At 37.3% G+C, this 57,671-nt stretch carries 54 protein-coding genes, 1 riboswitch and 1 other annotated feature (1 of these 56 only partly in view); of the genes, 20 read left to right on the top strand and 34 right to left on the bottom strand.

Annotation, left to right across the window (positions count from 1 at the left end):
- The 6 genes from WAX78_RS18220 to WAX78_RS18195 all read right to left on the bottom strand — a co-directional run.
- On the bottom strand, window positions 1–131 hold the start of the coding sequence (locus WAX78_RS18220) for a protein rep (RefSeq protein WP_336483401.1). 553 nt of this gene lie to the left of the window's left edge; 131 of the gene's 684 nt are visible here — the first part of the coding sequence; it begins with the start codon at window positions 129–131; its stop codon lies off the left edge, out of view.
- Window positions 132–297: 166 nt separating this feature from the next.
- Entirely contained in the window at window positions 298–1,560 is a 1,263-nt protein-coding gene (tyrS, locus tag WAX78_RS18215) for a tyrosine--tRNA ligase (RefSeq protein WP_336483399.1), read from the bottom strand.
- Between the two features lie 83 nt (window positions 1,561–1,643).
- Window positions 1,644–1,860 (bottom strand) — a binding site (T-box leader).
- Window positions 1,861–2,126: 266 nt separating this feature from the next.
- On the bottom strand, window positions 2,127–2,507 hold the full coding sequence (locus tag WAX78_RS18210; RefSeq protein WP_336483398.1) for a VOC family protein: 381 nt from the start codon (window positions 2,505–2,507) through the stop codon (window positions 2,127–2,129).
- A 91-nt stretch (window positions 2,508–2,598) separates the two neighbouring features.
- Window positions 2,599–3,114, bottom strand: a complete 516-nt coding sequence (locus WAX78_RS18205; RefSeq protein WP_336483397.1) for an SRPBCC domain-containing protein — start codon at window positions 3,112–3,114, stop codon at window positions 2,599–2,601.
- A gap of 29 nt (window positions 3,115–3,143) precedes the next feature.
- Window positions 3,144–3,488 carry an ArsR/SmtB family transcription factor gene (locus WAX78_RS18200; RefSeq protein WP_336483396.1) on the bottom strand — a complete coding sequence of 115 codons (345 nt, stop codon included), beginning with the start codon at window positions 3,486–3,488 and terminating at the stop codon, window positions 3,144–3,146.
- Between the two features lie 281 nt (window positions 3,489–3,769).
- Window positions 3,770–5,797 carry a glycoside hydrolase family 13 protein gene (locus WAX78_RS18195; RefSeq protein WP_336483395.1) on the bottom strand — a complete coding sequence of 676 codons (2,028 nt, stop codon included), beginning with the start codon at window positions 5,795–5,797 and terminating at the stop codon, window positions 3,770–3,772.
- A gap of 326 nt (window positions 5,798–6,123) precedes the next feature.
- On the opposite strand from WAX78_RS18195, the gene WAX78_RS18190 reads away from it, so the two are divergent.
- From WAX78_RS18190 to WAX78_RS18175, 4 genes are all read left to right on the top strand, one after another.
- Window positions 6,124–6,954, top strand: coding sequence for an AraC family transcriptional regulator (locus WAX78_RS18190; protein ID WP_336483394.1), 831 nt, complete (start codon window positions 6,124–6,126; stop codon window positions 6,952–6,954).
- Between the two features lie 146 nt (window positions 6,955–7,100).
- Entirely contained in the window at window positions 7,101–8,270 is a 1,170-nt protein-coding gene (locus tag WAX78_RS18185) for a multidrug efflux MFS transporter (RefSeq protein ID WP_461781926.1), read from the top strand.
- A gap of 11 nt (window positions 8,271–8,281) precedes the next feature.
- Entirely contained in the window at window positions 8,282–8,869 is a 588-nt protein-coding gene (locus tag WAX78_RS18180) for a hydrolase (protein WP_336483392.1), read from the top strand.
- 314 nt (window positions 8,870–9,183) lie between these two features.
- Window positions 9,184–9,864 (top strand): DUF4183 domain-containing protein, encoded by a 681-nt coding sequence (locus tag WAX78_RS18175; RefSeq protein WP_336483391.1) that lies wholly within the window; start codon window positions 9,184–9,186, stop codon window positions 9,862–9,864.
- Window positions 9,865–9,901: 37 nt separating this feature from the next.
- Here WAX78_RS18175 and WAX78_RS18170 read toward each other — a convergent pair whose 3' ends face one another.
- Together WAX78_RS18170 and WAX78_RS18165 are read right to left on the bottom strand one after the other, a co-directional pair.
- The gene (locus tag WAX78_RS18170; protein WP_336483390.1) at window positions 9,902–10,186 is read right to left on the bottom strand and encodes a DUF4183 domain-containing protein; all 285 of its coding nucleotides are present in this window, start codon (window positions 10,184–10,186) and stop codon (window positions 9,902–9,904) included.
- A 224-nt stretch (window positions 10,187–10,410) separates the two neighbouring features.
- Entirely contained in the window at window positions 10,411–11,460 is a 1,050-nt protein-coding gene (locus tag WAX78_RS18165; RefSeq protein WP_336483389.1) for a M42 family metallopeptidase, read from the bottom strand.
- Window positions 11,461–11,664: 204 nt separating this feature from the next.
- On the opposite strand from WAX78_RS18165, the gene WAX78_RS18160 reads away from it, so the two are divergent.
- The 3 genes from WAX78_RS18160 (at window position 11,665) to WAX78_RS18150 (ending at window position 13,780) form a co-directional block, all read left to right on the top strand.
- Entirely contained in the window at window positions 11,665–12,012 is a 348-nt protein-coding gene (locus WAX78_RS18160; protein ID WP_336483388.1) for a PadR family transcriptional regulator, read from the top strand.
- The gene (locus WAX78_RS18155; protein WP_336483386.1) at window positions 11,999–12,994 is read left to right on the top strand and encodes an HAAS signaling domain-containing protein; all 996 of its coding nucleotides are present in this window, start codon (window positions 11,999–12,001) and stop codon (window positions 12,992–12,994) included. The genes WAX78_RS18160 and WAX78_RS18155 overlap by 14 nt, the downstream gene beginning before the upstream one ends.
- Window positions 12,995–13,222: 228 nt before the next feature.
- Window positions 13,223–13,780 (top strand): chloramphenicol phosphotransferase CPT family protein, encoded by a 558-nt coding sequence (locus tag WAX78_RS18150; RefSeq protein WP_336483385.1) that lies wholly within the window; start codon window positions 13,223–13,225, stop codon window positions 13,778–13,780.
- A 248-nt stretch (window positions 13,781–14,028) separates the two neighbouring features.
- On the opposite strand, the gene WAX78_RS18145 is transcribed toward WAX78_RS18150, so the two are convergent.
- The 3 genes from WAX78_RS18145 to WAX78_RS18135 form a co-directional block, all read right to left on the bottom strand.
- The gene (locus tag WAX78_RS18145; RefSeq protein WP_336483384.1) at window positions 14,029–14,355 is read right to left on the bottom strand and encodes a nucleoside triphosphate pyrophosphohydrolase; all 327 of its coding nucleotides are present in this window, start codon (window positions 14,353–14,355) and stop codon (window positions 14,029–14,031) included.
- A gap of 24 nt (window positions 14,356–14,379) precedes the next feature.
- Window positions 14,380–14,715 carry a hypothetical protein gene (locus tag WAX78_RS18140; protein ID WP_336483383.1) on the bottom strand — a complete coding sequence of 112 codons (336 nt, stop codon included), beginning with the start codon at window positions 14,713–14,715 and terminating at the stop codon, window positions 14,380–14,382.
- An 87-nt stretch (window positions 14,716–14,802) separates the two neighbouring features.
- Window positions 14,803–15,591: an enoyl-CoA hydratase gene (locus tag WAX78_RS18135; protein ID WP_336483382.1), complete on the bottom strand. Its 789-nt coding sequence runs from the start codon at window positions 15,589–15,591 to the stop codon at window positions 14,803–14,805.
- Window positions 15,592–15,960: 369 nt separating this feature from the next.
- Here WAX78_RS18135 and WAX78_RS18130 point away from each other — a divergent pair, with 369 nt between their 5' ends.
- A complete protein-coding gene (locus WAX78_RS18130; protein WP_336483381.1) occupies window positions 15,961–17,340 on the top strand; it encodes an O-antigen ligase family protein in 1,380 nt (459 codons plus the stop codon).
- Window positions 17,341–17,873: 533 nt separating this feature from the next.
- Here the strand turns inward: WAX78_RS18130 and WAX78_RS18125 are convergent.
- Window positions 17,874–20,369 carry an S-layer homology domain-containing protein gene (locus tag WAX78_RS18125; protein WP_336483380.1) on the bottom strand — a complete coding sequence of 832 codons (2,496 nt, stop codon included), beginning with the start codon at window positions 20,367–20,369 and terminating at the stop codon, window positions 17,874–17,876.
- A 545-nt stretch (window positions 20,370–20,914) separates the two neighbouring features.
- Window positions 20,915–22,768 carry an S-layer homology domain-containing protein gene (locus tag WAX78_RS18120; RefSeq protein ID WP_336483379.1) on the bottom strand — a complete coding sequence of 618 codons (1,854 nt, stop codon included), beginning with the start codon at window positions 22,766–22,768 and terminating at the stop codon, window positions 20,915–20,917.
- 335 nt (window positions 22,769–23,103) lie between these two features.
- Here WAX78_RS18120 and WAX78_RS18115 point away from each other — a divergent pair, with 335 nt between their 5' ends.
- A complete protein-coding gene (locus WAX78_RS18115) occupies window positions 23,104–24,546 on the top strand; it encodes an ArnT family glycosyltransferase (protein ID WP_336483378.1) in 1,443 nt (480 codons plus the stop codon).
- Window positions 24,547–24,592: 46 nt separating this feature from the next.
- Here WAX78_RS18115 and csaB read toward each other — a convergent pair whose 3' ends face one another.
- Window positions 24,593–25,678, bottom strand: coding sequence for a polysaccharide pyruvyl transferase CsaB (gene csaB, locus WAX78_RS18110; RefSeq protein WP_336483377.1), 1,086 nt, complete (start codon window positions 25,676–25,678; stop codon window positions 24,593–24,595).
- Window positions 25,679–25,801: 123 nt separating this feature from the next.
- Window positions 25,802–27,340 carry a putative polysaccharide biosynthesis protein gene (locus tag WAX78_RS18105; RefSeq protein ID WP_336483486.1) on the bottom strand — a complete coding sequence of 513 codons (1,539 nt, stop codon included), beginning with the start codon at window positions 27,338–27,340 and terminating at the stop codon, window positions 25,802–25,804.
- Between the two features lie 436 nt (window positions 27,341–27,776).
- Between WAX78_RS18105 and secA2 the strand changes: the two genes are divergently transcribed.
- Window positions 27,777–30,140: an accessory Sec system translocase SecA2 gene (secA2, locus tag WAX78_RS18100; protein WP_336483376.1), complete on the top strand. Its 2,364-nt coding sequence runs from the start codon at window positions 27,777–27,779 to the stop codon at window positions 30,138–30,140.
- A 13-nt stretch (window positions 30,141–30,153) separates the two neighbouring features.
- Entirely contained in the window at window positions 30,154–31,032 is an 879-nt protein-coding gene (locus tag WAX78_RS18095) for an accessory Sec system S-layer assembly protein (RefSeq protein WP_336483375.1), read from the top strand.
- Window positions 31,033–31,115: 83 nt separating this feature from the next.
- Here the strand turns inward: WAX78_RS18095 and WAX78_RS18090 are convergent, their stop codons facing one another.
- Window positions 31,116–31,484, bottom strand: coding sequence for a hypothetical protein (locus WAX78_RS18090; RefSeq protein WP_336483374.1), 369 nt, complete (start codon window positions 31,482–31,484; stop codon window positions 31,116–31,118).
- A gap of 268 nt (window positions 31,485–31,752) precedes the next feature.
- Between WAX78_RS18090 and WAX78_RS18085 the strand changes: the two genes are divergently transcribed.
- Window positions 31,753–32,226 (top strand): hypothetical protein, encoded by a 474-nt coding sequence (locus tag WAX78_RS18085; RefSeq protein WP_336483373.1) that lies wholly within the window; start codon window positions 31,753–31,755, stop codon window positions 32,224–32,226.
- A gap of 90 nt (window positions 32,227–32,316) precedes the next feature.
- On the opposite strand, the gene WAX78_RS18080 is transcribed toward WAX78_RS18085, so the two are convergent.
- The 8 genes from WAX78_RS18080 to WAX78_RS18045 form a co-directional block, all read right to left on the bottom strand.
- Window positions 32,317–33,006 (bottom strand): pseudouridine synthase, encoded by a 690-nt coding sequence (locus WAX78_RS18080; RefSeq protein WP_336483372.1) that lies wholly within the window; start codon window positions 33,004–33,006, stop codon window positions 32,317–32,319.
- Between the two features lie 288 nt (window positions 33,007–33,294).
- The gene (locus WAX78_RS18075) at window positions 33,295–34,107 is read right to left on the bottom strand and encodes a DUF4247 domain-containing protein (protein ID WP_336483371.1); all 813 of its coding nucleotides are present in this window, start codon (window positions 34,105–34,107) and stop codon (window positions 33,295–33,297) included.
- A 12-nt stretch (window positions 34,108–34,119) separates the two neighbouring features.
- Complete coding sequence (locus WAX78_RS18070) at window positions 34,120–34,626, bottom strand: DUF4178 domain-containing protein (protein ID WP_336483370.1); 507 nt, start codon at window positions 34,624–34,626, stop codon at window positions 34,120–34,122.
- A gap of 22 nt (window positions 34,627–34,648) precedes the next feature.
- Window positions 34,649–35,053 carry a DUF350 domain-containing protein gene (locus WAX78_RS18065; protein WP_336483369.1) on the bottom strand — a complete coding sequence of 135 codons (405 nt, stop codon included), beginning with the start codon at window positions 35,051–35,053 and terminating at the stop codon, window positions 34,649–34,651.
- Window positions 35,054–35,161: 108 nt separating this feature from the next.
- A complete protein-coding gene (locus tag WAX78_RS18060) occupies window positions 35,162–35,827 on the bottom strand; it encodes a PspA/IM30 family protein (protein ID WP_336483368.1) in 666 nt (221 codons plus the stop codon).
- Between the two features lie 171 nt (window positions 35,828–35,998).
- Window positions 35,999–37,558, bottom strand: a complete 1,560-nt coding sequence (locus WAX78_RS18055; protein ID WP_336483367.1) for a fatty acid--CoA ligase — start codon at window positions 37,556–37,558, stop codon at window positions 35,999–36,001.
- 292 nt (window positions 37,559–37,850) lie between these two features.
- Window positions 37,851–39,341, bottom strand: a complete 1,491-nt coding sequence (locus WAX78_RS18050; protein ID WP_336483366.1) for a coproporphyrinogen III oxidase — start codon at window positions 39,339–39,341, stop codon at window positions 37,851–37,853.
- A 174-nt stretch (window positions 39,342–39,515) separates the two neighbouring features.
- On the bottom strand, window positions 39,516–40,388 hold the full coding sequence (locus WAX78_RS18045) for a Cof-type HAD-IIB family hydrolase (protein ID WP_336483365.1): 873 nt from the start codon (window positions 40,386–40,388) through the stop codon (window positions 39,516–39,518).
- Between the two features lie 166 nt (window positions 40,389–40,554).
- On the opposite strand from WAX78_RS18045, the gene WAX78_RS18040 reads away from it, so the two are divergent.
- Window positions 40,555–41,100, top strand: coding sequence for an NADPH-dependent FMN reductase (locus tag WAX78_RS18040; protein WP_336483364.1), 546 nt, complete (start codon window positions 40,555–40,557; stop codon window positions 41,098–41,100).
- Between the two features lie 84 nt (window positions 41,101–41,184).
- Window positions 41,185–41,799 (top strand): DNA-3-methyladenine glycosylase, encoded by a 615-nt coding sequence (locus WAX78_RS18035; RefSeq protein WP_336483363.1) that lies wholly within the window; start codon window positions 41,185–41,187, stop codon window positions 41,797–41,799.
- 44 nt (window positions 41,800–41,843) lie between these two features.
- Here WAX78_RS18035 and WAX78_RS18030 read toward each other — a convergent pair whose 3' ends face one another.
- Window positions 41,844–42,194, bottom strand: a complete 351-nt coding sequence (locus WAX78_RS18030; protein ID WP_336483362.1) for a YlbF/YmcA family competence regulator — start codon at window positions 42,192–42,194, stop codon at window positions 41,844–41,846.
- A 291-nt stretch (window positions 42,195–42,485) separates the two neighbouring features.
- Here WAX78_RS18030 and WAX78_RS18025 point away from each other — a divergent pair, with 291 nt between their 5' ends.
- Window positions 42,486–43,553: a YheC/YheD family protein gene (locus tag WAX78_RS18025; RefSeq protein WP_336483361.1), complete on the top strand. Its 1,068-nt coding sequence runs from the start codon at window positions 42,486–42,488 to the stop codon at window positions 43,551–43,553.
- A gap of 75 nt (window positions 43,554–43,628) precedes the next feature.
- Here WAX78_RS18025 and WAX78_RS18020 read toward each other — a convergent pair whose 3' ends face one another.
- Window positions 43,629–43,874: a hypothetical protein gene (locus WAX78_RS18020; RefSeq protein ID WP_336483360.1), complete on the bottom strand. Its 246-nt coding sequence runs from the start codon at window positions 43,872–43,874 to the stop codon at window positions 43,629–43,631.
- A 54-nt stretch (window positions 43,875–43,928) separates the two neighbouring features.
- On the bottom strand, window positions 43,929–44,123 hold the full coding sequence (locus WAX78_RS18015; RefSeq protein ID WP_154709495.1) for an alpha/beta-type small acid-soluble spore protein: 195 nt from the start codon (window positions 44,121–44,123) through the stop codon (window positions 43,929–43,931).
- A 252-nt stretch (window positions 44,124–44,375) separates the two neighbouring features.
- Here WAX78_RS18015 and WAX78_RS18010 point away from each other — a divergent pair, with 252 nt between their 5' ends.
- Window positions 44,376–44,576 carry an alpha/beta-type small acid-soluble spore protein gene (locus WAX78_RS18010; RefSeq protein ID WP_336483359.1) on the top strand — a complete coding sequence of 67 codons (201 nt, stop codon included), beginning with the start codon at window positions 44,376–44,378 and terminating at the stop codon, window positions 44,574–44,576.
- Between the two features lie 49 nt (window positions 44,577–44,625).
- Here WAX78_RS18010 and WAX78_RS18005 read toward each other — a convergent pair whose 3' ends face one another.
- From WAX78_RS18005 to WAX78_RS17985, 5 genes are all read right to left on the bottom strand, one after another.
- Window positions 44,626–45,360 carry an amino acid ABC transporter ATP-binding protein gene (locus WAX78_RS18005; protein ID WP_336483358.1) on the bottom strand — a complete coding sequence of 245 codons (735 nt, stop codon included), beginning with the start codon at window positions 45,358–45,360 and terminating at the stop codon, window positions 44,626–44,628.
- 27 nt (window positions 45,361–45,387) lie between these two features.
- Complete coding sequence (locus tag WAX78_RS18000; RefSeq protein ID WP_336483485.1) at window positions 45,388–46,089, bottom strand: amino acid ABC transporter permease; 702 nt, start codon at window positions 46,087–46,089, stop codon at window positions 45,388–45,390.
- Window positions 46,076–46,882 (bottom strand): amino acid ABC transporter substrate-binding protein, encoded by an 807-nt coding sequence (locus WAX78_RS17995; protein WP_336483357.1) that lies wholly within the window; start codon window positions 46,880–46,882, stop codon window positions 46,076–46,078. Before WAX78_RS17995 ends, WAX78_RS18000 begins: the two co-directional genes overlap by 14 nt.
- A gap of 484 nt (window positions 46,883–47,366) precedes the next feature.
- Entirely contained in the window at window positions 47,367–49,367 is a 2,001-nt protein-coding gene (locus WAX78_RS17990) for an ABC transporter ATP-binding protein (RefSeq protein ID WP_336483356.1), read from the bottom strand.
- Entirely contained in the window at window positions 49,364–51,118 is a 1,755-nt protein-coding gene (locus WAX78_RS17985; protein WP_336483355.1) for an ABC transporter ATP-binding protein, read from the bottom strand. Before WAX78_RS17985 ends, WAX78_RS17990 begins: the two co-directional genes overlap by 4 nt.
- Window positions 51,119–51,945: 827 nt before the next feature.
- Between WAX78_RS17985 and WAX78_RS17980 the strand changes: the two genes are divergently transcribed.
- Entirely contained in the window at window positions 51,946–52,125 is a 180-nt protein-coding gene (locus WAX78_RS17980; RefSeq protein ID WP_336483354.1) for a hypothetical protein, read from the top strand.
- A 363-nt stretch (window positions 52,126–52,488) separates the two neighbouring features.
- Window positions 52,489–52,668: a hypothetical protein gene (locus WAX78_RS17975; RefSeq protein WP_336483353.1), complete on the top strand. Its 180-nt coding sequence runs from the start codon at window positions 52,489–52,491 to the stop codon at window positions 52,666–52,668.
- Between the two features lie 62 nt (window positions 52,669–52,730).
- Here WAX78_RS17975 and WAX78_RS17970 read toward each other — a convergent pair whose 3' ends face one another.
- Window positions 52,731–53,102 carry a hypothetical protein gene (locus tag WAX78_RS17970; protein ID WP_336483352.1) on the bottom strand — a complete coding sequence of 124 codons (372 nt, stop codon included), beginning with the start codon at window positions 53,100–53,102 and terminating at the stop codon, window positions 52,731–52,733.
- Window positions 53,103–53,406: 304 nt separating this feature from the next.
- Window positions 53,407–53,586: riboswitch (Lysine riboswitch) on the top strand.
- 132 nt (window positions 53,587–53,718) lie between these two features.
- On the opposite strand from WAX78_RS17970, the gene WAX78_RS17965 reads away from it, so the two are divergent.
- Together WAX78_RS17965 and WAX78_RS17960 are read left to right on the top strand one after the other, a co-directional pair.
- The gene (locus WAX78_RS17965) at window positions 53,719–55,137 is read left to right on the top strand and encodes an amino acid permease (RefSeq protein ID WP_336483351.1); all 1,419 of its coding nucleotides are present in this window, start codon (window positions 53,719–53,721) and stop codon (window positions 55,135–55,137) included.
- A 129-nt stretch (window positions 55,138–55,266) separates the two neighbouring features.
- Entirely contained in the window at window positions 55,267–56,379 is a 1,113-nt protein-coding gene (locus WAX78_RS17960) for an ABC transporter permease (protein ID WP_336483350.1), read from the top strand.
- Between the two features lie 367 nt (window positions 56,380–56,746).
- Here WAX78_RS17960 and WAX78_RS17955 read toward each other — a convergent pair whose 3' ends face one another.
- Entirely contained in the window at window positions 56,747–57,583 is an 837-nt protein-coding gene (locus WAX78_RS17955) for an alpha/beta fold hydrolase (RefSeq protein WP_336483349.1), read from the bottom strand.
- Window positions 57,584–57,671: the final 88 nt, after the last annotated feature.

Below are 57,671 nucleotides of genomic sequence, written 5' to 3'. Positions count from 1 at the left end.
TGTTCTTCGATTATATTTTCTAAGCCCAAATCTACTAATAACCAATTCACTTGCTGCTTTTTATTAACTTCTGCTATCACATGGTGATTAACGTATGCTAATTCCACAGTTCGTTCCCATGATTCCAGCATAATTAATCCCCTCGCTTTCCCAAATTCATTTTTGTCGCTGCCGTACAGAATAAAAATTTAGCCTTTGCATGCTGCAAGAAAAAGCCCTGACCGTTTCTAAACATGGCCAGGTGCTCTCTCCCACCTAAAACGCTTTTTCAATTTGCATTTATATATTTACAGCGTATTATTCTCCTAATTTCACTAAGCTGTAATTCTTTTTACCTTTACGGATAATAATAAATCTGCCATCGAATGAATTTTCTACCGTAACATCTGTATTTACATCTGTTACTTTATCTCCGTTCATCAAAATAGCTCCATTATTAATATCTTCTCTTGCTTGACGTCTAGAAGGTTCAATTCCTAAATCTACTAACCACTCAACAATATTTTTTGTTTCCTTTTCAGCACGGAAAGTCGGCATATCTTTAAAGCCTTGTTCAATTTCATCTGCAGTTAAGGATTTAATATCCCCGCTAAATAATGCTTCTGTAATTTTTACTGCTTGTAAAAATGCATCTTCACCATGAACAAATTTTGTCATTTCTTCTGCTAATACTTTTTGCGCTTCACGTTTATGAGGCTCTGTTTGAACTTTTACTACTAATTCATCAATTCTATCTTTCGTTAAGAATGTGAAGAATTTTAAGTATCTAATCACATCACGATCATCTGTGTTCACCCAGAACTGGTAGAATTCAAATGGTGTTGTCTTTTCAGGATCTAACCAAATTGCTCCGCCTGCTGTTTTACCAAATTTCGTACCGTCTGATTTTAATAGTAATGGAATTGTTAATCCAAAGACTTTTGCATCTGGTCCTTCTTTTTTACGAATTAGGTCTAAACCGCTTGTAATATTTCCCCATTGGTCACTGCCGCCAATTTGCAGTTGTACATCTTCGTGTTTGTATAAGTGATGGAAGTCCATCGCTTGTAGAATTTGGTATGTGAATTCTGTAAATGAAATCCCTGTTTCTAAACGACTTGCTACAATATCTTTTGCCAGCATATTATTTATACTAAAGTTTTTACCGTAATCGCGTAAAAACTCAAGAATGCTTACTTCATGCGTCCAATCGTAGTTATTTACCATTTTCACTTCGCTATTTCCGCCAAAGTCAAATAGCTTTTGCATTTGTGCTGTTAACGCATCAACATTATGCTGCACTTGTTCTAATGTTTGCAGTTGTCTTTCTGTTTGACGTCCACTTGGATCACCGATTGTTCCCGTTGCTCCTCCAATTAAGATAACTGGATGATGCCCAGCTAATTGGAAACGTTTCATCATCATAAATGGAATTAAATGTCCGATATGCATACTGTCACCAGTTGGATCTACACCACAGTACAAGGAAATCTTTTTCTCTTCTACTAGTTTACGTAACCCTTCTGCATCTGTTTGTTGATTAATAGCATCGCGCCATTCCAATTCGTCAATGATGTTCATGTCTTTCCAGCTCCTTTAATTTGTAAGTTTTTCTTATCTTAGTTTGGTAAGAATATAAAAAAAGTCCCTATGTCTACACTAGACATAGGGACGATTTTTAACCGTGTTACCACCCAGATTGCACAAATAGTATTGACTATTCGTACCACTCTTAGCAATAGTATCGATTGCTACTCCGCTTAGCATTACCTAAGATACTCCAGAGTGTAATTCGCAAGTTTGTTTGTGCTAGGTTCCATCAACCCCTAGCTTTCTAAATAACAGTGACAAACTGCTACTGGGCTCTTTCAACGTATTTGATATGTTAAATTAAAGCCAATTATAGAGAAGTAAAAATTCATTGTCAATTCTATACAGAAATGTTTTTAAATTGTTCACATTCGCTTTATTCTTTTAACGCGATAAAGCGAAACCCCTATTAGCGGGGGTTTTCTTCATCTCCTACCTATCTTCTTTGCTTCTCGCTGAATCGATTTTATGATGTATTGGTTACAAAAATGGAAAATCAAACAAGCAAAAAAGCGATGCCTGTATTCAAGCATCGCACTCGTAAATTGAATATAAATTTACTTTTTTTCCATTACTGCAAAGTAATTATTTTCACTATCTGCAAAATTAAATACTCTACCTGAAGGCATATTTACAATTTCTCCGATTGTAACGTTTTTGTTTGATAAATCACTATATAAATTATCGAAATTTTTCGATAAAAACATTAAAGAAGGTGTTCCAAGATTTAATTCAGGCGACATTTTCGCAATAAATTCCTTATTATGGAGAATAATGCTTGTTTCAGCTTCTTTAGTTGGAGCAATTTCAATCCATCTCATACCTTGACCATTGTCTTCCTCTGAAATTACACTAAATCCTACTTTTTCTGTCCAAAACTCCTTTGCTTCGTCTTGGTTATTAACATACAACATGATTTGACCTACACTATTAATCATTGATATTTACGCCCCTTTTTATAATTAATTTTAATTACAAAACTTAATGATTCTAAACTTTTCTAACACTAAAACCAGCGTTACGGTAACTCTACTTCAGTGATTCCACAAGCTCATTCAAACGATCCCAAGTTTCGGTGATACCTTGTATCATACCCATGTCCATGACGGTTTTAAGGGCTTCTGCCGAAACATATTCAGCACGGTTTATTAGCTTTGTCTTTCCACCCAAGTCGATGAATTCCAATTTAATCTCGGTCGACGGCATGGAGTCATTCAAATTCCCTTCGGCATCCGAAAAGTAATCGGTGTAGACGATCTTCTCCGGCTCGATAATCTCCTTATAAACCCCTTTGCCCCAGGATTCCATACCAAAAAATTGACCCTGATTCTGATCGACACACTTCATACAGTAGTGCCAAACGCCTCCCGGACGGAAATCGACGGTGCAGACTGGAATCTCCCAGCCCTTTGGCCCCCACCAGCGTTTCAGATGCTCCGGCTCTTGAAACATCTTGAATACAAGTTCGCGTGGCGCATCGAAAATACGCTCCAGTACCAATACCCGATCGTTCTCTACTCTCGATACCAATGAATTGTTTGACATCGTAATTCCTCCTTGAACATGAAATGATTTTACGATTTTTCCTTGTTTTGCAATTCCTTCAAATAATCATCTAGATTGTCGAATCTTTCTTGCATCACGCGCTGGAAGGACTGTATCCAAGAATCCAGCGCTTGGAAGGGCTCGGGCCGGAGCTTGTAAATGCGGCGGTTAGCTTCGGCCTGTACTTCCACAATCCCGTTGTCGCTTAGCACTTTTAGATGCTTCGAAGTTTGGGGCTGCCTCAATCCCAGCTGGTCGGCGATTTCCCCAACAGTCAGGGGACCGTCACGCAAGAGTTCGACGATATTCATACGATTTGGTTCAGACAAAGCGCTCATCGTCGTCATGTTCACGCCCGGAATCTTTCCTGACATGTTGTTCACCTCATCAAGTGATGGTCTCTGATTAAAGCACATCTACATCATCACTAGTATTATCATCTTGTTGAATTGATTATATCCAACGAGGAATATTCCTGTCAAGGAATATTGAAAAATTAAAGTAATACCGGGTCAGTGCCGAATTCACAGAATCCAATCCTTCATAGGTTGAGTGAAAAGTATGTTCTATAATTCATGGCCTTTTTCTGTTTAATAAACATGAAAAGCGCTCTAATTTCAGAGCGCTTCATGTAAAAATATATGAGTTACACTGTTTACTGCGCTAAAATCGCACCATAATGTCCATCAACTGTAAAGGTAACGTTTCCGTTCTGTACGGTATACGTTTTACCAGTCAGTTTGTCTGTGACAACACTTCCATTTTGCATGCTTAGCTGCCATACAGGAACAGTTACAGTATGGCTGGCAGAATCATTGTTGAGTACAACTGCAATTCTATTTGTTGTATCAAAACGACCATAGGAATATATTTTATTTGTATCATCTGTTTGCAGCGTCATGAACGACCCCGTTCTTAATGCCGGATATTGGTTACGAATGCTGATGAGCTTTTGTGTTAAAGATACAGCGCCATTGGAAGTAGTCGCTTGGGACCAATCAAATGTCCGTCGGTTATCAGGATCTGCACCGCCCATTATGCCGTATTCATCTCCATAATAAATGGTTGGCGTACCAACATACGTCATTTGGAAAATGAGCGCTAAATATGTCTTCCAAATATCACCGCCAGCACGTTCACCAAAACGGGTAATATCGTGATTAGATAGATGATTGCTCATCGCTTGCTGAACATTTGTCGGATAATTAGCACGTGTTCCTCTTAGCCAACTGTCGAATTGAGAAGCTGGTATGGAAGCTGCATTGTTACTGTAATCTTTCCCTGTTATCCATTCAGAAACTGGTTGCGTAAATCCATCGAAATTGGTTGCACTGTCCCATTGGTTCCCTTGACCTGTCCAAGGATTTGCATTTCCCCAATATTCACCAAATATCGCTGCATTCGCGTTTACAGACTTCACTGCACTTCTGAATTCAGTCCAAATTTGGTGATTCACAGCGTCACTGCCATTACCTCCGCCAGCATCTGTATATTGTGCTGCATCTAATCGCCAACCATCAATGTTATAAGGGGCTTTCAAATACGTTTTCGCTACGGAGTCGCTATTATTATACATTTGGTTTCTTACCGGTGAATCACTAGCTCCATAATCTAGCTTAGGCAAACTGTTAAACCCTAAAAAGCTAGCATATGTATTCGGCCAAGACTGGAATGTATAGTAATTAGACCATTGGCTGGATTGAGACTCATAAGCTCCTAAAGAAGAGAAATTATTATACTTATCGAACCATACATGACTATCTCCTGTATGATTAAATACACCATCTAATACTAAATATCCCTTTGGTCCGTTTGCTGTGCTATGAACGTCTGATGATAGCGTTTGCAAATTTGCGTTTGTTCCAAATGCAGGATCCACAGTCATATAATCCTGTGTATCATACTTATGGTTAGAAGGAGATTTAAAAATCGGATTTAAATAAATAATGTTAGCTCCTAACGTTTGTTTAATATACCCGAGCTTCTGGTCTACTCCTGCTAAATCACCGCCAAAGAACACTAGGTTGTTCGTATAGCCGGAATCGGCATAGACACTGCTTCCCCAAGCTTTTTTCTCAGTTGGCGTGCCATCGTAAGTGTACGCATTCGTTTGCACATCATTCGAGGAATCACCATTATAAAAGCGGTCAGGGAAAATCTGATACATAACACCATTCTTCATCCAATCCGGTGTTTTAAAATTTGGGACAATATAAAAATCACCTGATGATGGTTCAGATGTAGAAGGACCGTTGGCATTATACCAAACAGAAGAAGATCCATCAGTAATTTGAAAACGATAATACTTTTGCGAAGAACTAGCCGGAATTGTCCCTTGCCAATAATCAAATGTTCCCGTAGCATCGTTGGACATCCATGACATAGGAATCACGTGGAACAATCCATCAGCAGTATCGTAGTACTTTATATTCACACCGGTAGTATCACCTTTAAATGTACGGAATTTCAGCGTCACACTTTGAACAGATGTCGGTTCTGGCACGCTATCATAGACAGGACCTTGGTCATGAAATAAACCATTCCACTCTACATTATTATCGTTCGTTGCAGCATAAGCCGAAGATACAGATGGTGTGTACAGCAAAGATGTCCCTAAAACAAGTGTAGATAATGCAATCGTTTGCATTAATGTGCGCTTTTTACCCTTCTTTACTCTTTTCATCGCAAACCTCCTATACAAAATGTAAGTGCTTTCAAATCTATTATATAAGTAATCTATCAAAAGTAAATGAATTAATTTTCTGAAATTAAAACTTCTATCAGTTATCCCCCACTTTCAATTTAGAAAAGCTGAATAATAGTAACCCATCCTTCATATCTTATGCTGAACCTTTTGGGGCTTGTAGTAAACTTTGATACGATTGCGGTATAGTTTTTATTTTGCGGTAATCTGTAACGGGGTTATGGTAAGAATACATTGGACAGAGTACGATAAGTTCATAAAGAGGTATAATTCCATTACAAATCACATTCAACAATGGAGGAAACATGCACATAAATAAACTGTTTTTTCACATTCATTACTGCAATTACAGAGACTCTAATGAACCAAGAAGAGTTTCAAGGAAGATCACCCGAACACTTCAACATCATGCACTCGTTTTTTTTACCAGAGGCACAGGCAGTATTATTATTGAGAAGAAAAGGTATGAAATTAAAGAAGGTATGCTGTTCTATCTTTGTCCTGATGTACTACATTCTATAGAACTAGATACTGAAGAACCAATATGTTGTGTAACAGTGCACTTTAGTTACGCAAGTGTGAGCTTTAATGAAAATAAATGGGCTATTACTAACGAAGTTGAGCTGCTCCCTCTGCACTTTGCACAAGAGTTAAAGGATTACTATCAGGTTGATACTATATTCAAAAAATTAGTTAACAGTTGGAATGCGAAGTTACCTGGATACGAGTTTATGACTAAAACCTTGCTTCAACAATTGTTAATTGCCATTTATCAAAATATAAAAAAGCAAAATCGAAATTACTCAACTTCTTTAAAAGTGGAAAAAATCATTGAATACATGCATCAAAACATAAATAGTAAAATAACGTTGACCGAATTGTCAGAGATGGTGCAGTTGTCACCTACTTATCTATCAAGGACTTTCAAAGAAACGACAGGATATTCTGTAATTGGTTTTTTTAACAAAATAAAAATTGATAAAGCCAAAGAACTTATTATTGAAGGCAACAAAAAAGTAAAAGAAGTAGCACAAACACTTGGATTTGCCGATGAATTTTATTTTAGCAGGATATTCAAAGGGATTGAGGGAATAAGCCCTTCAGAATTCTATAACAAAAATGTCCATGGATTATAATATAATGCATGTTACAAAGCCAATCTATAAGCTAAAATGATGATGTTATTGTTCATTACTTTTGTACAATAACGGAATTATAAGCAGAAGAGAGGCTTATTTTTTTGCAGATTTGGAAAAGAAACTTATTCATTTGCTGGTTTGGGATGTTTGTAACAAGCGTAGGAATGAGCCAAATTGCGCCAGTGTTGCCACTCTATATCAAGCATCTTGGTGTTCACAGTTCAGCTTTAATTGCTCAATTTTCAGGAATTGCTTTTGGTGCTACCTATATAATTTCAGCTGTTTTCTCACCTATTTGGGGTCAGGCCGCTGACAAATACGGACGAAAGCCAATGCTTTTGCGGGCAAGCCTTGGTATGGCAATCGTTATATTTAGTATGGGGTTTGCACAAAATGTATATGAGCTGATCGGATTAAGAATATTGCAGGGCATTATTACAGGATATAGTACAGCTTGTACCACATTAATTGCAACTCAGACGGATAATGAACACGCTGGATGGGCTTTAGGTACACTTTCAACCGCAAATATTGCAGGTTCCTTGCTTGGACCAATGATTGGTGGTTTTATAGAAGGTAACTTTGGCTTGCAAAATGTATTTTTTATAACAGGTACAATGCTGCTGATTTCATTTATTACAACCGCTTTATTTATAAAGGAATCTTTTACTCGCCAAGATAAAAAAGCGCTTAGCAACAAGGAGATATGGAACACTATTCCTGAAAAAAGCTTGACGATTACAATGCTTGTGACCTTTTTTGTATTAACTCTGGCATTATATTCTATTGAACCAATCATAACAGTATATGTGAGCCAGTTATCCCCAAATACCAATCATGTTGCTCTGTTAGCTGGAATCACATTCTCAGCTTCAGGGCTGGCAAATATCATTGCTGCTCCAAGACTAGGAAAAATCTCCGATAAAATAGGAGCGCAAAAAGTTATATTCGTTGCACTTGTAATGGCAGGACTCATTTTCATACCACAAGCCTTTGTAAAAAATCCTTGGCAGTTCATAGGCCTTCGCTTTTCATTAGGATTAGCAGCGGCAGGATTAATTCCTTCTGTTAATACTTTGATTAAGAGAATTACACCAGCTTCTCTTACAGGTAGAGTTTTTGGTTTTACTATGTCTGCAGGATATTTAGGCGTATTTGGAGGTTCAGTTTTAGGCGGACAAGTGGCAGCCTATTGGGGTATCAGATATGTATTTTTGATTACGAGTGCATTGTTACTGATAAATGCTCTGTGGGTTTATTTAAAAGTATATAAAAAACTTAGTTTAAAAGAAGAAGCATACATGCATGAATAGGAGAGAAGAAAATGAAAGATATACAAACTAAATCAATAAAAGCAGAAAAAACAGCACTTGTAGTGATAGACTTACAAAATGGAATTGTAAACGGACCACGTTATCCTTACACTGGTGCACAAGTTGTTGAGAATGCAAGCAAATTAATTCAGGCATTCACAGACAAAGGAGCCTTTGTCGTTCTTGTAAAAGTTTCATCTGTAGATGGAAAAGATATGTTAAAACCAAATATAGATGCACAAGTCCCTCCAATGCAATTCCCAGAAGGTTGGGATCATTTTGTTCCTGAACTAACAAATGTGCAAAATGCTCATTCTATTACAAAAAGACAATGGGGCGCATTTTTTGGTACTGACCTTGATTTACAGCTACGACGCCGTGGAATTGATACGATTGTACTATGTGGTATTTCTACTTCAATCGGTGTGGATACCACAGCACGAGAAGCATATCAACATGGCTATAACCAAATCTTTGTAGAAGATGCAATGACAGCTTCTACAAAAGAAGAACATGATTATGTTTGTAAATCTATCTTCCCTAGAATCGGTCAAATTCGAACAACCGAAAAAGTGGTCGACCTTCTTGTTAACGACTAAATCAAAGCACCTAATTTCAAAAAATCCCTGATTTCAATCAAGAAGCAGGGTTTTTTGCATTTTAATGGCCTTAGGGAAATGAATAAAGTGAAGCTTCCCCCAGTGGTCCCTCACTGATGGAAAGCCCACCCAGTCAAACTTTTACGGGCGGTTATCCCCCACCTACTTTTTTCACTTCACTCAATCTTGAGGTAGGATTCTTACTACCCCAAAATAGCGAGATAAAGAAACATGACCAATGTACAAACAAATATTATATATATTCATATACTTATAATATATGCACTCTGTTTGCAAAAAAGGGGGGCACTATTTTGAACCCATTTCCTTGTGCGTTTCCTCTCCCGGAACCCGGACCGACTGGGGCAACCGGAACTACTGGACCCACCGGAGCTACTGGACCACTTGGACCTACTGGAGCTACTGGGACTACTGGACCAATCGGACCTACCGGGGCTGATGGAGTTACTGGACCGGCTGGAGCCACTGGGGCTATTGGACCGACTGGCTCTGATGGAGTTACCGGGACTACTGGATTAACCGGAGCTACTGGACCTATTGGGCCTACCGGCGCGAATGGACTAACTGGGGCCACTGGAACTACTGGAACTACTGGAACTACTGGAGCTGATGGTGCTACCGGGGCAACCGGAACAACTGGGCCGACCGGCGCTACTGGTGCGGATGGAACTACCGGACCTACTGGAGCTACTGGGCCTTCCTTCCAAGGCTTGGTTCCTGCTACTAATCTCATGTATTTCACAGTTTCAGATGGCACAAGTCTTGTATACACAAACGCTGATGGTTTACCTCAATATGGAACGACTCAAATATTAGCACCAAATCAAGTATCCTATATAAATTTATTTATTAACGGCATTATTCAACCACAAAGTTCTTATAACGTACAAGCGGGTATATTAACGATACTTGCTGATGAAGCGCCGCCAGCAGGCAGTCCAATTACACTTCAGTTTATTTTGATTAATCAATGAAAAAACGGATTCTTTTCAAAGAATCCGTTTTTTATTACTAGTTTACAACAAATTCAATCATAACCGGAACACCAGCATCTAAAACATCTCCACCAGGAATTGTAATAGCTGTTGTGGTTACAGTTGAAGTGTCTCCAGGCTGTAATTGTCCGTTCAGGTATAGATTATAATATGCAAATGATGCAGGAAATGCGGTAGCAGAAGTTCCTGCGTCATTGCTAAAAGCAGTTGCTAAAATGTTAAAAGTTGCTCCTGTTCCTGTTCCGGCACCAATTGTTGAATTAAATCTTTTACTTGCTAAATAAGGTTTAATAATCGCCACTTTATTTCACTCCTTTCGTTTTCAAGTTAAATAGGGCTTATCCTACGCTACATATTATGTAAATGTTTTATTTTAGTAACGGCAGCTGCCTGTTTTTCATGGCTAATTACTATTAGAAGGTCATATTTATCTCACTATCAAGTTAAAACTCTATCAGTTCCACATTATTCCTCATACAAAAAAGCTAATCTATATTACAGATTAGCCTTTCTATCAATGCCTTATTATTCTTCTACTAGACTCGATTGTACATACGCATAAATAAGTGCTTCTGTATGCGCAATCGACGTTTCATGCGTACGCTCATAAGCATGTGACGCATCAATTCCAGGACCAATTAATCCGTGTTTCACATCTGCTCCGGCACGAATTGCGGCAGATGCATCAGAAGCGTAGAATGGATAGATATCTACTTTATATTCAATGTTATTTGCTTTCGCAAGTTCGACTAAATGTTTACGCATTACGTAATGATACGGACCGCTTCCGTCTTTCGCACAGATCGATACTGTGTATTCATCTGATGCTTGTCCATCACCAAGTGCTCCCATGTCAACCGCAAGGTATTCTACTGTTTCTTCTGGGATGTTGGAGTTACCGCCATAACCAATTTCTTCATTGTTAGAGATTAAGAAATGCGTTGTATATGGCAGTGTAATCTTTTGGTCTTGTAATCTTTTAATCAATTGAAGTAAAATAGCAACACTTGCTTTATCATCTAGGTGACGAGATTTAATGTAGCCGCTATCTGTCATTTGAACGCGCGGATCGAATGAGACAAAGTCGCCTACTTCAATGCCTAGTTCACGTACTTCTTCCGGTGAAGATACACGCTCGTCGATACGCACTTCAATGTTTTGTTCGTCACGTTTTGCTTCTCCAGCATTTTTGTATACGTGTACAGACGTTTGATGAATTAAAATTGTGCCAGTATACGTTTTACCGCTTGCTGTTTCGATTTCGCAATATTCCCCTTCTACCGCATTCCAGCGAAATCCGCCAATCATTGATAGTCGCAAACGTCCGTCTGCTTTAATTTCTTTTACCATTGCGCCTAACGTATCAACGTGAGCAGTGAGTAGACGGTGCTTTGTGTCATCTTCCCCTTTTAACGTTATAATAAGACCGCCCTTATTGTTGCGCTTCGTCTCTACATTCCACTCTTTTACATAGTCCTCAATAAAACGAATAATTGTGTTTGTATTTCCAGATGGGCTTGGGATTGAAACGAGTTGTTTAATAAGCTCCATTGTGTCTTTTGCGTTATGTATCATATGTTTTTCTCCTCTCTTTTATCTCCCTAATATTCAGTATAATGGAAAAAACGTGAAATAGAAATAAAGTGAGGCTTCCATTGTAGACTTCAAAAAGATTAGTCAAATTTTATGTCAAATAATGTTGTAACAATAATACTGTATGATGCATAGCATAAATTATATACTGTATGACATATAGTAAATGAAAAGTGAGGTGGGTGAATGAGTACGTTATTGAATTCATTAACGACAGAGCTTAGGAGGGGAACGTTGACATTGGCCGTTTTAAGTCAATTACGAACACCCCAGTATGGATATTCACTTGTTCAGTTATTGGAGGAATCGGGCATTACCATTGAACAAAGTACCTTATATCCATTGCTTCGCCGATTAGAAAAACAGGAGTTAGTGACGAGTAGTTGGGATACATCTGAGAGTAGACCCCGTAAGTTTTATGTTTTAAGTGAATATGGGTTAGAGATCTTTTCGCAGTTAAAAAGGGAATGGCTTAAAAATTCGAAAGAGCTCTATAGCTTATTAAAAAGGGAGGAAGACGATGAATCTGATTGATATTTATATACAAGAAGTTACTCGGAGGCTGCCTGAAAAAAATCGTGAGGATATTGCTCTAGAGTTACGGTCAACCATAGAGGATATGCTGCCTGATGATTACAGTGAAGAAGATGTAAAGGCGGTTCTTGAAAAATTGGGGAATCCGGTCACAATGGCTAATGGTTATCGAGATTGGCCAATGCACTTAATTGGTCAACGCTATTTTGATGTATATGTGACACTACTAAAAATGATTTTACCGATTGCCGCTGTCATTTCGTTAATCTCGGTGATTGCCACATATTTTATTGGATATAGTGGAGAACAAGCGGTTATAAGTATTGTTTTTAGTCTTATAGGCAAAGGAATAGGGAGCATCATTGAAGTAGGGATCCACGTATTCTTTTGGCTAACACTTGTGTTTGCTATTGTAGAAAGAGCAGATAAAGGAAGAGATGATGAGCCATTAACAGCAAGCTTTAAAAAATGGACACCTGATGATTTAAAAAATACCCCTATTCCTAAGAAAAAAGTGATTACGAAGGGCGAAGTATTTGTAAGTTTCATGTGGACTGCGATTTGGTCAACTTTTTATTTTTATGCGAATTATCTTGTAGGTGTATATGAACGCGGTAAAGACGGACTTGAATTCGTGACCCCAACTTTTAATCAGGACGTTTTACTTGGATATTGGCCAATCGTTCTTGTTGTAATTGGTCTCGAAATAGCATTAGCTCTTTATAAATTATTAAAGGGGCAGTGGACAAAAGGAATAGCAATTTGTAATACTGCACTCCAGCTTATCGCAACCATTGTATTCATTATTATAGTAACAAATCCGAATGTGATAACCCAAGATTTTATTACGTATATGACTAATGTATTTAACATAACAGCTAATCAATTTGAAACATGGATAGTTGGCGGTGGAATTTTCATCTTTATTTTATTTGCAGCAATCAGTGTATTTGATGGCTTCCGTAAGGCTAGAATTCGTTAATATATTAGTTTATTAAACTACCATTACGTACTTTAAGATCGGAATAATCATGTTACAGTTGTATCTTTGAAATAAAGTTGAACCGTTTTTATAGTTAAGTAAGAAATTGTCGAGTAATAATAGAGTTGTTCCGTTAAAGGGCCATATTCTGGAATAACTCTTGTGAAAGTGATGGTATTTTGACATAACTGTTATTAAATTTAAAGGACAGCATATCGACTTAAGCTTATGTTCCAAAAGGAGGTTAAAGGTATGGTAGACGTAATTATTCTGAATGGTGGATCAAGTTCCGGGAAAACCACTATCGCAAAATGTCTTCAAAATTCATTGCCAACGTCATGGTTAAGGTTCAGTATCGACGATTTAATCGACGCCATGCCCGATGCAATGATGGAAGCAGACAGTGGAATTACATTCGGTGACGATGGGTCTGTCAGTCCAGGTACGGAATTTCGCACATTAGAATCTGCATGGATGCACGGTATTGGCGAGATGATCCGTAGAGGAGCCCGAGTGATTATCGACGATGTCTTCATTAGCGGAGTAGATTCTTGTAATCGTTGGAAAGCTGCTTTGGAAGGGTTGCAAGTGCTATGGGTTGGTGTTTTCTGTGACCCTATTGTGGCGTCCGTTCGTGAGAGGGAACGAGCAGACCGCGTTGCAGGAATGGCAGTTTCACAAGCGACTTCGGTTCACGTTGGCATACATTATAACATCAAAGTCGACACAACAAAGACATCGCCAGAAGAATGCGCCCGAATTATCTGGCAAAAAATTACCCCATGAGAACCTACGAGGTGTTTTAAGCAAACGGGGACATTTCTGCAATATCTCTCAATCACAGATGTACAGAACGGTCTTCCGCAATCTGGCGCTTTAATTGAAGAAAAGGACTTTGATAATTTATAAATTATCAAACTTCATTTAAAAGCTGCGTCCATCAGTAGGTTTCCCACCTATCTTCCTCACAATTTAAGATTGTGGTCTTACTACCGACGAATAGATAGAAGGCATCGCATGTACTGCGATGCCTTCTACTCTTCACTCACTTCTACTAAATATACACCTTTTTCAAATCCGCCGCGCTCTGCTTCTTTTTCTTTGCGAATGCACTCAACATCCTCTAACGTTACACCTTCCGCTTGTGCCATTGCTTTAATAACCTCTAATGCATCCGCTAAAGAATCTAATGCATGCTCACGGTCCTGCACGGACGCAAATTCACGCATTTCTTCTATTCCGATTTTCGATAATTCTTGTATGTATTCTTGTTTACTTAACTTTTTCGATGTATATGTTTTGCCAGACATTAAAATCATTTCTGGTACACGGTCGCGTACGACTTTATTATAAATTGACATGGTAACACCTCCATTTTCTTCTACTTAAAAACAACCTAACTCTGCATAGTATAGAAACCAAAGCTTTCTTACACAAGCTGCCTGCATATCAATGCCAGATGAAGCGTGGCGTATTTCTGGAAAACGATAATTTTCATATTCCTTCTCCGGTACACCGTATACAGAACGGAGATGATCTGGCACAACTCCATCATACCTGTCTCGCATTTTCTCAATCTCACTATGCATAGCTGCTTTCGGATTTCCAGACAGGAACATCGCTGTTCGAATCGCTGCAGTTGGTGTACGATGTAACAGCACATATACAAATAACAATGCAACGATAATGATCATAGTCATTCGTTTTTGTTTCAAACTCATCCATTTCTCCTTCTACCATTCAATAAAAAAGTGCTAACACCATTATACTAAAAAAATGTGTTAACACTTTCCGATTTTGTAAAACTTTTATTCTCCTTTAAACACTGGTGGACGTTTCTCTAAAAATGCTGTAATTCCCTCTTTGTGATCCGCTGTTTTTCTCATTACATATTGGCCGCGTTTTTCAAGCTGAAGTGTTTGTTCTAATGCAGGGCGGTTCACTTCGGCTAAAATTTGCTTCGTTTGAATCATTGCACCAATTGGTTTTTGCAGCCATTCATTGATTTTTTGTTTTACAGCATCTTGGAAATTCTCACCGATTACTTCATCAATCATGCCGATTTCAAGTGCTTCGCTTGCTGATAGTTTCTTCCCTTCCCAGATGATTTCTTTCGCTCCATGCTCTCCTAGACGCTTTTGTAAGAAGAAATGGCCACCGCCATCTGGAATTAAAGCGATTCCAATAAAATTCATCGCAATAATGGATGAAATATCAGCCATTACGTAATCAGCTGTTAACGCAATGCTCAGTCCAAGTCCTGCCGTTGGGCCATGAATTGCACTAATCACAAGCTTTGGCATTGTATAAAGCGTCACAACAATTTCCGAAATGGTATTCATAATTCCTTCAAAAGCACTTTCGTCACCACTTGCTAACATCGACTTAATATCGCCGCCCGCAGAAAAACCGCGGCCGTTTCCGCATAGCACAACGATGTGCACAGAGCTTTCAGCCACTTCTTTTAGCTTTTGTAATAACTCCTTTAGCGTCTGCTCATCTAACGCATTTAACACCTCTGGACGATTTAACATAATCGTCGCAATTCTTCCTTCATATTGTACAATTACTGATTCCGCTTTGCTTGAAACTGTCATAAACCCTCTCTCCTTCTCTAATCTGTTATACTTATATAATTACAGAAAGAGATTTCAAAAACCTTCTTTTTTCTTAATTTTCCGTCAAATTAATCCTACATTCGCAGACAATAAGCCCCCGAACTTCATTTTTTCTCAAATAGCGATACTATATAATAGAAGAAACAGATCTTATGACAAGAAACAAGCTATTTGAGAGATAAAATGTAACACATACCTCCCCAAAGCTGATTCATTGTGCCACCTAATAAGCACCCTCTCCCGTTCAGTCATTTACCATTACTTGAAAATAGTGTATTCTTATGTTTGGTATGTAAAACAAATAAACAATTAAACAAATTCATTTTTTCTACAATGAGGGAGGATAAAATGAGCAAGAAGTTTACACAAAAGGAACATTACTTCGAGTATTTCCTTTTACTATTCATTGCATTGCAACCCGTCTTAGATTTAATAACATCTTTATCAATTAATATGCTGCATATGAGTGCAACGCTTGGTGTTGTAGTACGTTTTGCTGTTATGGCTCTCGTACTGATTTATCTGTTCATCCATTGGAAGCAGCCTAATAATAAAAAGTACCTCGTATATGTATGTTTATTAGGTGTTACACTTGGGGCAGGATTCCTAAATAATATGCTTGTTAAACATCCATTTGCGCTCGGAGAAGAAGTTAAGTTTATTGCGAAATGTATGTATCCAATCGTTATGTTGTTCGGATATATTCTTGTCTTTCAAACGTTACGGGACAAGCAGCATGTATATCATAAAATGTTAAGATATTTCTTATATGCAGTATTGTTCATGAGTATCGTTATGGTCGTTTCCATCGCAACTGGAACAGACTATAAAAGCTACCCTTGGGGGAAACTTGGCTCTAAAGGATGGTTTTATGCTGCAAATGAACTAAGTGCAATCTTAGCCATTACATTACCAGTCGTTGTGCTTTATTCGGTTCATAAAACAACTTCTTTTGCGAAAGCATACTACTGGGTTCCATCAATGCTTGCATTGTACGCTAGTATGATGGTTGGAACAAAAGTTGGATACGGCGCAATTATCCTGACATTAGGAGTTGCACTAGTCTTCTCGTTTATCGAGCACATGATGAATCGAAAAGAAGTAACAAAAGGCACAAAACCACTCGTAAATACAATCATATCCCTTGTCATGCTAGGAGGAGTTTTTGCCATAACACCGATGACTCCAATCGCTAAAAACATGGGCATTCACTTACAAATGTATGCATATAAAAAAGAAATAAGTGATGAAAAAGCAAGAAAAGAAGGCAAAACCGTTAAAGAAGAAAAAGCAAAAAAAGGCGAATTAACACAGGACGAAGTAAACAGCTTAATTTATAGCGACCGTGATAAATTCCTAAAAGTGCATAAACAGTACTTTAAAGAAGCACCAATGTCTCAAAAACTTCTAGGAATGGGTTACGCAAGTAACTATAAAAAAACACCGAAAATGGTAGAAATGGACTTCTATGATCTATTCTTCTCGTTTGGAATCATCGGGTTCATCATGTATCTACTGCCATTTGCTTACTTCGGTATCCGACTTGCCATTCGTGTTTTCACGAACTTCAAGTCTATCCTAACTACAAAATACATGCTACTCGCTAGCGCATTAGTACTCGCACTCGGCATCGCATACACAGCTGGGCACGTATTTACTGCACCTGCTGTAAGTATTTTCTTTGTTGTCGTATTGGCGTACTTGATTGTTGATTTAGAGGCGGAATAACATAATAAAAACCCTGAGACGAACATTTTGTCTCAGGGTTTTTTACATTTTAATCAACTTTACATATATTACTTCTATATAAAATACACTTCCATTTAATCTCCACTATTTTAAATTCAACATGAAAGTCACTGTATTTATTATTTCCAAATGCATTGAACAGAAAACAAAAAGCAATTGTAACGTGCTGATCATCCAAAACGAGTAACTCGAAGCTGAAGAACAATATAAAGTGAAACTTCCATCAGTGGAGAGTTTTTTCATCTCCCCCGTCTTCTTCCCTTCTCTCTAAATCTTGATGTGGGGGTCTTACTGCCCGTTAATGCAGGATAAACAACCATATTATGATAGTTTTACATTACACCCCTAGAATCATCATATTCTATATACCAGGGCACATTGTTCCTATCTTAACAAGACATGCATATTGATAACAAATTTCAAATCACAGCTGACACATTCAAAAAAAAATAAGCCTATGAAAATCATAGGCTTATTTTATATCCAATAGATTAATTTATAGAAACAATCTATTACTTAAGGATTTTTGCAACGTTTAAGCTGTCAATAGCAGCAAGTTTGTTGCCATTTGTATCTTTAACTTCAAAGTCTTTAGCAGTTTTAACAGTAATTGTTTTTGCAAGTTCTTTACTTGTTAATGCACGATCAAATTTGAAAGTGAATGTTTTATTGCTAGCATCAGCAACTGGCTCACCAACTTTAATTGGGTTTTCAGTTAAAGATGTAACATTTGTTCCATCAACAAGAACATTGAAGTCTGCAGCAGCAACAGTACTTGGATCAACAGCTTCACTGAAAGTTAATACAACATCTTGACCATTAACAAGTTCAGCTTTTGCTACTTTTGGAGCTACGTTTTCAGTAAGTGCTACTACAGAAGAAGCATCTTTTTGAAGTTTTGCTTCTACAGATTTAGATTTATCTTTAACACCGTTAACAGATACTGCATATTTACCAGAAGCTTCTACTGAACCTTCTTTTAATGTAAGTTGTACTGCAGCTCCACTAGCACCATTTTGAGTTAATACTGCTTTTTCTACTTGTGCACCTTCTACAGCATAGTTAGCAGCATTAGTAGCTGAAGCGCCATCAACTTCACCGTCAAAGTTAACAGTTACTACGTTCTTATCAGCTGCTACTGTGTAAGAAAGTTTAGACTCTTGTTTTACCTCACCAACGTTAAATGTAACAGATTTCTCTTTGCTAGCATTTGGTGTTTTAGCAGCGTCTTTAACAAAACCTGCATCTAACTTAAGTGTCCAAGTTCCTGTAGCTACACCAGTTAAATCGATTTTAACAACTTTTTTATCTTTTCTTTCAGCTGTATCTAATTTACCAGCGAAGCTAGCTGCGTTGTTTGTTACATAGTTGTTAACAAGAGTACCAGTTGTTGGAACAGTACCTTCTACATTAACATCTTCATTATAAGTTACTACAAGGTATTGTACATCTTTGTCATTAACTTTTTCAGTTACTACTTCATATTTGCTTACTTCTGGAGCAGCTGTATCTACTGTTACAACTAATTGTTTTACATAGTCTTTTTCTAAAGCAATACCGAATTTATCTTTAACGCCAGCGTTAACCTTAACTGTATTAACACCATCATTTAAGTTAGCTGTTACATAAGCAACTTTTTTGTTGTCTTTATCTAACTCAACTTTAGTTGGTGCATTACCGTTTACAGAAACATCAGCAGGTGTTAAAGCTGCAAACTCTTTAGAGAATGTAACTTTTAATTGTGTATCAGAAATCGCTTCTACGCCAGATACTACTGGTTTAGTTTTGTCAATTTCTTGTTTTTTCACAGTTGCTTTTACTGGGTTTGGAGAAATTAAGTTACCAGCAAAGTCAGTTGCGCCAACTACTGTTACAGCAACTTCTGCATTTTCATCAACATTTGTTAAGTCGATAGTTACATAGTTTTGACCTTCTTTAAAGTCAGCTGTTTTAGCAACTGCTTTATCATTGCTTACTGTAACATCGCCTAAAGTTTTAAGAGGCTCAGAGAAAACAACTTTTGCAGTGTTTGCATCTACATATTCAACGCCTTTAACTTCTGGACGAACTGTATCTTTGTAAGTTAATACTTGAGTGTGTTTAGCTGTTTTAACTTTAGCGTCAGCTTTAGTTTCAACTGGGTTCACAACTAATACAGCATCTTCAATACCGTGAACTTTATCAAAAGTTACGACTACAGTTTTGTTGTCACTAGCAACTTTAACGTCTGTAGCTTGTGTACCATTTAAAGTGAATAATTTTAATGCTTCAGCTTTCTTAGCATCAGTTGTATCGATATTGATTTCTGTACCGAACTTAACTTCTACTTCTTTACCGTTAAGAGGAGTTACAGAAACAACTTTAGCTTCTGGTTTTTTGTAGTTCATTGCATTGTAAATGAATTGAGCAGCTTGCTCACGAGTTACAACACCGTTTGGATCGAATGTAGTATCGCTTGAACCTTTTACGATGTTTAAGCTAGCAAGAGTTTCGATAGAAGACTTCGCAGTAGCCCAACCTAAATTGTCGATGTCATTGAAAGTTTTTTTGTTGTTTTCGTCAGCTTTGAAGCCGTATGCGTTCACAAGGATTTGTGCCATTTGTGCACGAGTTAATTTACCGTCTGGGTTGAAGTTACCGTTACCAACGCCGCCCATGATACCATGCTTTTCAGCGATTCCGATGTATTTTGCATAAATGTTGTCTGCAGATACATCAGAGAAAGATGGTGTAGCTGTTTCGTTTTCAAAGCCCATTGCTTTTACCATGAAAGTCGCAACTTGAGCACGAGTAGTTTCTTGACCAAATCCGAATAGGTTTCCGCCGATACCTTTAATGATACCTTTTGCAGCCATGTCGTTGATCGCTTTTTCAGACCAGTGACCAGCTGGAACGTCCGTGAATGTGTTTTCTGCAGCAGATGCAGCAACTGGAGCTACTACGCCCGCTACCATTGCAGCTGTCATTGTACCAGCAACTAATTTGTTGAAAGATTTGTTTTTTGCCATTTTATCTATTTCCTCCTTGAGAAATATAATACTAGCTTCGGAAATATGTATTTGGGAAACTAGTGAAATACCTAAATAAGTATTAAAGCTATAAGTATTTAATTGGTAAAAAATAATTAAATTGTTAACAAATTACTAACCTGTTAACAAATAACTGATTTACCAATTTATTAAACCATGTACATAATACGCCATTTTTTCCTTTTTTTAAAGAATTTTATATCGCAAAATTCGACAAAGAAAATGGTCACCTATTAAGCATTCCTTCCCTGTTTTTTCATTCAGGTCAGCAACAATGCGCCCCCGCACTATAACAGTGCAATAACGGTATAATAGGTATTTCATATATATGTAACAATTAATATACGAATAATATTATAACATAAAATATAAATACGCAAACTATTTTTTTATTGCGAAACACCCTCATATCTCGACATCATTCGACAATTATTGTTATCGTTTTTCGACAAAAAGGAACTTTTCTTGTCGAAAGGTTTTAGAAAAACAGGTAGTTTCTCAATAGATTCTACCTGTTTCTTCAATTACTGATTCACGTATTCGGCATTTTCTTTCGCAATATACCCTTCGCCTACAGTTGGATCATCTGACACAACCTTCAACCAAGCTTGTCCATTGATCGTTTCTTCACCTGTAACTGTTACAATTGTATCGTTACCTACGTGATACAGCTTTCCGTTCGCTTTGTTTGTCACATCTGTACCGTTTGTAATACGAGCAAGTTTGTACTTGTTATAATCTTTTTTACCTAAGTACGTATCAAATCGGAACATATGCCCCGCTACTTTTTCTCCCCAATATGGGTCTGATGCGTACTTCATATTTACACCGCCAGCTTTGTTGCCCGTGTAAGTTGCTGTGTAACGCCAATGTCCTGGATTTAAATATCCTTCATTCATGTACACTTTCGCTGCATGTTCAATGCAGTCTTCTTTACTATTAAACGTGTCACCGTTCCCGAATGGGCTATCGTCAGTCGCATTTAGTCCAAATAAATTGTTCTTTTCTTTCGCAAGCTTACTTGTTCCATACTCACTTTCATGAACGGCTAGTGCGTATAAGAAGAGCGCATTCACGTTATACTTACTTTCTACTTCTTTAAATTTCTTACCTAAACCGATTAATGGTGAATTAGGCTGGCGCCATTTAATATAGTTATCTAGTTCTTCTGCTGTATAGTTTGTTTTTGTTCGTAACGATACGTAGTTAAAATATTGATAGAACGTTTCGTTTCCAAATGTTTTCCCGTCTACGCTATACACTTTTTGTTCCGGCTGCATAAATGAAGGTGCTTTTCCGTATCTATATTCCGTATAGCTCGGTGAACCAGAAGCGAAGTTATAGTATTTATGATATAAATAGCCGTCTTCTGCCTTTACATAATAATAAGACTCTTTCATTTGGTTCGTAGGAATTAACGTGACTTCATCCTTTTTCACGTAATAACCGTTCAAATCAGAAAGTTGAACTTTCACGCGGTCTCCCTCAACGCCTAACACTTTCATTTCCGTACCATATTGCACGTACGTTACGACCTTTTGTAAATCTTCACCATATATATTGATTGTATTTCCGCTTGTTTTCTTCGCAACTGCATAGCCATCTTTAATCCAAATAAATTGACCGTTATATTTCACCGCATTCACACCTTGACTTTGTGCGCCTGCCACTGCTTCTTCATAAGATGAATAGCGCCCTATTTCTTGCTCTTTTCCATCTACTTTCACATTTGTAATGACATATGGCTTCGTTTCAATCGGAGTTGTTGGTCCATTATTGTCAATCGTTTGAAGCATACCGCTAAGGAAAGCTGCTGCTGTTCCCCTTGTTGCTGGAAGCTTCGGACGGAAAGTATGATCTTCATATCCTTTAATAATCCCTGCTCCAACGACAAATTGAACATATGTTGGATACGCAATGTCATCCTTATCAACAAATGTTAGCTCTGGTAATGATACAGTAATATTTTTATACACTAATGCATTTCGCACCATAATAGCCATTTCTTCACGTGTTATCTTATCATCTGGACCAAACTGATTGTTTCCGCGTCCTGAAATAATCTTTGCCCCAGCAGCCTTGCTGACACCATCATATAAAACATAAGATGATGGAACATCTGTGAAGTTTGAATCTGCTTTAGGAAGCTGCAATGCTTTCGCTATTAAAGTAGCAAATTCTGCTCTTGTTATATTATTATCAGGTAAATATGTATTATTCCCATATCCTGACATAATCCCTCGATCAATTAACACCCGCATTTGCTTCTCGAATATATGACCTGTTATATCATCAGTCGCTGCATAGCTTGCTGCAGGACTCAAAAGTAAAGACCCCGTTAACATAAACGCCGTAACACCCTTTGAAAGTCGTTTCACCGGTATCCCCCTAAAATTTATTTATAATAGTTTACTAGTTTCAAACCGATTATAACCTACATATATTGCTAAAATAAACAAAAACTAGAATAATGTGTAGAATTTTACCATACTTACTCTATTTATACTCAAAAAACAGCACTAAAATCAATATATTTTTATAAAAAAATAAACTAATTAAAATTATATAACTATAACTCTATCTCTTTTGTACACGAGGTAAAACTCCATGCTATAATTATAAGGTTGTACATAGTAGAAAAATTTCGAACAATTAACAATACTATCTTTACTGTTTTACAACAGTTCACACATATTATGACGGAGGATAAACAGTGACTAGATTATATACATTTTCATCTCAATCACTACGCGTACTCGCATTATTATTTTTTATCATCACATTACTGTATTCACTCCAATCGGCAGTGACTACACCTGAGTATTCTCCCTTTATGCTACTCGGATTAATTCCTGGCATAATCGGTGTTCTTATTATTTCGTGGTGGATGAATCGATATTTAACAAAGAAGCAAACTATCATATTTTTAAGTTTGCTAGCATTTAGTTTACGGCTCGTTTGGGTGTTAATGATACATACGGACGTCATACAAGATTTCGAAAAGATGTATCTTGGTGCAGTCGATGTCGCCAATGGGGATTTTCAGTTTGCAGATAAACCATATTTTACAACTTGGGTATATCAATTAGGATTTACGATGTATCAAGCTGGCGTATTAAAGATCTTCGGAGAAGGTACATTTGCACTTAAACTTCTTAATATTATATATTGCACTGGGATTACCCTTTTTACATACCGCATTGCTGCACGTCTTTTTAACGAGTACTGCGGTAGAATCGCTGGTTTAATCTTTGCGGTTTACGTGCCAAACATTCTAATGTGTTCCGTATTAACGAATGAACATTTTTCAACTTTTCTTTTTTATGCAGGGTTTTATGTTCTTATAAAAAAAGGAATTTCTCATGCGTATGCATGGATATTTGTTGGTATTTTGCTTTCTCTTGGAGACATTATGAGGCCGCTTGGCAGTGTCGTTCTGCTTGCATTAGCAATTTTCTTATGTATCGTTTACATATTCGGGAATGAAAACGTAAAAAAAGCAATGGTCTTCAAAAAACTAATCGGAATCATTGGTGTTTTTTATATCGTCCATTATGTATGTAGCTATTCATTAATTGCAGCTGGAATTACACAATATCCATTATCAAACCGCGATCCATATTGGAAATTTGTACTTGGATTCAACCATACAACAACGGGACAATTTTCTGTTCCTGATTATAAACTTGTGAATCAATATGAAGTCGGTGAAGAACGTTTCGATATCGAAAAAAACCTTATAAAAGAACGAACTGCAGATAAAAAGCAATTACTCGTTTTATTTAAAGATAAATTTAAAGTGATGTGGGGAAGCTATGATGCCGCTCCGTATTGGAGTTTAGAAGGCTATGAGAAACCAGGGCTGCAAAAGCTGTTATGGATTGTAGAAAAATTAATGTACATTACCATTAGTATATTTGCAATTATATCTTTAGTTAGCATGATAAAAGGGAATACGAAAAAAGAGCACTTATTCTTTTTACTGCTTATTCTCGGTTATGCAGCTGTTCACATACTTATCGAAATACAAACGCGCTATCGTTCCTTTATTATTCCAAGCTTCGTTATCATACAAAGCTACGGTATGTATGTTGTTACACAATATGTAACAACGAAAATTCCATTCTTTAAAGCAAATAAAAGAGAACAAACTTGAGGCTATCATCATAGCCTCTTTTTGCTTACAAAAAAAAGAAAGCAGCCTACTTTTTCTGACTACTTTCTTTTAAATGCTGAATAATTTGTCCCGATGCTTCCGAAATTTTCATTCGTAATTCATCTACTCGCTGTCCTAATGTATGCCGGACATCCTCTTGTCCATCAAGTTGCTTTTTTGCCATGTTATATAACGCTTCCGCATTCCAGTCTCCATCAACACTGCCGATAATCGGCTGATTCACTTGTCGTAAGAATGAATCAATCTTCGGATCATACGAAATACCAACCATTGGTGTATTTGCAACAGCTGAGAAAATAAGTGCATGAAGACGCATTCCAATTAAAAGAGAACACTGTGATAAAATAAACATTTTCTCATCAATATCCATTTTATATGGAAGCATATGTGCTTCTTCTCCCATTAAGTTAATCACATCTCGTGATGCCTGTTGATCGTATGGACCATGCATCGGTACAAACAGAATATGATAACCCTCTTGCTTTAATTTCTTTAGCGCTTCAGCTAGTTTTTTCTTATAATCTTCTTTTGCATCCCAATCACGTACGCTAACGGCAATGACATTACCATGCAAGGAATGCTGCTGTAACCAATCTGATTTCTTTTCAGGTTTGCAAGCTAATACTGGATCCGGGACAAGTGCGATATCTTTCTTCATCCCGATTTCTTTTAAGTATAAGAATGAATCTTCATCACGCACAGATACATATGCAGCTCTTGATACGTGCCATTTCACTAATAAGCGATTATGCTTTTTTGTAATCGGACCAATTCCCTGTGCGTAAATGTAATACGGCTTCTTTAATAAACGTGCAATACGCATAATCGCCGTATAATACAAAATACTTTTCACACTCGTTTTATCTTGAAGAAGGCTGCCGCCCCCGCTAATAAGTCCGTCACTTTTTTTAATTGCTCCATAAATTGCTTTTATATTCCAACGGTTTACTGCTTCTACACCGTACATTTTCTGCGTATAATCAGGGTCATTTGAAAGTACAATGAGCTCGATATTCGGATGTTCCTCCTGCAATGCTTGAATAATTGATTGCAAAATCGCTTCGTCCCCAACGTTATAAAAACCATAATATCCTGATAAAACTAACCGCACTCTTAATCTCCTCCAACATTTCGCAATCAACTATTTTTGTACCCAGCCACGCTGTTATACAGTCCCTATTCTAAAGGGATTCATAATGAAAATAAATATTGAATTTATATCTTTACAATTCTATTATCGTATCCACTTTCGAAGTAAAGGAATCTTTTTGGCATCTTCTTTTGCAATCCACTGTAGTTTTATAGCACAAACTATATATACCAAAGAAGCAAGCCCCATCGCCGCGCAGCTATATAGCAATGCGATAAAGCGAGAACTTGTTACATCTATTATAGTCGTTACACTATACATACCTATACCAAGTACACAAGAAACAACAAGAATTGATACATATTCTCCTATCCTTATCCCGTACGAAATATGCTTTCGGATGCAAATATCATTCATAATAAAAATAAGTATATAAATAAGCAGTGTACTATACGCCGCTCCTTCTATGCCAAACTTAGCAACTAGCACAACATTCAATAATGCCTTAACAAGGCTGGCTCCAATTACAATCCACGCTGCTTGCATGGAACGATTAATTCCTTGCAAAATCCCTATTGATAATAACACAAAAGAAGTAAAATACGAACTGCCAACAATGACCGCTAACATGCTGCTTCCTTTAGCATCTGTAAATAAACCGACATTTAATGGAATTGTTAACGCGATAAGCCATATCGTCATTGGCGTTGTAAGTAAATGAGCTAACTTATATGTTCGCTGCACCATGTCACGCGCAGCTCCTCTATCATTTTTTGCTAAAGCAGTTGTTAACAACGGGATTAGTGGGAATACAATTGCACTTGCAAATACAACAATTAATTGTGTAAATGCACTTCCCCTACTATAAATTCCAAATTGCTCTTGTATCATTGACGCTGTTCCTTGCATGACATGCGGAATTGTCACAGAATCGATTAAGCCTAGAAGCGGCATCGACAATGCACCAATTGCAATTGGAATCGATACGCGTAAGATCTTCTTTCCATCCTTTTTCAAATCTGCAAATGAATAGGATGTTACCTTATAACAGTGTGCACTTTTTACATACGTCCAGCGTAAATACACAAGCGAGCTGATCACACCAATACATGAACCAATCATTGCTCCGCCTGCTATTACACTACTGCTTTTTTGCGAGAGTACGAACATGTATGCAATCGTCAGCATGAATAATACCCGAACAAACTGTTCAATTACTTGTGATACACCTGTTGGCATCATATCACCAAATCCTTGGAAGTAACCGCGATATACTGCCATATACGGTGCAAATAAAAGCGCAAATGATACAACAAGAAGAGGAAATCTTGTCTCTTGTCCACCTAACATCGCTGCAATTGGCTCTGACCATATAACAATTGCAAGAAATCCAACTGTTCCAAAAAGGGCTCCTAATATAGAAGCAGACGTAAATAGCTTCGCAATGCCTTCTTTATCACCAGTTGTTTGAAGCTCCGCAATTAACTTTGATATCGCAAGAGGAATGCCTGCTACAGATAAAGTTAAAGCTAACATATACACCGGAAACACAAGGCGGAAAATACCAAGTACCTCATCCCCAGCAATATTTTGGAGCGGAATTTGAAAGAAGCTTCCTAGCAACTTCGATAAAAATGTTGTAATTGTTAAAATCGCTGCTCCTTTAACTAACGTTTTACTCATGTTTTTCTTCTCTTTTCTTTCTACATCTCTATTACACAGTTCAGCAGCACGAACATACACTGCCATTTCCATTCTATCGTATATATAAAAGGTACTTTTCATACATGTACTTTCCTAACTGTACATGTTTACTATCAGTTCTACTAAATTCGACATGATTTGCCTCATTCAATTATCATATCAAATTTCTCCTACATTGAATACTCTTTCCTACTATTTGTAAAGTGAACATTGCCCTACAGAAAATCGCCATACAGAGCCTCCCTTCATCATGAAATTGTTTATAGGTAAGTATTTTAAACGCAATTAAAATATGACAGCTCACCCAACAAAAGGCGTCATATACATATTTTTCTTTAATTATCCCCTTATTCTATTTTCCGAATAAACATGTGCTATAATGTAGCTATTGTTAGTAAGAGGAGTGTAGTAAAGCATGCTGAAATCGTTTAAAAAGATTTTAGGAGATCAACAAAAACGCAAGCTGAAAAAGTATGAGCAACTTGTGGATGAAATTAATAGATTAGAACACCAGATGGAAACATTATCTGATGAAGAATTGCGTCAAAAGACAGCTGTTTTTCAAGAAATGATTCAAAATGGAAAAACCATTCATGATGTGAAAGTAGAAGCATTCGCTGTTGTTCGCGAGGCAGCAAAGCGTGTACTAGGACTGCGCCATTATGACGTACAGTTAATTGGCGGACTCGTGTTACTAGAAGGTAATATCGCAGAGATGCCTACAGGGGAAGGGAAGACTCTTGTTGCTTCGTTGCCAACATACGTACGTGCACTAGAAGGTAAAGGTGTACACGTTATTACGGTAAACGATTACTTAGCAAAACGCGATAAAGAATTAATTGGTCAAGTACACGAATTTCTCGGTTTAACAGTCGGTTTAAATATCCCGATGATAGAGCCAGACGAGAAGAAGCGCGCATATGAAGCTCATATTACATACGGAATCGGAACAGAGTTTGGATTCGATTATCTTCGTGATAACATGGCAGCTTCTATAGCTGATAAAGTACAACGCCCATACCACTTTGCCATTATCGATGAAATTGATAGTGTCTTAATTGATGAAGCAAAAACACCGCTTATTCTTGCTGGTAAGAAATCAGGGAGTTCACAACTTCATTACTTATGTGCAAAAGTCATCAAATCGTTCAAAGAAGACGTTCATTATACATACGATCCAGAAACAAGATCTTCTAGTTTTACAGAAGATGGCATAACAAAAATTGAAGATATGTTTGATATCGATAACTTATACGACCTTGAGCACCAAACGCTCTATCATTATATGATTCAAGCATTACGTGCAAATGTTACCTTCCACCGTGATGTCGACTATATTGTAAACGACGGTAAAATTTTACTTGTTGATATTTTCACAGGCCGCGTCATGGAAGGCCGCTCTTTAAGCGATGGCTTACATCAAGCAATTGAAGCAAAAGAAGGTCTTGAAGTAACAGATGAGAACCAAACACAAGCATCGATTACAATTCAAAACTTCTTCCGTATGTACCCTACTGTATCAGGAATGACGGGTACAGGAAAAACGGAAGAGAAAGAATTTAATAGCGTGTACAGAATGGAAGTTACTCCAATTCCAACAAACCGCCCTGTACTGCGCGACGATATGAACGATCTTGTCTTTATGACAATTGACGATAAATATAAAGCAGTCCGTGAAGAAGTCTTGAAACGCCATAAAACAGGACAACCAATTTTAATTGGAACAGCATCTATTTTGCAATCGGAAACAGCTGCGAAATATTTAGATGAAGCAGGGCTATCGTATCAACTTCTTAACGCAAAAAGTGTAGAACAAGAATCAGAACTGATTGCAACAGCTGGTCAAAAAGGACAAATCACGATTGCGACAAATATGGCAGGCCGCGGTACTGATATTTTATTAGGTGAAGGTGTACATGAACTGGGCGGCTTACACGTAATTGGAACAGAACGCCATGAATCTCGCCGCGTTGATAATCAGCTAAAAGGACGCGCTGGTCGTCAAGGAGATCCTGGCAGTTCACAATTTTTCATTTCAATCGAAGATGAAATGTTCCACCGCTTTGCAGAAGAAGAAGTGGAAAAACTAAGAAAATCATTAAAGTGGGATGAAAAAGGACTTATCCTTACACCAAAAATTCATGATTTTGTGACGCGTACACAGTTAATTTGCGAAGGAAGTAATTTTTCCATTCGTGAATATAACTTAAAGCTTGATGATGTTATTAACGACCAGCGTAATGTCATTTACAAATTACGTGATACACTTTTAAATGAAGAAACAAATATGATTTCACTTGTTCTTCCAATGATTGAGCATACCGTTGAACATACGGCAAAGAAATATTTCCTAGAAGGAATGCTTCCGGAAGAGTGGGATTTTACTTCTTTAATAGAAGAATTACAAGCCATTTTCCCATCAGAAGCATTGCCACCTTTGTCAGCAGGTGACGTAACCTCTATTGAAGAGTTACAAGCAGCACTGCAAGATACAATTGCAAGTTATACCGAAAAGGTACGCGAATTAGAAAATCGCTTAGAAGTGCAGCAAGCAACGCGTCAAGTTGGCCTGCATTACATTGATCAAAACTGGGTACATCATTTAGAAGCAATGCATAATTTAAAAGAAGGAATTGGCTTACGTCAATATCAGCAAGAAGACCCAACACGCATTTATCAAAAAGAAGCGCTCGACATTTTCTTATATACGTACAGTAAATTTGAAAAAGAAATGTGCTTATATATCGCAAGACATCTAGCGATTCCACAAAACGTATAATGAGGTGAATTTCATGCTATCATTCTTAAAAAAAGCAAAGAAAAAAGGAAAAGATACAGCTGTTTCGTCCGCTCAATTATTTGGACAAGAGGAAGCAACTGCTCATAATAAAACTATTAAACCGGTCCTATACTTCCACCCTTCTTGGGGAGAAGTTGGACAAGAACAAAAATATATTTATCAATTTTTACATAAAGAGTTACCTAGCTTACAAGAAAACCAAATTTCATTAGCAGGTATTGAAATTGAAAATCAAGATGACTCTTATCACGTTGCTGCCTTTATTCGCAGCAGCGTTCCAAAACCAATTAAATTCGAGGCTACAACTCTACTATTATTAAATAAAGATGAACAAGTGTGTGCACGTAAAACATTTGATTTGTCAGGCTTAGGTGACATTCCTGCGAAAGTGAATATGCCTTGGGTATTCACTTTTGAGAAAGACACAATGACTGACGCAGCTTTATCTCATACAGATTGGCAGTTAGCATTTGAAATTAAAGGTGAGCATCAGTTAGATTTAGACCCTACATGGGAAACACGACTACCAGAAGAAGGTAAGAAGCAGCTTCGCGAACTTGTTGCGAACTTAACACCTCCTACAGAAGGTGAAATCAACTTCCTAGGATTACAAGCACGCAAGCAAGAAAACGGAGATTTACATGCAACCATTTTAATGCGTAATGGATGTAACCGAAATATCCACTTAGAGCAACTTCCTCTTCACATTTTAGATGCATCCGGGGACATAGTTGCACAAGGTTCGTTTACATTAACAAACTTTGAAATTAAAGCAAATTCAACAAAACCATGGACATTCCTCTTCCCTTCTTCTTTAGTTACAAAAGAAGATATTGATTTATCAGCATGGAAAGCAGTTGTACCACAATAATAAGATTTATAGATAACAACCAAAAAAGTCGTACCCCCATTTATACGGAGTACGACTTTTCATTATACGCTACGTAGCGGCAGCTATTTCACGATTAAATGATTAATACGATATTGCGCTTCCAATTTACAGAATGAGTCTATATTTTGCACGCCATGTTCCTTTAAAATGTGCACCTGCTCTTCTGTCGGGTCTTCGTTAACCAATTCAGCGATTTTCTCATTCACTTTTGTTGCCAACGCTTGGTGAAAATCTGCATGTTCTTTTACCTTATCATCCACTTTATGAATCCATGTCGATTGTGTATATATGTAATCTTTCCATTGTTCAAGGAAGTGCTGCATGTCAAATTTCTCTTCACGCCATTCAATCGTCTTCATGTAATCTTCAAAAGAAGTAACAATTGATCGCGTAATTCCAATTTTGACACCATGTGGTAACTGTTTATACATCAAAATTTTCCCTCCAGCTTGAAGCATTTTCTTACAATAACTCATAACACATTCAATGCGTATAAACACTATGTTAACATATTGCTAGTCTAAAATGTAAATATATTAGTTTAAAAACCTAGTAAATTTACCTTTCGTTTCTTATCCAAACCAATTGATGGAAGCGCTTCTAATAAGTGTACAAATCAACAAATCCAGTAACTTTCTCTATTTATATTCTTTCGTGGTATAATGAACCATTACATTCATTACAATCATGGAGGACTCTATGCTAACTTTTGAAGAAAAATTAACGATTATTGAATCTTTTCCAGGGCTAGAAAGAAAAAACGTATCCCTAGGGCGCATTAACTTTCATTATGAAGAAAGCCGCCTAGACAAAAAGAACGTTGTGTATCATTTACATCCAAATGGAAATGGCTTCGTATACGCAGGACATCTAAAAGGCTACAAAACGAACGATAAAGGAATGGTGAACATCCGTGATTTTTCCGCGGAAGAACTTCGCTCATTACTTGAAAAATCACTTCATGCCCTTTCACAAGAACCGGTAGAAGAAATCACACTTACTGAGAATTTCCAAGAGGAAGAGTGGATCAACGAAGACAAGCACATACTAACTCTTATAAAAGAAGATGAAGATATGTGGAACGTATATGCTGGAACAATGTTAGATGGTACATTTAACTCTTACAAAGAAGCGGCACAATACCTTGATGAAGAAGGATTTGCACGTAAATAAAGTGAAACTTCCATCAGTCGGAGTCTTACTGTCCGTGAATAGCGGGATAAGAAAGACGCTCTTTCCAAGTAGAAAGAGCGTCTTTCTCATTTACCCCAATAATGCAAGAAGTTCACTTAGTTCTTCCTCAGTAAGGTCACGCCACTCTCCCGTTTCAAGACCATCTACTGTAATATTCATAATCCGAATGCGTTCTAATCGAGTAACTGTATATCCGAATGCTCGGCACATGCGGCGAATTTGACGGTTCATTCCTTGTGTCAAAATAATCCGGAATACACAATCACTTATACGATATATTTTACATGGATCTGTTTTTCCATCACGAATCGTTACACCACCGGCCATTCCCCCTAAAAAAGCATCGTCAAATGGCTTATCCACCGTTACAATATACTCTTTCTCATGGCCATACTCAGAGCGCATCATTTTATTTACGATATCACCGTCATTTGTCATCAAAATTAATCCTTGCGACGCTTTATCTAAGCGGCCAATCGGAAAAATACGCTCTGGATAATTAACAAAGTCGATAATATTTCCTTCTATATGCTTCGCCGCTGTACATGTAATACCTACAGGTTTATTTAAAGCTATATAAATATGGTGTGTCTTAGTTGGAATCGGCTTCCCATCAACAAGTACAATGTCCCCAGGCTCCACCTCTTGTCCTGGCTCACAAATCTCTCCATTAATGGTAATTCGCATTGCATCAATAAGGCGATTCGTTTCTCTTCTTGAATAGTAACCCGTTTCACTAATGAATTTATTAATTCTCATGCAAAATTCCTTTCCTATTTGCAATTCACATATGCTAGCACTTTCACCATTCTATCATGAATGAATCATGCAAAAAACACACAACGCCATGCTCATGGGTGTGTGTTTTTATCCCGCATTAACGGGCAGTAAGATCCCCCACTTCAAGATTCAGAGAAAATCGAAGAAGGTCGGTGGGGGATAACTGCCCGTAAAAGCCCGATTGGTTCAACTAACCATCAGTGGGGGATGCCCCCCACTGATGGAAGTTTCACTTTATCCCGCATTAACAGGAAGTAAAACTTTACTTCACCGTCTCTTCGTAATTTTCCCAGAACCTCCAACTCTCGTTTTCGGGGGGGATGTGTTTTTTGGAGGGGTAGTGATAGATGACTTTGGTTTAACGTCCGATCCGCTTGGTTTATCAGGCGATTTAATGATTTTCCCCTTATTCTGCTCAGACGGCGGAACAGTTTGATTCCCCTTTTTCGTAACACCATCTTCACTTCCCACAGATGTACCGGAATTATTTACTTTATCACTTCTCTTAATGATAGAACCAGTACCTTGTTTTGTTAACGGCGGGAGCGTTTTTTTCTCCTGAGAAGTAGGCTGACGATAATCAATTACTGGTTTATATGTTTTCCGAGTTGTATATCCGCGGTAATCACCGTAATATGATTTATGCGAATCAAATAAACTGCTGACTATACTTCCTACAATGTAACCTTCTAAAAAAGACGGTTGATAATTTTGACGAACAAACTCCTTATTACTTACTTCAATTAATGTATCGGATGGTTTCTCCTTATCCTTCTGAATGTTATACAACTCATCAGGATATACGAGAAACATTTGGTTCTCATCTTCTTTAGATATTTGCTCCGGCTTTTTTTGATCGGCCAGTTTTTTCGCTATGTTAGGAACGGATTCATTCGCGGCCCTATATACATATGATTCTTGCTTTCCGTCTTTTACAACGGATTCTAACGGATAAAGATCTTTAACCTTGTTGTCATTATCGCAACCCGATAAGGTAAAAAGAGCAATTACGAATACAATAGAAGCAGCAATGGTAAATCCTATAGATGCTTTCATCATGATAAACAATCGTTTTAACATGATTGCACCCCCTTACGTCGCCCGTATGATTTGTACATCTGCCGTAAGAATTGTTTCTCCTTCGTACATCATTGTACGTCCTTCTTGCCATTCAATTCTTAGCAATTTACGGTTGTCAGATTGAAACTCCCAAACATATTGTTCGCCAGATACTGCAAACGGTGTTTTTCCAGTGATAGATGCTCGGCAAGAATATTGTTCTTCCATATAATACTCTAAATCATCCATTTCAATTGTAGTAGGGATTTCATTGAAAGAATCTAATCGTCCATCAATTGGCGTATATAGTTCATAATAGACCTTTTCGCGATTTTCAATCTTTAAATAACGAATTGTATTTCCGTCCTGCAATGTTAAGAAAATCTCGTTTCGTTCATGCATACGCGTTTTTCCTATAATTTCATAAGTGACCAAAGATACCTCAAGAATATCCCCAGGCTCTAAGGACAACACGCTTTTCTCAGGTTTAGCAGGTTCAGGACTTTTCAATATATTTTTAATACGTTTAAATAAACTCAAGAGCTATCCCCTCCGCTTCTTATTATAGACACGCTGCTAAAATGAGGGCGCCAACGATATGCAATGAACCATCTAAAAGCGCATGAGCAACTTTTCCTTGCACAGTCCCCTCCTCTAAATCTAAGCTAGCTATCTTCTTCAAAATGAATTCTACTAACCTTTCTAAAATAAATAAAATAACAAATGAAACAACAGAGGCCAATAAAGCTTGCCATAAATCGTTTGATTTTATGATGGACTGTGACAAAATATATCCTTGCGCAAACAGCTTCATGACAAAACGAGTCGTTACAGCAACATTCCCTTTTTTAATCTCGGCTAAATCCTTATATTTAGTAAAGATCGAATCTATCCACATGAGCACAAATAAAAGAACAGCACTTGAAAGCGTCCATACAAACATTGCTGCAATGTTCATCCATGTCATTACAAATCCCCCTTACCCCTTTTAAGTAAAAATAGAGAACCGACATCATCTACTCTTGACGACATGTCGGTTCTTCACATACATTTTCTATAATGTCTTCTCGTTCAATTACTTCTCGTACTGCTTCATAATGCGGGCCAATTCATCTTCTACCTGCTTATCTTTATTCATATTCGCAAACTCTTCATCTAACGACTTTTCTTTTTTGTATATTTCACCGCTTGCTTCTGCTTCCGCTTCCAGTTGAAGAGCTTTTTCCTCCATACGGCTTAAACCGGCTTTTGCTGTATTGGAATCAAATCCAGACATCGCTTTATTAATATTCTTTTGCGCCTTCGCTGCGTTCACCCTTGCAACAAGTGTTTCACGTTTGTTCTTTAACTCCGTCAATTGCTTACGCATCTCTTCTAATTTTGCACGAAGATTATCAGCTGCCATCTTATTTTGTTCATAACTCGTTTTATACTCATTCATTTTTTGTTCTGCAGTTTTCTTTTCCTCTAAAGCACGGCGCGCAAGATCGATGTTGTTTGCTTGTACAGCCATATGCGCTTGCTCCTCGCGCTTCGTTACGAGTGCCGATTGTTCTTCGTATAATAATTTAAACTTTTTCTCAAGTGCAATTTGAGCAGCTACACTCTTCTCCGCTTCCTCTACATCTTCTTGCATATCACGTAAATATTGATCTGTCATCTTAACTGGATCTTCAGCTTTTTCAATTAATGCATATACATTTGACATCGTTAAATCGCGCAATCTTTTAAACATAGACATAAAAAATTCCTCCTATGAATGAAATAACAATTCAAATTCAATTGTAGACAACACAAAACGTAAATATTACCACAAAGTAAGAATATTCACATTTTCTAAATTATGTGTTTATTATAACAAACTCAACAGGAAAAGCACAGTTTCAAAATGAAACTGTGCTTTCACTTTATCCTATGACTGCTTCGCTTCCTTTAAAGATTCGCGCAACACAAACTTCTGCAATTTCCCGCTCGCATTACGTGGAAGTTCGTTCGCAAATACGTAATGACGAGGGCGTTTATAATCGGCTAATTCATCACTTTCCTTACAATAACGATCTAACTCCTCCTCTGTTAATGACTCATCTTTCTTCACAACTACCGCTACTACACGTTCTCCCCATAATTCATCTGGTTCTCCAAGTACAGCAACATCTAAAATACCATCATGGCTGTGCAAGAAGTCTTCAATTTCACGCGGATAAACGTTCACGCCGCCGCTAATGACCATATCGTCAACACGATCTGCCACGTATAAATAACCATCTTTATCAAAATAGCCAAGATCACCGGAATGATACCAACCTTTATACATTACTTTTTTGGTTGCTTCTTCGCGGTTATGGTATCTAGCCATCATAGTTGGTCCGCGTAAAATAATTTCTCCAACTTCGTAAGGCGGAAGGACATCGTCTGGTTCTGATGGTTCCTCTTCATTTGACTTCACGATGCGCACTTCATGGCTAAAGCAAGGTGTCCCTGCTGATCCTGCTTTTTTAATTTGATCTTCTTCTACAAGAAATGCAACAACAGGTCCAAACTCTGTCATCCCGTAAATTTGCACAAGATCGATATAAAGACGTTCTTTACATTCTTTCACAAGCGCCGGCGCCATTGCTGCTCCGCCGTAAACTCCTATCTTCATTGAGGTTAAATCATATTTTGTTACATCTTCTTGCAGCAGCATGTTCCACATTGTCGGTGCTGCAAAGAACGTTGTAATTTTTTCTTCTTGAATTGTTTCTAACACTGTTTTCGTATCAAAATGATGTAAAATAACATTTTTCCCGCCAACTTGAATGCGCGGCAGAAAACCAGCGTTTAATTCACCGCAGTGATATAGCGGTGCTACACTTAATCCGACGCTATCACGTGTATATTTTATATAATACGTACAAATCATACTATGCTCAGCCATGTCCCGGTGGCGATGCAGCACACCTTTTGGATTCCCAGTCGTACCGCTCGTATATAGCATAGAACAATAGTCCATTTCATCAACTTCAATATCAATTGGTTCTGCCTTTGCTTCATTTACTTTTTCATGATAAGAAGCGGCATAAGATGGCACATCATCTTCAATGCACCAAAATGAAGTATGCGGAAAATCACGTTCAATCATAGAAATGGTTGGTTCAACTTCTTTTTCAAACACAACAACTTTAGAGGAAGCATCTTGCAATATGTAGGAAACTTCTTTTGCTTTTAAGCGGAAATTGATTGGATTAAAGATTGCGCCAATCTTCGTACAAGCTAGGTAAACGGTTACAAATTCATGTGAATTATATAAGTAAACGGAAACTCTGTCCCCTTTTCTTACCCCTTCTGCAAGTAGTGCGTGTGCAGTTTTATTCACCATATTATCCCACTGTTTATATGTCCAGCGAATGTTTTTTGCAGCTTCTACTAACGCTTCTTTTTGTGGATATTTTTGCACAGCTAGATCAAAAATTCTGCCAATAGTCATATACATGTCGCATTTTCCCCCTTTAAAGTTTTCATAATTTTATGATTTCGTTCACATTTAGACATCTCCTGCTAATTTTTACTTCCTTTTTCTGATCATTCTCGACAGCGTTTTACATAAAGTGAAACTTCCATCAGTGGGGGCTTCATCCCCCGCTGATGGTTAGTTGAACCAATCGGGCTTTTACGGGCAGTTATCCCCCACCAATCTTTTCGATTCTCTCTCAATCTTGAGGTAGGGGCTTACTGCCCACGAATAGCGGGATACATAAAAAAGAAGCTGCCAAACTGGCAGCTTCTTATCCGAATAATTCTTGTAAAATTTTAAGTTTATCTTCTGTATACTTTATATAGCCATCATTATATGATTTTGGATCTTTCGGATTGGCAAAGTGCGTAATAGCACCTGTCTTTGGATGAACAAATTTACTTGATGCACCGCAGCCAAGACCGATAATAGACTGCACTTCTTCCATAATCACAATGTTATAAATGCTTTCTTGACTTGGCATTGCATAACCAACGTTCTCTAAGTTACCTAAAATATTCTTTTGACGATATAAATAATACGGTACGTAATTATGCTCTTTCGTCCATTCTTCTGCTTCATGCATCATCGCTGTAATCTCTTCACGGCCTGCCACTTTATATTTGCGCTTATTTTGCGTCATTTCAGAAGCACGCTTAAAGGATAATGTATGCACCGTTAACGATTCTGGCATAAGCTTTTCTGTTTCATCTAATGTATGCTTAAAGATGTCTAATCCTTCACCTGGAAGACCGATAATTAGATCCATATTAATATTGTTCATACCCATTTCGCGAGCAAGATGGTATTTTTCAATAGTTTCTTCTACTGTATGATGACGTCCAATTGCTTTTAGTGTTTCTTGATGGTACGACTGCGGATTAATACTAATTCGGTCGATATTCCATTTATTTAACACCTCTAACTTCTCTGGTGTAATTGTATCTGGACGTCCTGCTTCTACCGTTACTTCACGAACTTGTTTCACATCTGGGAACGACTCATACATTTCTTCATACAGCATGTCCATTTCTTCTGCTGTAATACTTGTTGGCGTACCGCCGCCATAGTAAATCGTCGTTACTTTCACGCCTTTTTCTTTTAAAAACTTTCCGATTTCACGAACTTCATAATGTAAACCGCCTAAGAATGAATCGACAGATCCTTGGCGTCCATTAATCGCATAAGCCGGGAATGTACAGTATGCACATTTTGTTGGACAAAACGGAATTCCAATATAAATACTTACTTCTTCTTTTAAACGATATAGATCTGGCACAACAGCGAGTTGGCAATCAACAATACGTTGCATAAGTTCAATTTTCTCATCATGAATTAAATAACTTTCACGAAGTTCGTTATGCGCTTCCTCTTTTGTCATACCGCTTTGCAACATTTTATGAAGAAGCTTCGTTGGGCGCACACCCGTTAAAATTCCCCACTTTTGCTCCACACCTGTTAACTTCTGGAGAACAGACAGATATACATAAGAGACAACGTGCTTCACTTGCTTCATACGTTCCTTTTCTTCCGTAAAGGACGATAAATCTTTAGAAAACGTCTCTTCATACACGTTTCCTGTCTCAACTTCTGTTAAACGAGCAGAAGCTGTTACATTTCCTTCTATATTTATATCAACAATGATATTTGCATCTTCTTTTTCAAATGCTACCGTACTTTCTTCAAAAAATAAGCCGCTAATATTTTGCAGCGGACGTAAAAAACGATCATCTTGTAACGTTTTAATTGAAATTAACAACAATTATCACCTTTTCTATTTTCAAGCTTCCTTTAGTTTACTTGAAGGCTGATAGGAGGTCAACAAAGAACTATTGTAGATGGGGCTTCTAATTTTTAGAAGCAAATACCCTAAGTTTTTGATGAAATTTTACCATCAGCCTGAAAAAACCTCAGACATTCGCCTGAGGTTTTTCATTTACCATTTCTTCATTTGTATATGATTGTTCAAGAACTTAATTGGAAACTGCTTTCGAAAATGTTCTTTAATCATATATTGCACACCATTATCATTATTTGAACGCGTAATCCAATCGGCTGCTTTCTTTAAAGCAATCGGAGCATTCCCCATTGCCACTCCTAATCCAACGCTTTCGATAACGTCTAAATCTTCCAGACTATCTCCAATTGCTACCATTTCCTTTAATTCAATGTCAAGATGCTCACCCAATAATTGCAATCCACGTAATTTCGATACATGAAGCGGTAATATTTCAATTTGTTCTTTCCCGCATTCTACAAAATGGACATTTTCAAATGATTTTTTTAAGGTTGTGAGCGCACGCCGCTTTTCACTTTGATTCGCAAATGTAACATCAATTTTCGGTGCAGCTACCGGTTGGTCGCGAAGTGTATCACCGAGCGAATCTACAAATTGAACCGGGTAAAATAGCGGATCAGAAGTTGATAAGACTGTCCGCGCAATTAAATTTGGCGTATGTTGATGCCGATTTCCAATCGAAAATCTTTCATGAGAAATGCGAATGTTACATTCAAAATGCTCGAGTACCTGCACAAGATTAAATGTCACTTCTTCTGATAATCGTTTTTGAATTAACGGTTTATCTAATGAAGATGAAATAAAGGCACCGCCATGCGTTACTAATATGGAATTTAATTTTAATGATTTTGCTATTTTATGAGCGGATTGAAAATTTCGGTTCGTAAACAGCGTAACATATACACCTTTTCTCTTTACAAATTCAATCGCTTCCCGCGTTCCTTTTTGTAATTTCCCATTTGGAAGTAAGAGTGTTCCATCTATATTAAGAGCTAATAAACGATAAATCATGATGAAGTACCTCCTCTTCTTAGCTGCACTTTTCTATTATTAACTTATGAGACGATGCTGTTAATTAGAACGAGTTAGAATCTAGATAATACGTTTACGATGAAATCGTTCAATATTTTTGATTTCTTTCTAGTTAAGGATGTATTCTGTTTGTAGAGGTGATTATATGGGTAACTCCAAAAGGATAATAGCTATTTCCGGAAGTATTCGAAAAGGTTCCTCCAACACCAATGTATTAAAAACTTTAGCAGCGTTTATTCCCGAAAATATTGATTATAATATTTATAACGGAATACAAGAACTTCCTCATTTTAATCCAGATATTGATCGCATTCAGGCACCAACTGCTGTTGAAGATTTCCGAAAGACACTAGCTGAAGCTCATGCACTCATTATCTGCACACCAGAGTATGCAAAAGGTGTACCAGGAGTTTTGAAAAATGCATTAGAATGGCTTGTCTCATCAGCTGAACTTTACAAAAAACCAGTGGCTGTTATAACAGCTTCTCCATCAATTACTGGCGGAGACAAGGCACATGAATCTTTACTACTTACACTCGGTATGTTGGATGTTACTATTGTTCAAAATGGATCGGTTCTCATTTCATCTGTTGGAACTAAATTTAATAAGGATGCTACAGTCACTGATGAACAAACAAAGCAAGGCCTTATTTCTCTCATTCATGGTATACTGCAAGAATTACATGATTGATTTATAAAACAATTCATTTTAGGCAGCATCATACGAAAGGATGCTGCTTTACTCATTTAAAGTCTTACGAAAGGAATTTGCTAAATGAAATGGCCACTTTCTTGGTATGAAGGCGATACATTAGACGTTGCGAAGCGATTGCTTGGGCATAAACTCGTTCACGTTGTAGATAGCGTAAAACGAAGCGGAATTATTGTCGAAGTAGAAGCATATAAGGGGCCTGATGATAAAGCAGCACATAGCTATGGGGGCCGCCGTACAGAACGAACAGACATTATGTTTCGTACTCCTGGTCATGCTTATGTATATCTTATTTATGGTATGTACCATTGCTTTAATGTCATTACAGCACCGGAAGGGATCCCGCAAGGAGTGTTAATTCGAGCATTAGAACCCGTAGAAGGTATTGAAGATATGAAGCAAGCAAGATACGGGAAAACAGATATTACAAAATCGCAGCTCAAAAACTTAACAAATGGACCTGGCAAGTTATGCAAAGCAATGGGAATTACGTTAGAGCAAAAAGGATTGCTGCTTACGAGTGATGAGTTATATGTTGAACGGGTTACTGAAGACCATCACCTTTCTCAAACATATGACATTACTGCAGGTCCCCGCATTAATATTGATTACGCAGAAGAAGCAGTGCATTATCCGTGGCGGTTTTACTTTCAAGACCATCCGTTTGTTTCTAAATGAAAAAGGCACTTCCTAGTTCATCAGGAAGTGCCTCTTTCTTATGATTACATGAATGCGTTATATAAGTCTTCAAGCGGCTTCATGATGATTTTATTTAAATCGCCGATTAAGACATTCAGACGTTGCTCTGCTTGCATTAAGTTTGTGATTTTTGCATTTTGTTGTACCAATGCTACAACTGCTTGCGCCTGTTGATTATCTTCGTCTGTTAATTGTTCACCTTGCATCATTTTTTGCTGAAGTTCCATTTGCATCATACGGAAACGATCAAATAATTGTTTCGCCTCTACATCTGCTTGTACTTCTGCATAGCTCACTTTTAATGCTTGAAAATCTGGATTTTCTGTAATTACTTTTTGTAATTCATAAGCAACATCATGCATGTTTTTTGCCATCTTATATATCCTCCTTGCAATGTGATACAATATCACATCGTTTATATGTTTTTCAGCCCTTACATACTCTTCTTACGATATCAGACTATGTATGATATGTGAAGTAAATTCACTTTATGACATTGTAATTCATATATACATCCCCTTCATTATAACTGCTCTACAATGCTCCAACTAGCCCACTATAAAAAATACTGCTCATTATATTCGAAGCAGTTGGTATAAGAAGCATTTCTTTGAATATTACTCAATTAAACACATGTTTTTTGCCATATAAAAGGAGGTTTTTTTATGGTTCTCGGAATATTAACATCGCGTTTTCATCACGAGCGAGAATACTACACAGAAATTGCAAAACGTGCACGCTCCTACCATATTGTCGTTGTACAGTTTACTCCCTTTAGCATCGACCCACAAACAGAGCTTGTTAACGGACTTCTCTTTGATGCCGAAAAACAGGATTGGGTAGAGCAGCAATTCATGATTCCATCTCGTATATACAATCGATGCTCATACAAAGATAAAAAAAATGTTAAAAAGGCACTTCCTATCATAAATTGGCTTCAAAGCCGCCCAGAATCAATATTTTTAAATGATGAGCTTCCAAATGATGCAAATATGTATGAAATTCTTACAAAAAACAAACAACTAGCACCGTATATGCCTGCAATAAAACAAGCAAGTAAAACAACAACGTTACAGCTATTACAAACAAAAAAAGATGTGATCATAAAGCCATTGCATTCACTTTCAAAGCAAAATATGTACCACATTTTTTATCGAAATCGCACATTTCATGTTACTGCATTAGAACGAAATCGCTTTCCAACAAAAACATTCCGAACAAAAGATACATTTTTACCTTGGTTACAATCGTTACTTCAAACAGGTGATTATACAGTACAGCCTATATCACCTCACTCCACATCTCCTGTTCATATTCGCTCTATTTTACAAAAAAATAAATCAGGTACATGGGAAGAACAAGAAAAAGTCATTCAAATAGACAGCACACCTTACTCTTTCTTATTTCCCCTTACAGAACAAACGAAGTTTACTGCATTTACAAATTGGCAACATCACCTATCAAAACTTGACTTTACATTCTTACAGGATGGTCTACACACTATTACGAAAGAAACGCCTCGAGTTTTAGAAAATACTTTTTCTCATCTTTTTGAATTAGAGCTCTCTATTGTAATAGATGCAAATGGTGCCGTTTGGTTATACCACGTAGATGCAAAACCTACTTATACAGCCTTTATTCGACATAATATCGATGCTGCTGAAAAAATATACACAGCACCTCTTCGTTATTATCAATCATTACTTTCCATCAAAGAGAAACAGGAACTGTAAAATGAAGATGAAATAGGTTATGGAAACTTTCTATATTACAAAAAATCCGTCTCAACTTCTTGCTGAGACGGATTTTCATATAAGCTGTACAGTTACTTCTGTTTGCTTTTCACATGTAGGACAATATAAAAGATGAAGGCAATATTGCTGCGAATCATGGGCGGATAATCCATCGACTTTTTCTAACAGTTCTTGCTCCATATAAGCACTATATGGACCAATATAATCGACTGTTTTTCCATAATCTTGGAGTATACTCGTACAAGTAGGACAAGTATAAGCTTTATATTCTAATGCATTACAAAGCGGACATATCGCCATTTTGATTCCTCCAAAAAAGGGACGGTATTCCCGTCCCCCTATAGCCATTTTGATTTATTTTTGGAAACCACCTAAATGTTGCTCTGCATAAGATACAAGACGTTTTGTAATTTCACCGCCAACAGATCCGTTTGCGCGTGATGTTGAATCTGGGCCAAGTTGTACGCCAAACTCAGTTGCGATTTCATACTTCATTTGATCTAAAGCAGTTTGTGCACCAGGAACTGCAAGACTATTGTTTCTAGCCATGTTATATCACCTCCTTGTATTGGTGTATTCATAGTATGTAAAAGCGTATTATTTCTATGCAAACAGGACATTTGTAATTTTTGGCATTATTAAATTTTACAAATTTTACAAACTAACATTTCGCATATCTTTCTACGTATCATCCATACTATGATTACAATCACTCCACACGATGGATTAGCGCCAAATGGGGCGATTCTGGTTCAACTCCAGCTAATCCAACCAAAACTCACACTAAGGAGGACATTTCCTATGACAAACCAAAGTTCTAATCAATTAGTGGTACCTGGTGCAACTGCTGCAATCGACCAAATGAAATACGAGATTGCAACTGAATTTGGAGTAACATTAGGTGCTGATGCAACTTCTCGTGCAAATGGTTCAGTAGGTGGAGAAATTACAAAGCGTTTAGTAGCAATGGCTGAACAAAGCCTTGGCGGATACCAAAAATAAATATATATGGCAAAAAGGTCTCAAGCATCGCTTGAGACCTTTCTATTTTCTACTGTAGCATTTGTAAAAATCGCTTTGTCCGCTCTTCTTTCGGATGTACCAACACTTCTTCTGGTGTGCCTTGTTCCACAATCACACCGCCATCCATAAAAATAACACGATTCGCAATTTGATGAGCAAAACGCATCTCATGCGTGACAATTACCATCGTCATTCCTTCCTGTGCAAGTTCTCTCATTACTTTCAATACTTCTTGCACAAGTTCAGGATCGAGCGCTGATGTCGGTTCATCAAATAAGATCACTTGGGGCTCCATCGCAAGCGCGCGTGCAATCCCTACGCGTTGCTGTTGTCCACCTGAAAGCTGAAATGGATATAAATCCATCTTATCACCAAGTCCAACTTTTCTCAGAAAATACTCCGCTTTTTCTTTTGCCTTCTCTTTTGAAGCTTTCTTAACGGTTACAAGGCCTTCCATCACATTTTCACGTGCTGTAAAATGCGGGAATAAATTGTGATGCTGAAATACCATACCCGTTTGCGTGCGCAGCTTCACAATATCGCGCTTCGTCACCTTTTTTGAAAAATCGAGTGTTTCATCACCGATACGAATTACACCGCTATTAGGGGTTTCTAATACGTTAAGACAGCGAAGGAATGTTGTCTTACCAGAACCAGAAGGTCCAATAATAACAACAACTTCACCTTTTTCTACTTCCATATCAATATGCTTCAGAACGGTGTTATCACCGAAACTTTTTTGTAAATGTTGAATTGAAATCATATAAACCAAAACTCCTTTTAACAAGGATTATTTTAAAGTATAACGCTCTGTTCGTTTTTCAAGAATTTGCTGCACAATAGATAATAAGAAACAAATTACCCAATACATCAGTCCCGCTTCTGTATACACAACTAAGAATTCATAGTTTGTCGCTGCAATTTCCTGCGCTTTCCGAAACATTTCTGTTACTAAAATCATTGACGCCAGCGATGTGTCTTTAATCAAACTAATAAATGTATTGGAAAGAGGCGGAATCGAAACGCGTGTTGCCTGCGGTAAAATAACGCGGCGCAGCGCTTGCGGATACGACATACCAATTGTATACGCAGCCTCCCATTGCCCTTTCGGAATCGATAAAATAGAAGCGCGAATAATTTCTGAAGCGTACGCTCCGACACTTAACGAAAAACCAATGATCGCTGCTGGAAAGGAATTAATCGTAATTCCTATTGTCGGAAGTCCATAAAAAATAATAAATAACTGAACAAGAAGCGGTGTACCGCGAATAATAGATACATAGATGCGTGCAATCCACTCTAATACGCGATTTCCAGAAATGCGGCATAGTGCTGTTAACGTCGCTAACACTAAACCAATTGCAAATGAAATCAACGTCAGCGGTATCGTATCAGAAATAGCACCCTTCAGCATAGGCATGAAGGATGCTTTTGTTATATCAACCCAAACAGATAACCGATCTACATCAAATATAGCATTACTTAGATACATCTTCACCAAACCATTTCTTCGAAATTTTGTCGTAAGTGCCGTCTTTTTTCATATCATCTAACGCTTTATTTACTTCAGCAACAAGTTTGTCGCTGCCTTTACGGAACATCAATCCGCTTTGTGATGCTTCTTTTTCTGTATCAACAATTTTTACTGCTGCATCTGGTTTTGTTTTTAAGTAGTTTAATACAGATAAACGATCATTAATCGTTAAATCAACACGACCAGATTTTAATAATTCAACCGCTTGGTTAAAGCCTTCTACACCAACGATTTCCGCACCATTTTTCTTCGCAATGTCAGTAAAGTTACTTGTTAAAGATTGTGCTGCTTTTAAGCCTTTTACATCTGCGAATTTCGCTGGCTTGTCTTTATCTTTCGGAATGACAAGTACTGCTGAAGAAGATACGTATGGTTTAGAGAAATCATATTTCTTTTGACGATCGTCGCGAATCCCAACTTCGTTTGCAATCATGTCAACACGCTTTGCGTCAAGCCCAGCAAATAAACTATCCCATTGTGTTTCTTTAAATACTGGTTTCACACCAAGACGTTTTGCTACTTCTTCTGCAATCTCAACATCAAACCCTGTTAATTTTCCACTTGCATCATGGAATGTGAACGGCGGATATGTACCTTCTGTTCCAACTACAATCTCTCCGCTCTTTTTAATTTGATCAAGCGCATCTGTTTTAGTGCCTTGCGCTGTATTATCTTTTGTTTGTTTTCCGCAACCTGCTACAACTCCCACAACCAATAGTGCAAGTACGAAAAATGAAAGTAATTTTTTCATAATGACAGTCCTCCAAGTATTCTGATAGGAATTTAAGAACAATATTGATTATTGTATTCAATCTTGCAACATTTTTCAATCAAAATGTTTTCACTTAGTGTATCCTTTTCGTTCAAAATCAAACAAATATATAAATACACGCAGAAATTGAATTTTATTTAAAGTTCCAGCAGCCCGAATTTTCTTGTGTCGAACATCACCGAAAGGTCTTTATATTCTGTCGAAGCGTCGATAAATTTCTCACTTTCGTCGATATATTGGCGGACACGTAAAAAAAGAACTTGCCAGGGTGGCAAGTTCCTCAAGAATCTAATACACAATATCCAATCATTCCGCATAGTAACAAAAAGAATGCGATGTTGAATGTAACTGATAATTCCTCCATTATATATTCCCCCTTTATCCAAAAATATCATGTAGACAAAGAAAGAATACGTCGCACTTGTAAACATTGTTTTAAAATTTTCCGAACATTGCGTGAACATCACGCACTTTGACTACCTGCAATTTGCGTTTTATACATTTCAAAATAACGGCCTTTCTTTGCCATTAACTCTTCATGTGAACCTTTCTCAAGAATCGTTCCGCGATCCAGTACGATAATTTGATCGGCACTTTTAATTGTTGATAACCGGTGGGCAATAATAAATGTCGTTCGCCCTTTTTTCACAACTTCGAGCGCCTGTTGAATCATTGCTTCTGTTTCTGTATCAATGCTGGATGTTGCTTCATCCAAAATTAAAATTGCTGGATCAAATGCAAGTGCACGTGCAAAGGAAATAAGCTGTCTCTCACCAGTTGAAAACGTACTTCCTTTTTCCGCTACTTCCTCCCCGATGTTGTCTGCAAAACGTTCCGCTCCAATATCACGCAGCGCCTTCACAATCTGTTCCTTCGAAATTCGTTCTTGCTCTAAACTCACATTTGAAGCAACTGTTCCTGTAAATAGGAATGGATCTTGCAGTACAATTCCCATATGCTCACGAAGCGCCTGTTTTGAGATGGCCTTTATATCATATCCATCAATCGTGATGTTCCCTTTTTGAAGTTCGTAAAATTGAAAGAGTACATTCATAATCGAGCTTTTCCCTGATCCTGTATGACCGACTAACGCAACCGTTTCTCCTTGCTTCGCTTCAAAAGAAATGTTTCGCAGAACTTCATCTTTCCCGTTATAAGAAAACGAAACGTTATCAAACCGAACATTTCCTTGTAAACGCGGGATGTGCTCTTCCTGCACTGCTTCTCCCTTTTCATCTAACAATTCAAACACACGCTCTGCAGCCACGCGCGCTTGTTCTAAATTTGCTAGCTGATTCACCATATTGGTAATTGGCGAAAATAATCGTGTTAAATAATCAACGAACGCGTATAGCACGCCTAATGAAATTACCCCTGCTGCACTTAATGATGCGCCGCCAAAGTACCAAATCACAGCTGTAAACGCAATGTTGCGGAGCACCCCTACTATGTTGTGAGAAGTCGCTGCATTTAAACTTAAAATTTTATTTTGATACATATAATACTCTTCATTTAGCTGTTCAAATTCCTGTTTTACTGCACGCTCTTGACGAAACGCTTGAATAACAGGCATTCCTTGAATGGATTCATTGACCGTTCCATTAATATCCGATAAGCGTGAGCGCATTTTATGATTGTATACAGACGCATACTTTCGGTAAAAAATAGCCAACACACATAAAATCGGAATAAGGAGTAAACACATGAGCGCAAGCTTTACATCCAATAAGAACAAAGCAATAAAAATACCTATAATGTAAATAAAACTAGAAAAGAATGTCGACAATACTGTTACATAAAACTCTCGAATTGCCTCCGTATCATTTGTCACACGAGAAACAATTTTTCCTGCTGGTAAATGATCAAAATAACGAATCGGCAATGTTTGAATATGAGAAAACACGTCTTCTCGCATAATTTGAATAATTTTATTCGCTGCTTTTTGTAAATAAAATTGTTTGCCGTATGCAAAGAGAGATACAACAAGTAAAAGCGCTAAATATCCGCTGCCGAGTAAAAATAGTCGTTTTATTTCTGGTTGATAAAACGAAAAGATTTCCTCACCTGTAAGTTTAGTCCCTTTATATACTTGCACTGCTTTTCCTTTCTGAATTGTAATCATATTCCCTTTCACTGAACGTGCTCCATCAAATGCAAGTTTGTTAGGAATGAAATAATAATCACTGCCAATTTGAACAATATGAACTTCTTTTCCTTTCTGTTCTCCTGCTTTAAACCGATCGCTTCGCTTATACCAAGCACCGTTATAAAAAACAGTATCGTCTCCTTTTATCGTTTCATGCCAAGGCTTTTCAATTCCAACGATATGTTCATCAATCATCGTTTTTGCAACAAACGGACCAGCTAATTCAGCAATAACGAAAATAAATAACATCGCTAAAGCCACTCCAATCGTCGCTTTTACTTTCATCGCATATTGAAATAATCGTTTTCCCACGCTCATATTTTCACCTCGCCTTCAACGATTTCCCCTTGTTGTCTTTCAAATTGCTCTGTATACCAACCGCCCTGTTGAATAAGCATGTCATGCGTTCCTTCTTCAATGATTTCACCATTATCCATTACAAGAATCCAATCAGCATGCTCCGTAGCAGACAGACGATGCGTTGTAATAATCGTCGTTTTACCACTGCGTTCCTTCCGGATATTTTCAATGATTGCAGCTTCTGTTCTCGCATCGACAGCTGATAATGAATCGTCTAAAATTAAAATTTCTGGATTTTCAATCACTGCTCGTGCAATAGAAATACGTTGTTTTTGTCCCCCTGATAGCGACACACCTTTTTCGCCAACAAGTGTTTCTAATCCATCTGGCAAAAATTCTAAGTCTTTCTTAAAAGCAGCGATTTCAATTGCCTTTTGCAGCTCTGCTTCACTCGCTTCTCGGTTTCCAAATAAAATATTTTCTCGTGCTGTTTTTGAAAACAGAATGTGCTCTTGCGGAACATATCCGACCCAGCCTAACACATGATCAATGTGTATATTTTGAAGCGGTACACCAGATACTGTGATTTCACCTGTTCCTAGTGGATACTGGCGAAGAAACTGCCGAACGAGCGTTGTTTTTCCACTTCCTGTTTTCCCAACAATCCCAAGTGTCTCTCCTCTATTCAACGAAAACGAAACATTTTTCAAATTCAATGTAGGAGATGTTGGATACGAAAAGGATACATCTTCAAAATCAATGCAGTCTGGTTGATGCACACGCAATGGTTTCTTGATATTTTTTACGTCTTGTTTATATGCTAACGTTTCGTTTACACGATCAAGTGAAGCATTCCCACGCTGCATCACGTTAATCAGCTCCCCAATCGCAAACATCGGCCAAATCATCATGCCAAGGTAAACGTTAAACGATACAAGTTCCCCAATCGTTACCTCGTTTTGAAATACTAAAAACGCTCCGTACACAAGACCGATTAAATAACTCATCCCAACAAGCATTTTCACTGTCGGTTGAAACAGTGAATCAATTTTTGCGACTTTCATATTCTTTGCATACACATCTGTTGCTAACGTATGAAATCGCTTCTCATCTTCTCTTTCCTGTACATATGCGCGAATGACACGTACACCGGCAATCGACTCCAGCACTTTATCATTCATATCTCCAAATGCATCTTGTGCAACTGTAAAACGCTCGTGTAATCTCTTTCCATAAGCACTCACTGCATACGCCATAATCGGAAGCGGCAATAATGCTGCAAATGTTAACTTCCAACTAATTGAAATGCCCATCATAAGCACAATTGTGAGCATATATAAACTCGAATCAACGAGCGTTAAAATACCAAATCCAGCTGTCATGGCAATAGCTTTCAAATCGTTCGTTGCCCTTGCCATTAAGTCGCCTGTACGGTTTTTCTGATAGAAAGTTGGCGTCATTTTCAGCAAATGCCCCATAAATTTGGAACGCATCGTTTTTTCAAGCACAAATGCGCCGCCAAATAAATGATATTGCCACACATAAGAAAGTACATAACCAGTAGCCGCTGCACCAAGTAACATTCCTACATACTTCATAATCCCTGCGTTTGTTAAATCTCCGGCTTTTATATCATCAATTGCCAATCCAATTAACTTTGGCGGAATAATCTCGACCACATTGACAAGAAGTAAACAAACAATGGCAATGCTATACCTTTTCCAATGCGTTTTAAAAAACCACGTTAATTTTTGTAATACAGAAAACAATATAACCTCTCCCTTCTCGTTGTTGTATAAACATAGGCTTGTTATCCACTATCCAGCGTCTCCGTTTTTACCATTCGCACCTCATACTTTTCCATCGTCATTCCTTCCTTTCTCAAATTGATTTATTTATTGAAACTATACAAATGTATAGGAACAATCTAAAAAAAGAGACAAAAAAAGGCATACCGTCGCTTTGACGATATGCGAAAAACGCATAATAGCGTACGTCACGACACACGCAACGTACGCTTTCCTTTTCAACTAAAAAGAAGCGTTATTTGTCCGTAGAGGTTGCGTGATGATATTTATTGTTTTCACTGTGTAAAACACCTGATCCAGTCATATTTACAATTACAATCATCACGCACACCTCCTTCTTCTTTTATTTTCCATTTTTAATTGTATAACTTTAAAGACTTTTCTGTCAATTGTTTTTTCATTTTTATGGAAAAACAATTATTAAGCAAAAGAACGTCCCAGAAATCGCTCTTAAAAATAGTTCTTTTGGATTTTTTCAAACCTCATACAATCACCATATACCTCACTCTTACAAGTCACTATTTTTTAGGAGGACTTAGCATGACAATTAGCATTTACTATTAAGCTCTAGTGTGGGTGCACAAGGTATTCGTAAAAGTCTTGAATCTATGACGCATGAAAAAATAACAAGATTAAATTTAATGTAAATCTATAAAGGTAAGTAAAAAACAGTTTCTACTTACCTTTATATTTTGTAAAAATAGTTACTAACACTACATTTTCTTATCACACGCTCTCTATCTTTTTCATATATATATATTAGCTTCTGAGAGAGAGGTGGTGGTCACATGGCAACATTAAACGGCTTAACAGAAGGCGACAAAATTCGCGTTTTCTCAGCAGGACGTGAAATCGATGGTCAAGGTGTTTTCCTTCGCTTCCAAGGCAACTTCCTAGTGTGGGTGGACAACCATGCTAATATCAATGTTACAAGTTTAGATACAATTAGCATTAGTAAAATTTGCTAATTACCTATAAAGAAAATATTCTAAATCCTCTTCACTAAAAGAAGACGAGTCTATATCAAAAGAGGTTATATAAAACCTTTTTGAATAGGCTCTTTTTTATATGACTAATGGTGAAATACAAGCCATTTACCCTAGCAAATGGCTCTGTTCAAATGAACGGACGCACAAAGTATTCGTAAGAATCTTGAATCTATGACACGTGAGAAAATAACAGTATTGAATTTAATGTAACTCTATAAGGATGAGTAAAAAGGCTCTCTACTCACTTTTATAAAAATGTTGCTAGCACTACATTTCTCTCGCACACATTCTCTATCATTTTCATATATATATATTAACTTCTGATAGAGAGGTGGTGGTCACATGGCAACATTAAACGGCTTAACAGAAGGCGACAAAATCCGCGTTTTTTCAGCTGGACGTGAAATTGACGGTCGAGGTGTTTTCATTCGCTTCCAAGGCAACTTCCTAATCTGGGTTGACAGCCATGCTAATATCAATGTTACAAGTTTAGATACAATTAACATTCGTAAAGTTTCCTAATTGCTCATAAAGTGTTCTAACTCCTAGGACAAAAAAGCAAAGTCTATTTCAAAAAGAGTTATTTAAACCCCTTTTTGAATAGACTCTTTTTTTATAATATTTTTTACACTTTTTATATGACTAATGTTTAGATTATAATCAACGTTAACCCAATATAACCATTCGTTTGTACACTCAATAAAGATCCCCTCTGTACGTGTCTCCCCATCAAATACTTCTATCTTATCTCCTAATGAAAAAAGAGGCGGCAATGCACTCTTTTCTGTTTTTTTACTTACATTCTTTTGTGTATCATAGAGTAGTCTCATACATCGTTCTAAAGAAGCTGCGAGCTCTTCATTTTGCCTTTTTAACTCCTCTATTGCATCTGTCTCCTGGTGCCTATGAATTTCCTTCCCGCATATAAAGCAGTTTCTCTTAAACCAGCTCTCCATCCGCTATCCCTCTTTACCTCACTACTTATGGGCAGTAAAACTTCCACCAAAGTTTTAAGGAAATAAAGCTACCCGTAATTCAACTAACCATTAGTGAAGGATAAAAAAACCTCAGTAATAGCAGCTTTGCTTTATCCCTCATTTTATATACATATTATATGATGCGAAGCCTTAAGTTGTTTCATTATCTTAGACACACCCTATTCTCATAATAATCTGATTATGTTTATTTGCATTGACGAATAAAAAGCCATTTGTTACCCTTGATTATGTTAACTTTATAAATAAATCCTCATTCGTATCTCGGTGAGGTAGAGGTTGCAATTATTAATAGTATGATTTTGAAGATGTGTGGCATCGCTGAACAAATCAGAAAGGAATGATTGCCGAAGTAAGAAGTATCCACAGTACTTTCTTGCTGGGACTGCATTGAATAAGTGCAGGACTGTCACAGGCTTTTTGCTTGTGGAGAGCTATCGAGAGGTATGTCCGTGGGTTTCTTAATAAGATTGAAAAGCGCGTGAACATATACGCGCTTTTTTGTTTTGTTTGGAATCTCAAACACATACATATCTCCGCGCTTGACTTGGTTATACTAATTTTGGAGGTAATTTCTATGCAACAAAAAAAATGGGGCTTTTGGGTACTTACTGCATTTGTAGTTGGAAATATGGTTGGAGCTGGTATTTTCATGGTTCCAAGTACATTAGCACAAACAGCTAGCCCTCTTGGTGTTACATTAGCTTGGTTAACAACAGGATTTGGCGTATTAATGCTAGCTCTTGTTTTCGGTAATTTAGCGATTCGCCGTCCTGATTTAACAACAGGTCCGCAAAGTCATGCCTATGCGCTCTTTTCTTCACAAAAAACGAAAAAAATGGCAGGTTTTAGCATCGTATGGGGTTACTGGGTTGCAAACTGGGCAAGCAACGTAGCCATCATTACATCATTTGCTGGTTATTTATCACTCTTTTTCCCAATTATGAAAGATACTCACGTATTGTTTTCAATTGGAACTTTCGACATTGAAGTTGGAAAATTGATTACGTTCTCCATTTGTACCATTTTATTATGGGGTACACATATGATTTTGGCGAACGGCATAAGCGGTGCTGGTAAATTAAATTTTTTAGCAACAACAACGAAAATAACAGGATTCCTTCTTTTCATCATTGTGACATTATTTGCCTTCCAAGCTTCTAAACTTGGGCAATGGTATACACCAATTATTGATAAAGAAGGTGTTTCACACGGACTACTATCACAAGTAAACTTAGCAGCATTAACAACACTTTGGGCCTTTATCGGCATTGAGTCAGCTGTATTATTATCCAATCGTGCTGTTTCACCAAAAACGGTAAAACGCGCTACTGTTACTGGTTTATTATTAACAGTTTGTATTTATTTAGGGATTACGATTTTAACAATGGGTGTTCTTCATATAGAGAAACTACAAGCATCTGAACGACCATTAGCGGATGCATTAACTGCAGTAATGGGTCATAACGGCGGAAAATTAATGGCGCTGCTTGCACTTACTTCTTTATTTGGATCCATTCTTGGATGGATCTTATTAAGCTCAGAAGTACCATATCAAGCAGCAAAAGAAGGATTCTTTCCATCCTTCTTCACAAAAACCAATAAAAAAGGAAGCCCGATTCATTCGCTTCGTTTAACAAATATTATGTCGCAAGTATTCCTATTCTCAACACTATCCGGGACAATTGCTCAGGCGTATACATTTGTTATTACCGTTTCAACCCTTGCCTATTTAATCCCATACCTCGTTTCTCCAATCTTCCAGCTTAAGCTTGTTGTGACAGGTGAAACATACGAAAATCAAAAAGGTGCTCGTATAACGGACGGAATCATTGCCGCTATTGCTCTTATTTATGCATTATGGGTTATTAAAACTGGCTCTTCTGATATGAAAACATTCCTGCTTGGCATTGGATTATTTGTAGTTGGCTTTGCTTTCTATCCATTAATGAAACGTGACGAGAAAAAAGATAAACAAAAAAAGCAAGTTGCCTAATGAAAGGTAACTTGCTTTTTTTATTCTGTATAGCAATGGGCTGTTAAATATTCAAAATGAATTTATCCCGCATTAACAAGTAGCACGAAGCCCCTACTTATGTTTACAATAAAAAAGGGGGGGATCTCAATGACAATCGAAACACTTTGGAATGATCGTTTTCAGCAACATCTAAAAAAAATCACGATGTACTTTGCGCGCATTGCAAGCAGTCTAGTTTATAGCTTCCTTTTTCTTCTTGGTATAGGCGGCTATTATTATGCAAAGTTTCTTCGTTCACTTCCACCTAAGTTTGTTGTATTAACCATTGTGACGATTTTACTTACAATTGTACTTACTCGTTCTCCCATTCGGACATTTTTACAAAAGCCGGATATCATATATGTATTGCCGCTGGAAGAAAAACTCGCATATTATTTTAAACGATCTCTTATATACAGTTATATCATTCAGCTCTTTCCATTATTATGTGTAGTACTCATCATTACACCTCTTGCTCAGCAATCATTACATACAACTCCTACTTTTTTATGCGGAGCCTTTGTCATTCTTGCTTTTATAAAGTGGTGGAATATGTACATACATTGGACATATAGAAAAAACGAATTCGCTTCACACTGGTTGCTTATCAGGATATGCTGTAATGCGGCCATTACATATACAATGTTTCAATTCACTTCCATTATGATCGTAGGAAGTATACTCCTTTTCATCACTTTCTTATTTTTATATACGATGAACAAACGAAAACGACACATTCATTGGGAATATTTAATAGAGCAAGAAGAAAAAATGGACATGCACTTTTATCAATTTGTTCATTTCTTTACGGATGTGCCGCAAGTAAAACAGCAAGTAAAGCAAAGAAAATGGTGCACTACTTGGATTGAACGGATCCTGTATAAAAAACGATCTCCTTTTTTATATTTGTATAGTTTATCCTTTTTACGCGCGAACGGTTACCTTGGCCTCTACATACGATTGACCGTAGTAGGAGGCATTGTTTTATACTACATTCCTACACTTATCGGAAAGGGAATCATCACTTTATGCATCCTATACATATCTGCTTTACAACTTCGTGCCCTTTGGAATTATTTTTCGGGAAATAGTATTGTAGCATTGTATCCAATTTCACTTATAGAACGAAAACACGCTTTTATGACGTTGAGATCTCTAGTAACTTTCATACAATTGATATTCTTTTTAATGGTCATTTTCCTTAAATTAAAGTTTACTTAAAAATAACAATCGTCTAGAATTTTCACAATAAATACAAAGAATCCATTTTGATCAAAATGGATTCTCATATATATCCTTACTTCTATACTATTCAATGGTCGTATGATTTTTCGCTTTTCTGTAGAAATAGACTCCTAGTATAAGTTTAAATAGTTTGATTCAACCTTATGAATGTTCAAACAAAAACTTAGATTATTTTTAAATAAAAAAAACGTTATCTTTTCTTGCAACAATATAAAAAAGATAAGGTTTTTTCTTTATTGTGATAAAAGTTGGTATTTAAGAGTGTAACTAATCGCTTACCAACACCCTTTTCAGAAAAGGTAAAATGCCCCTCTTCTATCAGTTAACAACTATTCATTTGTAATCAGTCGTTTAAAAATGATAGCAGTGCTTCATTAAATTCTTTAGCATGTGTTGCATTTAACCCGTGTGGACCACCCTTTATTAAAGCTACCTTAGAATTAGGAATTGCTTCATGTGTTAGCTTCCCACTATATTCAAATGGAACAGTTGCATCTGAATCACCATGAATAACAAGGGTAGGTATATTAAACTTGGCTAAATCTCCTCTGAAGTCCGTTTTGCTGAAAGCAGCGATACAATCTAGTGTTCCTTTAGGGGATGCACCCGCTGCAATATCCCTATTGTAAAGTCGGAATGGTTCACTGACTAAGTCAGTTCGATCTCCAGCAGCAAAAAATCCCCTCGTAAACTCATCAAGAAATGCTAGGCGATCACTTTTTACTCCATTTTCAAATCCTTGAATTGCTGCATCATCTAATACTCCCTCAGGATGATCTGCTGACTTGTAAAGAAATGGTGGTACAGCTCCTGCAAATACAGCCTTCTCTACTCTATTTGTTCCATAGTTTCCGATATAGCGAGCTACTTCTCCACCACCCATTGAAAATCCGACCAGTGTGACATCTTGGAGATCCATATGCTCTAGTAACAGATGTAAATCAGTAGCAAACGTATCATAGTCATAACCGTTCCATGGCTGAGAAGATTTCCCGAACCCTCGACGGTCATAAGTTATGACTCTGTATCCAGCCTCAACGAGAGCAGGAACTTGGTATTCCCAAGATCGACCACTTAATGGCCAACCGTGAATTAATACTACCGGCTTCCCTGTACCATGATCCTCATAATATAGCTCAATGGGTGTTTGATTTTCGGTTCCTACAGTAATTTTTGCCATTCTTCTACCTCCAAAAAATATTCTAATATATATCCTTTTCTTCAATAATCCGGATGAATCTCGTAACCTATTTATGCACGTTTATGTT

It is taken from the genome of Bacillus yunxiaonensis (genome assembly GCF_037104695.1).
Lineage (GTDB): Bacteria > Bacillota > Bacilli > Bacillales > Bacillaceae_G > Bacillus_A > Bacillus_A yunxiaonensis.
Note: the sequence above shows the minus strand (reverse complement) of the source record. Positions and strands in the feature narration are given on the sequence as shown.

Bases quoted from the DNA above. Each gene is read 5' to 3' on its own strand.
- tyrS (WP_336483399.1), bottom strand. From the start codon at position 1,560: ATGAACATCATTGACGAATTGGAATGGCGCGATGCTATTAATCAACAA.
- WAX78_RS18210 (WP_336483398.1), bottom strand. From the start codon at position 2,507: ATGATTAATAGTGTAGGTCAAATCATGTTGTATGTTAATAACCAAGAC.
- WAX78_RS18205 (WP_336483397.1), bottom strand. From the start codon at position 3,114: ATGTCAAACAATTCATTGGTATCGAGAGTAGAGAACGATCGGGTATTG.
- WAX78_RS18200 (WP_336483396.1), bottom strand. From the start codon at position 3,488: ATGTCAGGAAAGATTCCGGGCGTGAACATGACGACGATGAGCGCTTTG.
- WAX78_RS18195 (WP_336483395.1), bottom strand. From the start codon at position 5,797: ATGAAAAGAGTAAAGAAGGGTAAAAAGCGCACATTAATGCAAACGATT.
- WAX78_RS18190 (WP_336483394.1), top strand. From the start codon at position 6,124: ATGCACATAAATAAACTGTTTTTTCACATTCATTACTGCAATTACAGA.
- WAX78_RS18185 (WP_461781926.1), top strand. From the start codon at position 7,101: ATGTTTGTAACAAGCGTAGGAATGAGCCAAATTGCGCCAGTGTTGCCA.
- WAX78_RS18180 (WP_336483392.1), top strand. From the start codon at position 8,282: ATGAAAGATATACAAACTAAATCAATAAAAGCAGAAAAAACAGCACTT.
- WAX78_RS18165 (WP_336483389.1), bottom strand. From the start codon at position 11,460: ATGATACATAACGCAAAAGACACAATGGAGCTTATTAAACAACTCGTT.
- WAX78_RS18160 (WP_336483388.1), top strand. From the start codon at position 11,665: ATGAGTACGTTATTGAATTCATTAACGACAGAGCTTAGGAGGGGAACG.
- WAX78_RS18155 (WP_336483386.1), top strand. From the start codon at position 11,999: ATGAATCTGATTGATATTTATATACAAGAAGTTACTCGGAGGCTGCCT.
- WAX78_RS18150 (WP_336483385.1), top strand. From the start codon at position 13,223: ATGTTCCAAAAGGAGGTTAAAGGTATGGTAGACGTAATTATTCTGAAT.
- WAX78_RS18145 (WP_336483384.1), bottom strand. From the start codon at position 14,355: ATGTCAATTTATAATAAAGTCGTACGCGACCGTGTACCAGAAATGATT.
- WAX78_RS18140 (WP_336483383.1), bottom strand. From the start codon at position 14,715: ATGAGTTTGAAACAAAAACGAATGACTATGATCATTATCGTTGCATTG.
- WAX78_RS18135 (WP_336483382.1), bottom strand. From the start codon at position 15,591: ATGACAGTTTCAAGCAAAGCGGAATCAGTAATTGTACAATATGAAGGA.
- WAX78_RS18130 (WP_336483381.1), top strand. From the start codon at position 15,961: ATGAGCAAGAAGTTTACACAAAAGGAACATTACTTCGAGTATTTCCTT.
- WAX78_RS18125 (WP_336483380.1), bottom strand. From the start codon at position 20,369: ATGGCAAAAAACAAATCTTTCAACAAATTAGTTGCTGGTACAATGACA.
- WAX78_RS18105 (WP_336483486.1), bottom strand. From the start codon at position 27,340: ATGAGTAAAACGTTAGTTAAAGGAGCAGCGATTTTAACAATTACAACA.
- secA2 (WP_336483376.1), top strand. From the start codon at position 27,777: ATGCTGAAATCGTTTAAAAAGATTTTAGGAGATCAACAAAAACGCAAG.
- WAX78_RS18095 (WP_336483375.1), top strand. From the start codon at position 30,154: ATGCTATCATTCTTAAAAAAAGCAAAGAAAAAAGGAAAAGATACAGCT.
- WAX78_RS18090 (WP_336483374.1), bottom strand. From the start codon at position 31,484: ATGTATAAACAGTTACCACATGGTGTCAAAATTGGAATTACGCGATCA.
- WAX78_RS18085 (WP_336483373.1), top strand. From the start codon at position 31,753: ATGCTAACTTTTGAAGAAAAATTAACGATTATTGAATCTTTTCCAGGG.
- WAX78_RS18080 (WP_336483372.1), bottom strand. From the start codon at position 33,006: ATGAGAATTAATAAATTCATTAGTGAAACGGGTTACTATTCAAGAAGA.
- WAX78_RS18075 (WP_336483371.1), bottom strand. From the start codon at position 34,107: ATGTTAAAACGATTGTTTATCATGATGAAAGCATCTATAGGATTTACC.
- WAX78_RS18065 (WP_336483369.1), bottom strand. From the start codon at position 35,053: ATGACATGGATGAACATTGCAGCAATGTTTGTATGGACGCTTTCAAGT.
- WAX78_RS18060 (WP_336483368.1), bottom strand. From the start codon at position 35,827: ATGTCTATGTTTAAAAGATTGCGCGATTTAACGATGTCAAATGTATAT.
- WAX78_RS18055 (WP_336483367.1), bottom strand. From the start codon at position 37,558: ATGTATATGACTATTGGCAGAATTTTTGATCTAGCTGTGCAAAAATAT.
- WAX78_RS18045 (WP_336483365.1), bottom strand. From the start codon at position 40,388: ATGATTTATCGTTTATTAGCTCTTAATATAGATGGAACACTCTTACTT.
- WAX78_RS18040 (WP_336483364.1), top strand. From the start codon at position 40,555: ATGGGTAACTCCAAAAGGATAATAGCTATTTCCGGAAGTATTCGAAAA.
- WAX78_RS18035 (WP_336483363.1), top strand. From the start codon at position 41,185: ATGAAATGGCCACTTTCTTGGTATGAAGGCGATACATTAGACGTTGCG.
- WAX78_RS18030 (WP_336483362.1), bottom strand. From the start codon at position 42,194: ATGGCAAAAAACATGCATGATGTTGCTTATGAATTACAAAAAGTAATT.
- WAX78_RS18025 (WP_336483361.1), top strand. From the start codon at position 42,486: ATGGTTCTCGGAATATTAACATCGCGTTTTCATCACGAGCGAGAATAC.
- WAX78_RS18020 (WP_336483360.1), bottom strand. From the start codon at position 43,874: ATGGCGATATGTCCGCTTTGTAATGCATTAGAATATAAAGCTTATACT.
- WAX78_RS18015 (WP_154709495.1), bottom strand. From the start codon at position 44,123: ATGGCTAGAAACAATAGTCTTGCAGTTCCTGGTGCACAAACTGCTTTA.
- WAX78_RS18010 (WP_336483359.1), top strand. From the start codon at position 44,376: ATGACAAACCAAAGTTCTAATCAATTAGTGGTACCTGGTGCAACTGCT.
- WAX78_RS18005 (WP_336483358.1), bottom strand. From the start codon at position 45,360: ATGATTTCAATTCAACATTTACAAAAAAGTTTCGGTGATAACACCGTT.
- WAX78_RS18000 (WP_336483485.1), bottom strand. From the start codon at position 46,089: ATGTATCTAAGTAATGCTATATTTGATGTAGATCGGTTATCTGTTTGG.
- WAX78_RS17995 (WP_336483357.1), bottom strand. From the start codon at position 46,882: ATGAAAAAATTACTTTCATTTTTCGTACTTGCACTATTGGTTGTGGGA.
- WAX78_RS17990 (WP_336483356.1), bottom strand. From the start codon at position 49,367: ATGAGCGTGGGAAAACGATTATTTCAATATGCGATGAAAGTAAAAGCG.
- WAX78_RS17980 (WP_336483354.1), top strand. From the start codon at position 51,946: ATGGCAACATTAAACGGCTTAACAGAAGGCGACAAAATTCGCGTTTTC.
- WAX78_RS17975 (WP_336483353.1), top strand. From the start codon at position 52,489: ATGGCAACATTAAACGGCTTAACAGAAGGCGACAAAATCCGCGTTTTT.
- WAX78_RS17970 (WP_336483352.1), bottom strand. From the start codon at position 53,102: ATGGAGAGCTGGTTTAAGAGAAACTGCTTTATATGCGGGAAGGAAATT.
- WAX78_RS17965 (WP_336483351.1), top strand. From the start codon at position 53,719: ATGCAACAAAAAAAATGGGGCTTTTGGGTACTTACTGCATTTGTAGTT.
- WAX78_RS17960 (WP_336483350.1), top strand. From the start codon at position 55,267: ATGACAATCGAAACACTTTGGAATGATCGTTTTCAGCAACATCTAAAA.
- WAX78_RS17955 (WP_336483349.1), bottom strand. From the start codon at position 57,583: ATGGCAAAAATTACTGTAGGAACCGAAAATCAAACACCCATTGAGCTA.